This is a genomic window from Leptospira limi (assembly GCF_026151395.1).
In the GTDB taxonomy this organism is placed as follows: domain Bacteria; phylum Spirochaetota; class Leptospiria; order Leptospirales; family Leptospiraceae; genus Leptospira_A; species Leptospira_A limi.
Map to the genome: position 1 here is coordinate 1 of NZ_JAMQPV010000002.1, position 57671 is coordinate 57671.

Below are 57671 nucleotides of genomic sequence, written 5' to 3' on the forward strand. Positions count from 1 at the left end.
ACTAACTAACTGCAATTAACATACGCTAACCACTGCGCTTCGGGACTTTTGCCCTCGCTTGGCCTTCGGCACATTATCCTCCGGCACACTTCTTGCCTTTTGACGCAAGAAGATGCGCCGACGCTAACGCCCCTATGGGGCTCAGCTACGGACAACGTTGGTTAGCTTGTTCGTTATACGCAAGCTCGTGAAATAATTATTATGAAAACATTTGGAAAGAAAATAACACTATTCTTAATTGATGGAGATGCTAGTGGACGGATAGCCGCTGAAATCTCAAATTGGACTGGAAAAATTTATAAAATTCCCAGAATATTAATAAAGGAATCAACCGACCGAGAAGATTTAAATTCTACTGGTATTTATTTTCTATTTGGAAAAAATCCTGATGATGAAGATAAAGATTTAGTCTACATCGGAGAGGCTGAATCATTAATTGATAGATTAAAGCAACATTTAGGAAGCAAGGAATTTTGGATAGAAGCTATTTGCGTGTTGAGTAAGGATGAAAATCTCAATAAAGCCCATGTAAAATATCTCGAAAAGAGATTATATGATTTAGCATTATCTGCAAATCGTTATAAGATCGAAAATAGTACAATTCCAGCTAAGACAACAATCTCTGAACCAGACAAAGCAGAAATGGAAGAGTTTTTAGAAAATTTAAAACTAACAATTCATACTCTTGGATACAAAGTATTCGAAGATATTGATAAAAGAAAATCAAAAGAAACAGTTTCTCAAACTAAAGATTATTTTATTGAAGCAGCAAGAGGAGCAAAAGCTACTGGTTTTATTTCGGATGAAGGATTTGTAGTCAAAGAAGGCTCAATTGCAACCATAGATACTGTTCCATCAATGGAAGTCAGAATGAAAAATTATTATAATTTAAGAGAAAAACTTATTTCTGAAAAAATTCTTTCTAAAACTGAATCTGGATATATATTCTCAAAAGATTATTTATTTTCTTCACCTTCTGCGGCAGCTGCAATAGTTATGGGTCGAAGTGCGAATGGTAGAATCGAATGGAAAGATTCAAAAGGAAAAACAATTGAAACAAATGAGACTGCATAAAAACGAGCCAGCGCATAACAGCGCCTTAACGCTTCGCTTCGGCACAAGGCCTCGCTCGGTCTGCGACACATAGGCTTCTGGCACTCCTCTTGCTTACGCAAGCGTCGTTCCAGTCCCTAACGTCCCTTTGGGACTCAGGGTCAGCCTACGTCGTTAAGGCTAGTTCGTTATGCGTAATTTTTGAAAAATTCAGATACTAAATAATAAAAAATAAATAGGGTTAACTATGAAGAAATTAATACTAATTCTAATTCTGGCTTACTCTACAAAAAATTACTCAACAGTCATTCCTAGTTGCCCAAAAGAATATAAAATAGTTACCAAGGAAGTTAATGGTGAATCTATTCCAAATCTAATCTATGAAACAGAAATAATTGAGCTAAAATTTGAAAAAATTGGTTATTATAGTGGAGGTCTTGCTAATGTTAAAATTTATGATAAATGGGGATACATAGACGAAAAAGGAAATATAACCATTCCTCCTATATTTGAAGACGCGGAAATGTTCGCGAAAAATTCAACTTTTGTAAAAAAGGATAATGAATTAAATCTTATCAATAGGAAAGGAGAATTAACTCCATTACCTAATCTAACTATTACGAATATAAAACATGCCTATGAGGATTTTTTTTTAATTCAAATTGAAAACCGTAAATGGGGTTACATAAACCATTTAGGTGAATTCTTAATTGAACCTATATTTGAAGAAGCAAAACCTTTTTTTGATAATATAGCAGCAGTAAAGTACCAAGGTAAATGGGGATTTATCAATAAAAATGGAATTTATCAAATAGAACCTAAATTCGAAAAAGTAACAGAATTTCTTTATAGCGATCTAGCTCCTGTACAAATAAATAATTTATGGGGTTACATAAATAAAAATGGAGAAATTAAAATTAAACCTCAATTCACTTATGCTGACAAATTCGAAAATGATCTGGCAGTCGTTGCATTTGAAAACAGCTACGGATATATAAATAAAGAAGGCCAGTTTGTTATTAAACCTCAATTTACTTATGCCGACAGATTCTATAGTGATTTAGCGTCAGTAGAATCTGAAAAACTATGGGGATATATTGATAAAAAAGGAAACTTTGTAATTAAACCAATTTATCGAAGAGCCATGCCTTTTGAAGATGGATTTGCTAGAGTTGTAAATGACAATGGAATAGCCATAATTGATACTTCTGGAAATATTGTAGCAGAACCAAAATTGAATTTTAAATTACTAACTTCGGATGGTTTATCTCCATTTCGAATAAATCGAAAATATGGATATGTTGATTCAAAAGGAAAAATCGTAATTGAACCCATATTTGATAGCGCAGGCAGTTTTTCATTTGGAATAGCAAAGGTAAAAATTAATGAAAAATATGGTTTGATTAACAAATTAGGATTATTTGTTATCAAACCTCAATTTGACTATATAGAAAGCAATTTCCAAAATTACGCAAGAGTTAAATTAAATAACAAATGGGGATTTATTCAATTTCCGAAATGTGAATAGTAAAAATATGATAATTTATTTAATTATCAAAAACTACGCATAACAGCGACTTACCGCTTCGCTTCGGGACAAGCCCTCGCTCGGCCTGCGGCAAATTCCCTTCCTGGCATTCGCCTTGCGTTCGCAAGCTACATGCCAGTCCCTAGCGTCCCGTTCCGGGACTCAGGGTCAGGGAACTTCGGCAAGTCTAGTTCGTTATGCGCAATACCATAAAATGAAAACAAAAACTAAATTACTTTTCTTAACAACAATTCTCTATTCTAAGCTCTTTTCTCAGGACTTTGAAAAGCCAAAAAATGTATATATTTCACCAGATAAAAAATACATTGCAGAAACTTATTATTCAGACTTAGATCCAGAATGTAAGAAACAACCAGGAGCAATTTTTGACCTTCCAGAAAGTGAAAGATATTGCAAATTTCTTATAAAAAATAATATAGAAAATAGAATTGAATACGAATTGAAAGCAGGAGATTTCAGCAAAGAAATTAAAAAGTGCTATCCTCTAAATTTTGAATTAGGGATTGCTTATGGCTTTGGATTTTGGACAGAAGATAACAAAATCGTATATACAAAACACTCCGGTTGGTTTTCTGCAAATGACCTATACCTTGAAACTTTCAAATTTGATTGGAAAAAATGTACAAATGAATTCCTTGGTTCTTTTCAATCTTATCCTTTAGATTACGATGAATATATTGGAACTATCTATTTTGCTTCTTCTACTAAATATCACTACATTTTTTTCCAAGACTCCCAAAGAAAAAAAGGTTTTATCGGAAAAATAAATAATAATAAAGATATTGATATCAATGAAATATTTAATTTCAACAAACGATATAAAAAGCGATTAAAAGATAATGTTACTATCTTATATGAAATAAACTCACAACATTTAAGTTACTCATACTCCTACCCAATCGCAATAGCAAAATTTTCAAATAGTAGAATAAAAATAAACCTTTCAAGCAATGAGATAAATGTAGATTAATGGTACTGCGCATAACAGCGACTTACCGCTTCGCTTCGGCACAAGGCCTCGCTCGGGCTATGCCAAATCCTCCTCCTGGCATTCGCCTTGCGTTCGCAAGCTACATGCCAGTCCCTAACGTCCCGTTCCGGGACTCAGGGTCGGAGGACTTCGGTAAGTCTAGTTCGTTATACGACAGTCAGCAAATGAATGCCTCAGGACAACGATAAAGCTGAAGAAAAAATTTAGAAATTTCAGACTTGACAAAACCAAAACATATATACTAAAATGTATATATGAATCGTGCAAAATTATTTAAAAACGGTGATAGTCAAGCGGTTAGACTTCCAAAAGAATTTCGTTTCAAAGGTAAAGAAGTCTACATCAGAAAAGACGGAAATTGCGTCATAATATCTCCGATCGACGATGCCGTTGATAGATTATGGAAATCTCTCAATGATTTTTCTGATGATTTTAACATTGAAAGAAATCAACCGAAAACTTTTGATAAGCGAAATTCTATATGAATCAGTATTTGTTAGATACAAATATTTGCATTTATATCATTAACCAAAAGCCTGAAATCGTTTATCAAAAATTCAAAAAAATTAGCCTAGATAACATTTTTATTTCTGCTATCTCTGAGTTTGAACTTAGATATGGAGTTGAAAAAAGTCAAAAATCAGAACAAAATCTAAAAACTCTTAATGAATTTCTGGGATTCCTAAATATCATTCCTTTCGACTCTGAATCTGCTTCTATAGCTGGATCAATAAGAACAAAACTAGAAAAAAAAGGAGAAATTATTGGACCTTATGACTTACTAATCGCTGCACAAGCTATCACTAATGATATAATTCTAGTTACTAACAATGAAAAAGAATTTAAGAGAATCAAAGACCTTAAAATCGAAAACTGGATTAAATAGCACGCTGACCGTCGTATAACAGCGTCTTACCGCTTCGCTTCGGCACAAGGCCTCGCTCGGCCTGCGGCAAATTCCCCTTCTGGCATTCGCCTTGCTTACGCAAGCTACATGCCAGTCCCTAACGTCCCGTCGGGACTCAGGGTCGGGGAACTTCGGTAACACTAGTTCGTTATACGCAATAAGCCTAAAATAATTTATGAATATTGAGGAAGAATTTTACGTAGAAATAATTATATTATGGGATGAATTAACAAATATTTTAGCAGAACCAATATCACTTGATTCTAAAAATAATTATTTAATTAGAAAAAGTACCGATTTAGCAATTTCGCTAAATCATTTTACAGAGAAGAAAAATATCAGAAATTTACTAAAACAATCATATAACCAAGTAACCGATATGATAAATGATGTCTGTGATATGAAAAAACATGGTGAACTTAGAAATAAAAAACGAGAAAATAAACTTGAATCAATTTCAATTTTTGAAGTGAACGAAAATGAACAATTTTCATTTCACAGAAACAGCATACTAGTAAATCATACTTCATTTGGTCAGCATGACTTAATCGAAGTAATGCAAAAATATATTTTCAATATTATCACTGAACTTAAACTAAATATATTATGGGAACCAGTAATAAACACCGCAGAAGCCGATTTCAAAACAACTGCTACTTTATATAAAGAAAATTCATTCAATGCTAATCAAAATAGTGTTCGATTACTATTTATAAAGTTAAATGAAAGAAAAGAATTCATACCTTTTGAACCCAAAAATATAAACTTCCATATATTGGAGAGAAAATAATTGAAACCAGGCTTACCGCGTATAACAGCGACTTACCGCTTCGCTTCGGGACTAGCCCTCGCTCGGCCTGCGGCAAATTCCCTTTCTGGCATTCGCCTTGCTTTCGCAAGCTACATGCCAGTCCCTAACGTCCCGTTCCGGGACTCAGGGTCAGGGAACTTCGGTAAGTCTAGTTCGTTAATTGCAATTAGTTGATCCTTAGAAGACAACGCGCAAATTTTTTTCATGAGGGTGTTGTCGATTCAAGCTTTGAAAGAGAACAATTTCAGCTGATTTCTCCACGAAAGTTCCGTTTGTAATTTACGCTTTTAAGATTTAAGAGAAAAATTTGCGCTCGCTTTTGTTGACCTTTCGACCAATATCTTTTATTATACTAACTAACTGCAATTAACATACGCTAACCACTGCGCTTCGGCACTTTCGGCCTCGCTTGGCCTACGGCACATTATCCTCCGGCACACTTCTTGCCTCTTCACGCAAGAAGATGCGCCGACGCTAACGCCCCTAAGGGGCTCAGCTACGGACAACGTCGGTTAGCTTGTTCGTTAATTGCAATTAGTTGATCCTTAGAAAATAACGCGCAAATTTTTTTCATGAGGGTGTTGTCGATTCAAGCTTTGAAAGAGAACAATTTCAGCTGATTTCTCCACGAAAGTTCTGTTTCTAATTTACGCTTTTAAGATTTAAGAGAAAAATTTGCGCTCGCTTTTGTTGACCTTTCGATAAAAATCTTTTATCATACTAACTAACTGCAATTAACATACGCTAACCACTGCGCTTCGGCACTTTCGGCCTCGCTTGGCCTACGGCACATTATCCTCCGGCACACTTCTTGCTTCTTGACGCAAGAAGACGTGCCGACGCTAACGCCCCTAAGGGGCTCAGCTACGGACAACGTTGGTTAGCTTGTTCGTTATGCGAAAGATTTTCAAAATTATTATTTAACAAACAGGAATTTATGAAGAAATTAATAATACTTTTCTTACTTATTTCATTTTGTAACAAAGAGCAAACTGAAAATATAGGCAAAAAAACGAGTTCTCCTTACTCAAAAGATACACTTTTGAGTAATACAGCTTCAGTACTAAACATAAGAGAAAAACCCGCTCTTGATTCACCAATTATAGCTAGAATAAATAAATGTGACCAAGTTGAGTTCTTGGAAGAGACGATTGAAAAAGCATTAGTGAATGGAGAATTATTCTCTTTTTATAAAGTTGAATATAATTTCACAAAAATTGGTTTTGCTTCTAGTAAATATCTTAAAAAGATAAATAATATTTCTTTTACTTACAATAAAAAACCTTTCAATATTGTCGGAACATGGCCACTTTACTATGATTCTCCAAATGCTATTTTCACTTTTAATGATGATAATACTTTTATCCGCGATATTTACGATGAATCTGGAAATCACAAAGATTCAGATTTATCTAATGGAATTTATGAATACGATGGATGTTGTAAAATAAAAGCAACTTTTTCAAATGGTAAAGTTATCACTTTTGATGTGATTTCAATAAGCGATTCAAACAAAAATGAAAAAACTACACTTATGTTAGAATGCTTTATATTAGAAATTGGAAAATCTCAATAATCCATGAAAATCCTTCGCATAACAGCAACTAACCGCTTCGCTTCGGGACTTACGCCCTCGCTCGGTCTGCGACACATAGGCTTCTGGCACTCCCCTTGCCTACGCAAGTGTCGTGACCAGCCCCTAACGTCCCGTCCGGGACTCAGGGCCAGCCTACGTCGGTTAGTCTAGTTCGTTATGCGAAATGTTTAAAACAATTTTATAAAAAAGAAATCAACTCGCAGGCCATTAAATTGAATATTTCAAAAAATATAATTCTAATTAGCGTACTATTTATTTCAAATGAATGTATTATTATACGAAATAAAATACTCCATGAACCAACTTTGAAAAATCATTTAAATTCTCAAAAAATAAATATTACATTAAATATAAATGGCTGCTATCCAGATGATTCAATTAAATGCAACTATTCAAAAGAAAATTACGCCCTCTTAATCAAATATTTAATTAAATCTAACCTGATTTCAGATATTAATGGAAGTGCAAAGGATTCATTTAAATCAGATTATATTATTGATTTTTACTGGAAAGAAAATATTCGAAGCCCACATGACTTGCTAACGGAAATGGTATCGGTTTTTTCAATTGGTTTGATTCCTACATATAGAAATTACAAAATAACATTAGTTGCAATTCTGAAAAGTAACAATGGAATAATATTAAAAACCTTCGAATATTCTGAATCTTTTTTAGAAATTCGGCATCTATTTCTGACTTACAAATTTATATTTAATAATAAATATAATACAGAAACAATAAAATCAAATATGATTGAATTATTATTACAAAATATTTCTGAAGTAAAAGAACAAATATAATTAAGTTGGTAAAAAAAATTGAAAAGATATAAAATTTTGATCATTTTCCTATGTATAGCAAACCTTTTGAATTGTCTAGTCTTCCGAAAAAATGATAACATAAACATATCTCAGAAATCAAATTTAAAAAAGCTCAAACTTACTATTTTGATGCAAGGGTGTTATCCTGATGATCTTGTTAACTGCAAGTATACAAGAGAAAATTACGAGCTCCTCAATATTTTATTCGCAAAATCAGGTATGATCTCACAAATTAATGGGGACTCAAATAATTTAACGAGTTCCGATTATTTGATTGATTTATATTGGAAAGATAATGAAAGTCCCCAGAATTTCGCTAATGTCTCCATCTCATTACTCACACTTTGCTTTATACCAACTTACAACAAAGACTCTATTCAATTAATAGCCATAGTTAAAAAAAATAACGGTGAAATTTTGAAAACTTTAGAATACAATGAGTCTTATCTAACTATCAGGCAAACAATCTTAATTCTAGCACTGCCTTTTCAAGATTTAAATGACAAAGAAAAAATAAAAGAAAAGATACTAAAATCTCTTTTAAACGATTTAGCACAAATTTAAAAAATCTTCAACACCTAAACACTTCGCATAACAGCACCTTACCGCTACGCTTCGGGACAAGCCCTCGCTCGGCCTACGGCAAATTCCCTTTCTGGCATTCGCCTTGCTTACGCAAGCTACATGCCAGTCCCTAACGTCCCGCTGGGACTCAGGGTCAGGGAACTTCGGTAAGGCTAGTTCGTTAATTGCAATTAGTTGATACATAGAAAATAACGCGCAAATTTTTTTCATGAGGGTGTTGTCGATTCAAGCTTTGAAAGAGAACAATTTTAGCTGATAGCTCCACGAACGTCTTGTTTGGAATTTACGTTTTTAAGATTTAAGAGAAAAATTTGCGCTCGCTTCTGTTGACCTTTCGACCAAAATCTTTTATTATACTAACTAACTGCAATTAACATACGCTAACCACTGCGCTTCGGGACTTTTGCCCTCGCTTGGCCTTCGGCACATTATCCTCCGGCACACTTCTTGCCTCTTCACGCAAGAAGATGCGCCGACGCTAACGCCCCTAAGGGGCTCAGCTACGGACAACGTCGGTTAGCTTGTTCGTTAATTGCAATTAGTTGATCAAAAGAAGAATACGCGCAAATTTTTTTAAGAGGGTGTTGTCGATTTACGCTTTGGAAGAGAACAATTAATGCTTTTCTCTCCATTAATGTGCAGTTAATGATTTTTGCTTTTTAAGATTTAAGAGAAATTTGCGCTGGATTGTAGTGCCCTTACGACTTATATCTTATTCTATACTAACTAACTGCAATTAGTTGATACTTAGAAAATAACGCGCAAATTTTTTTCATGAGGGTGTTGTCGATTCAAGCTTTGAAAGAGAACAATTTCAGCTGATAGCTCCACGAACGTCCTGTTTCTAATTTACGCTTTTAAGATTTAAGAGAAATTTGCGCTGGATTGTAGAACCCTTTCGACTTATATCTTTTTCTATACTAACTAACTGCAATTAACAGCGCCTTAACGCTCACTCGGGCACTTCTCCACTGCGCCTTTGATTCCTGATGAAATCAAGGCTTTGTGGGGCCCTCGCTCGGCCTAAAGGCACATTCCGTGTTACGCTAACGCCTCAATGAGGCTCAGCTACACGGAACGTCGTTAAGGCTGATTCGTTATACGCAATAATTTCAAAAATAATATTATGATTAAAAAAATAAGATATCTGATTACACTAATTGCACTTTCATTTGTCTCGCCAGTCTTTCCAGATGATATTGAGAGAAAAAAACTTCATTTCCTCATCTCCCCCTGGATTATTAATACTAATTTTAATAAACCATCAAGAGAGATAGAAAGTTCTCTTAACTTACAACTTTTATATGGATTTACTAATAATCTCTACCTTGGAGTAACTTATGGAATTGGTAAAAACGGTGATAAAAGTCTAGAATCTTTCCCTTCTAGTTCCTATTCTACAAGCAGAATCTATCAATTTTCTACTTCTAAAAATTCTGAAACTTTTACTTTGAATCTACATTATTTTCTTTGGAAATTTGTTTATACTAGTTTAAATATTGGAATTGAAAAAGGTTTTTCGGTCGAAAGAAATAATTTAGCAATTATTCGAGCGAACAATATCACTCCTCAACCATTTTCGATGAAAACTATTTTTGACGATAGAGTCTTCGGCTCAATCGGAATTGGTTTTAGGCATGAATTAACTAGTTCTATTCTAATTGCATTTGAATATCAACGTGGGTATATTGAAGCTGGAAAAGTTAATCAACATTTTACTTACAATCCAGATTACTATGGTAATAACTTACCTTATATGCTTGAAAATTATCTTTTTGATAACATTTTTAACGATAGATCTTTAAGAAATTCTATATATCAACAATTTTATCTTTCAGCGGGTTTGGCACTTTGAGTCTATTAAAGAAATTACTGCGTATAACAGCGACTTACCGCTTCGCTTCGGCACAAGGCCTCGCTCGGGCTACGCCAAATCCTCCTCCTGGCATTCGCCTTGCGTCCGCAAGCTACATGCCAGTCCCTAACGTCCCGTTGGGACTCAGGGTCGGAGGACTTCGGTAAGTCTAGTTCGTTATGCGCCATAAAAAAAAATTATGAATAAAGACAGAAAACCAACAAGAATACTAATAACAACCAAAGATAAAATAATCAGAAGTGCTGAAGTCACAAATTATCTATCTAGACTAGCATCATATCATTATAAATCTGAAGTTCTAAATGAAATAAACAAACTAGTTGCAAAGGGAATTGAACTGGAAAATATATTTATCCTTTCAGAATCATTTAAGTATGACTTTGCATATAGTTTTTTAAAAGATATCCAAATAAAAGATAAATCAATCTACTCATTATTAAATATTGGACTACCAATTACTTTGCAACCAAATGAAAAAATACTTAAACTAAAATATGGTTATCAAATTTTGAATTATTTGTATGACAACTCTACAATGGCTTGAGAATTCGGATTTAGAAGAGAATGGTTTTGGAAAAATTATTTAGAATTTGTTAACAATTCTTTCGAGAAAACGACTAACAAGTTCTTGGAACATTCAATAATTACAAAATCTAAGAAAAAACGCGAAAGCATGATTAAATATATCAAAGAAAAAAAATTAGCTTTCAATACAGATTCATACTTCTTCAAAAAAAATATCAAAAAAGAAAACAAAAATCAAACTGAAATAGCAAAATTATTTCTTAAAAAGATAAACATAATACAACGACCTGTATTTGGTAACTTTATTCCATCTACTCAAACATTTAAAATTCTGAATGTTGACCTTATTAAAAAAGTAAAACAAGGAAATATTCAATTTGATTTAAAATCCTTATCACACAACAGTCCTTGGGAACTCATAATTGAAGGTGCAGGCGAATTATTCAAATATTTCCTTGATGGTGAGAAAAGAAAACTTGAAACCGAATTAATGAAAAGCCAAATTTCAAATGCTAAAAAAGATGAAATGTTAAAAAATTTGGAAATAATAAAAGAATCTCAAAAAACTCTAGAAGCAATTAATTCAAGCAGTAACGGACTGCCGAACCAATACAAAAACACCATGCGTGAGTTAGTTTACATACAACTTGATCAGCTATCTCAAGATATCAAACAAAGAGCTTACTTGATCAACCATAACACCCCAATTATCATACAATCGGCAGGAAGAGTTGACTTACTTGCTTAATTTTACGGCGCATAACAGCGACTTAACGCTTCGCTTCGGCACAAGGCCTCGCTCGGTCTCCGACACATAGGCTTCTGGCACTCCCCTTGCCTACGCAAGTGTCGTGGCCAGTCCCTAACGTCCCGTTCCGGGACTCAGGGTCAGCCTACGTCGTTAAGTCTAGTTCGTTATGCGACATGGTATAAAATTTTAGAAGAAATGAATAAAAAATATATATCGATAATAATTTTATTTCTAATCTTAAACTGTAAAAAACATGAACGATTTGAATCAGAAAAAGAAGAATTTGCAATTGTTACTGTTTCAATTCTAAATTCTAGAAAAAATCCTGATCTCAAATCGGATATAGTTGGAAAATACCCTTTTGGATCTCCAATCTTAATTAATCCTAAGGATTCTTTTGAAGATACTGTTGATGGCGAAAAAGGAAAATGGATTAAAGAGAAAGTAACTAATGGATATATATTCAGTAAATATTTCGAAATAACTTCTGGAGGTCTCCACAAACTTAAAGGAGTTGTCGATATTTGTAATTTTCCTTGTGGCGGTAGCTGCTTTATTCCACCTGGAGATATGTATTTAGTCGGTAATTTTTATATCGAAATAGATGATCACATGGATTATCTTCCTGAAGATAGAAATCCATGCTCAACGATTAGAATTGGTAACTGGAAGCGAGACTTGAATGAATTTCAATTCTCCTCGCCAATCAAATATGCTGGCTACAATGGAAAAAATAACCGTTGTAGGTATAAATTCTTAAGTAATTTAGAAAAAATTGGTGATAAAATCATTTTGGATCATCTGAAAAAACCTTTCACCTTAACAAGAATGTCTGATTCTAAAGGAACTTATTACATTATAAATAACAAAAGGATATATGATCGTTCCAAATATAATGAATATTGTTCCGAACAATCTTTACATGACAAAGTATTTGAAGTTTTCGATTCATATTATGTTGATGAAAAAATCGACAGAGATAATCTTTTTTCCAATTATTCGAATAAATTTAATGAAAAGATAAGTGAATAATTTGAATCATACCACGTCGCATAACAGCGACTTACCGCTTCGCTTCGGGACAAGCCCTCGCTCGGCCTGCGGCAAATCCTCCTCCTGGCATTCGCCTTGCTTACGCAAGCTACATGCCAGTCCCTAACGTCCCGTTGGGACTCAGGGTCGGAGGACTTCGGTAAGTCTAGTTCGTTATGCGTAATTACCAAAAATGAATAAAAGGATCTGAAATTGGAAAAGAGAATTATAAGAAGTTTACAACTAATAACTATTGCATGTTTAATTTTCAAATGTGGGGATCAAATGATTGAACCAAATTTGAATACTCGAATTTCTAAACCAAATGTTGTTAGAAATTTTCCAATCTATGTAGGTGAATCTATTGATCATCCGGATGCTTTTCCTGATGGAATATTCATTGATGGTTTGATTAAAAATCAATTTGGTATGGAAATGGGTTATATTTATTTAAAACCTAAAGGTCCTGAATTAATTAAAACAATTGTTTCGAATGAATTAAAAAATACAGGTTTCAATATTTTAACTTATAAAAACAAAAATGTGCCTGAATTAAGTATAATTGTGAATCAAATTTTTGTAGAAACTGAACCAGGATATTTCGCATATGGAAATGTTTCAGTTATCGACGTTAATTTTACAATTTCAAATCAAAACAAATCCTTTTCGAAACGCTTTAAAACTATTGAAGTTTTAAACATTCCTCTTTTTAACAATCATCACTTTTTGCATTTATCTTTAATCAATAATCTAGAAAAATTCATTATTGCTTCAATACCGGACATTACAGAAATCTATATTAAGGAATTTAAATGAAATTTCATACCCTTACTTTGCTATTTGCATTAATCTTATTGTCAAATTGTTTATATCATCTTAAATATATCGACAAAAATGATCTTTCAGATAAAGAGTGGAAAAAAAACGAGAATAAAAAAATCGAATAGCTTGGTAACTACGCATAACAGCGACTTACCGCTACGCTTCGGCACAAGGCCTCGCTTGGCCTACGGCAAATTCCCTTTCTGGCATTCGCCTTGCTTGCGCAAGCTACATGCCAGTCCCTAACGTCCCGCTGGGACTCAGGGTCAGGGAACTTCGGTAAGGCTAGTTCGTTATACGAAATTTGCGCAAATTTACTTTGTTAAATTAAAAATAAGGAAAAGTTTCTCTTGACAGTTCAAAGAAAATGTAATACAAGTGTATTACGGGATCAATATGATAAGTCTAAGATTACCAGAAGAGCTAGAAAAAAAACTTTCAGAAGTTGCAAAAATTGAAAACAAAAGTAAATCAGAAGTAATTAAAGAATCTTTAGTTTACTATATTGATAATTTTGCAAAACAACCTTCTGCCTATGAATTAGGTGAAAAGTATTTCGGTTTATATAAAAGTGGGATTTCTGACAAATCAACTAACCATCAAAAATATATTAAAGAAGCTTTAATCAAGAAACAAAAATGATTAAAGCCATTATTGATACTGGACCTATAGTTGCCTTCTTCGACGAATCAGATAATTATTGCCTACAATGCAGATCATTTCTTAAAAATTTTAAAGGCAAGTTATATACTACTCTTGCCGTAGTTACCGAAGTATCCTACTTATTATCAGATAATAAAAGAATACAAAAGGCATTTATCGAATGGATTGATAACAATGCGATATCAATTTTAAATCAAGATAATGAACAATTTAGTTCAATTCTGTTTTATATGGAAAAATATTCCGATCGACCAATGGATTTTGCAGATGCTTCGCTTATGACAATTTCAGAGGTTTATGAAATTCCCAATATATTCACTTTAGATAGTGATTTCAGGTTTTATAAATCAAAAAAGGGAAAATCTTTAAAAATCATCAATGAAAGCATGATTAAAGGTTAATAAAGCGCAAACTTCGTATAACAGCGACTAACCGCTTCACTTCGGGACTTACGCCCTCGTTCGGTCTGCGACACATAGGCTTTTGGCACTCCTCTTGCCTTCGCAAGCGTCGTGCCAATCCCTAACGTCCCATGCGGGACTCAGGGCCAGCCTACGTCGGTTAGTCTAGTTCGTTATACGCTATAGCGTTAAACTAAACCATTAAGAGAAGAAAATGATAAATAAATATATAATATTCCTACTTTTCCTCATGAATTGTCGATCAATCCAATCACAGTTTATTAACGATAATTTACAAGATGACAAAAAAAAGGATATATTCATTGGAAAGCTACAGTATTCGGTCAGACCGGAATATTTGCCAAATTTTTTAATTAACGATCCTAACTCTATAAATAGCATTAAATACAAAGTTAATATTCTTTATGAACCGACAGATCCGTCCGATTTGTTTGTACTCTTCAACCCTTTGATAATTCTAGGATTTCCAATTCAAAAACATTTCGTAAAAGCACATGGAGATCTTATTGTAAATTATAATCAAACTTACAATTGCTCTACAGTCACAATTACCGAGTTTAGGACATTATATCATAATCCAAATTATTCAGAAATGCGAAGCATAGCCTTAACAAAATTGAAATTAAATTTTGAAAAATGTTTTGATTTTAATAAACTTGAGGTAAATATCAAATGAATAAAAAATATATCTTTTTAATTATCTTAAACTTGTTTCTAATGGATTGTAACTCGTCTGAATCTGCTCAAAGAATGTTTACGCCGGAAAAAGAAATAAAAAAGAAAAAAGCTGTACTCTATATTTATAGGCCTTCTCTTTTTATGGGTTCCGCCATTAGTTATACTATTGAAGATTCAAATGATAAAATATATTTAAACTTGAGAAATGGAACATATAAAGCTTTCTTTTTAGATCCTGGAGAAATCTCACTAAGTGCAGAAACAATAGGATCTGCCTCAATTACTATTGATATTGAAGAGGAGCAAATTTATTTTTTAAAAGGAAATGTATTAGCTGGCCCTGTAATAGCGAAACCTTTCTTAACTTTAGTCCCTACTGAAGTAGGACAAAAAGAAATAATGAACTGTCGTCCGATTGAATAGTAGAATCCGCTACAGCGTATAACAGCGACTTACCGCTACGCTTCGGGACAAGCCCTCGCTCGGCCTTCGGCAAATTCCCTTTCTGGCATTCGCCTTGCGTTCGCAAGCTACATGCAAGTCCCTAACGTCCCGTTAAAGGGACTCAGGGTCAGGGAACTTCGGTAAGTCTAGTTCGTTATGCGACATTAATTAAATGTATGCCTCAGGACATGGGTAACACTTTTGTAGCAAGACATAGGTAACACTTTCAGGTTATTCGTCTCTTTAGATCACCTTTTTAGGAGGGTTTTAGGGATGCCTTGGAAGGAGTTTAATACCGTGGATTTAAGATTTCAATTTGTTCTGGATTCGTTCCAGACTGGCGTCAATTTTACTCAGCTCTGTGCTCAGTATAGCATCTCTACTAAGTGTGGGTATAAGTGGAAAGAAAGGTTTCTAAGGGAAGGAAAAGAAGGGCTTCTAGATAAGAAGAAAACTCCTAAGAACTCTCCAGCTAAGATCGCTGAAGAAACAATTCTAGAGATCATCAAGATTAAGAACAATAGAAAGTTCTGGGGTGCTAAGAAAATCTTAGAACTCTACAAGACTCAATTCCCTAATCGCAAGGCTCCTAACAGATCTACTATTGAACGTATACTTAAGAAAGCGGGACTAAAAGAAACAAAAAGAAAAAGAAGACCTACTAATTCAGGGCAAAGAATCTCTATGCCAGAGAAAGCTACCAAACCTAATCATGTTTGGACTGTTGACTTCAAAGGTTGGTGGTACACTCCAGAAAGAGAGAAAGTGAATCCTCTCACTGTTCGTGATGATTTCTCCAAATACATTCTCTCCATCAAGACTCTTAAGAAAGGCGACATTGCTTCCGTTAAGGCGGAATTTACTAGGTTATTCTCTATCTACGGATTACCTGATGTCATTCGCTCAGACAATGGTCCGCCCTTCGCTTCTATGCAATCTCTATGGGGTCTCACCAAATTATCTGTTTGGTGGCTTTCGCTCGGGATCAAGCTTGATCGTATACAACCTGGCAAACCTTACCAGAATGGCTCTCATGAACGCATGCATAGGGACATGGCTCGAGAATTACAACATGAGATCGTCGGAAACATCACCCTCTTCCAAAAACTCTTCGACAAATGGAGAATCGATTTTAACAGAAACAGACCTCATGAAGCTCTTGCTATGAAGACTCCTGAACAAGTCTATGTGAAGTCAGATAAACCATTTGATCCGAATGCTGGTTTACTAATCGCATATCCTTATGGATTCAAACAGAGGCATGTCAACAACAGAGGTTACATCAATTACAATGGACACCTCATCATGGTTGGGAATCCATTTAACGGATTTAATGTGGGGATCAAAAAAGAAAACGAATCCGTTTCCATTTGGTTCGGTTCTAATAAACTAGGTCTCATCGATCAAAATTTTTTCTTGATCATTTCCGATCCTAACTCATACAAAGTTCATAAACCAAGAAAGTTAACTAAAAAGTGTTACCCCTCTCATGACGCTTAACCGTTACCCATGTCTTGAAGTCATACCTAAAATTAATTCAAAATGAATCTAAATAAATCAAGTTACTTCCTCATTATATTCTTCCTGTTTTCTTGTAATTTAGATATAAGACAACTTCCTACTCCGATTCAAAATTCAGAAATTGAGAATAAAGAAACTAAAATCAATTTATATATCAGAATTTTTCGAATAGAAAATAATTTATTAAATGAAATTCAACCAGCATGGAAATATACATTTACTTCCTATCTGAAAAATGATTACTTCATTTCTAATAATATAAAATTTTCTGATTTAAATAACGAAAACAAGGATTTTTATGAAATCGACATCTTGATGAAACCTATTGCAAACGAAGTAAGAAATTATTGGTTAAGTTTACCTGTAATTTTCCCCTTCACCGGATATTGGCCAATACATTACAGAGAACTTGAATATTTCATTGACATACATTATTCAGTTTATAAAAACAATAATTTAATATATTCTAATAATATATTCGAAAAAGATAATCTTACACTATATTTTTATGGACTAATTAGAACTCAAAAATTTGAAAATTTAATTGAAGATACAAACTTAAGGGCAATCAATTCATGCGTAAAATCTATATCGTCATTCTTATCTCAACTTTAATTCTATCTAATTGTGTTACTATTCCCGAAATCCCAAATAACAAATCTACAGAATGTATCGCCTATTTTTTTCCGATAAGAAAGAAATTAATATTACATCGAGAGAATCAATGGGGAGCAACAATAGGAATCACCTATTTATCCCTTATTATTGGATTTGCCATTGGTAATGATGGAATTTTACCTTTGTTTAGTATCCCTTTTCTTGTTTACAATGAATATCATACGGCAAATAAAATCTATAAAGAATATCTTGAATTACATTGTAGTCAATAAAACTGCTTATAACAGCGACTTACCGCTTCGCTTCGGCACTAGGCCTTGCTCAGCCTACGTCAGTAAGTCTAGTTTGTTAAGCACAATTACTTAAAATGCTTCTTGAAAATCACAAAAAAATAACTGAGGAAGACTTAAAATTAGCAAATTCAATTTGGAATTTTCTTTCAATTCGAGAAACTATACAGAAGTCTGATTTAATTTTTGTTTTGTGTAGTCATGATTTGAGGGTTGCGAAATATGCGGTTGAACTCTACAAAAAAGGTTTTGCTAATTATATTCTTTTTTCCGGAGGTTTAAATTTCTTCACTAAACATATTTTTCCTAAATCAGAAGCTGAATCCTTTGCAGAACTAGCATTCACTCAAAATATACCTAACGATGCTATAATTATTGAAAATGAATCTACCAACACCGGTGAAAACATTCATTTCTCTAAACAACTTCTTAAATCTTTGAATCTTAAATTTAGTAATATCATAGCTATTCAAAAACCTTCTATGACTTTAAGAATAAAATTAGCATTAGCTAAACAGTGGAATGATGGAAACTTTTTTATTTCTTCACCAAATTATAGTATTTTTGATGCTCCGCATTCTCATATAAATCTATTTATGATTATTAATGAAATTGTCGGTGACCTACAAAGGATTATTGAATATCCAAAATTTGGATTTCAAGCGGAATTCGTTATTCCTGATCAAATTATTAAAGCTTCCTATTCTCTCATTGAAAATGGATATAATCTACACCTTATTCGGTAAATTTTTTAAATTAATTATTTTCTATTATTTTTAAAGAAAAAGTATTTCAAAATTAGAAATCTAGAATTTCATAAAAGCATTATTGCTTTTAATTTACTCTGTATAAGCATCAATTGAATAGTATGTAACTGCGCTTAACAGCGACTTACCGCTTCGCTTCGGCAAATTTCCTTTCTGGCATTCGCCTTGGGTTCACAAGCGATATGCCAGTCCCTAACGTCCCGACGGGACTCAGGGTCAGGGGAACTTCGGTAAGTCTACTTCGTTATGCGTAGGAATTTAAAATACAATTAAAAGGTTAAAAATATGAACAAACTAATCTACACTATTGTCAGTTTACTAACGATAAATTGTGCGATACCAGCAAGAGTTGAAAAAATGGTGATTTCTGATGTGAAATCAAAAAATAAAATTAATAGCGAGATTTTTATTAAAGAATCTAAGGGCGGAGAAATGACACTACCCTTCTGGCTTCCCAAAATTTCAAATGAAAACTTTACCTTAGCGATTAAAAATTCAATACTTAATAATGAAAAATTTAAAAGTATTTCAAATATTCAAAACAATAATTGGACTCTTGATATTGAAATTATTGATTGGGATCATCCTTGGATTGGAACCGATTTTACTCATACTCTTACCGTTAGATATATAATTTTAAATGAAAAAAATATTGAAGTTTATAAAAGAGATATTAGATCAAAAGGTACGGCTACTATTTCTGAATCATTAATTGGAGTTTATAGAGCAAATAGAGCAAACGAGTATGCTGCTAAAGAAAACATAAAATTGTTTCTTTTGGATTTGGATAACCTTAAATAATTTATTCAACTTGAAATTCCAGCGCATAACAGCTCCTTAACGCTTTGCCTCGGGATTTAAAGCTTCGCTCGGTCTGTGACAAATAAGCTTCTGGCACTCGTTTGCATTCGCAAACTACGTGCCAGTCCCTAATGTCCCATTGGGACTTAGGGTCGGGCAACTTCGGTAACACTAATTCGTTATACACCATTTTAAAAAAAATTTACGGAATATATGAAAAATAAAAAAATATTAATTATAATTACGTTTCTCATTTTAAATCTCAGTATCTATGCTGAAGAAGAAATAGACAATAAGCAAAAAGAAAGAAAATCAAACCAAATTTATTTAAGAAGAAATAATGGATACGTTGCTCCAAATGAATTGAACATTTACAACAGTGTTTTTCCGTTTTCTTTGGCTTATGAATTACCTTCCATTCAGTATAATACATTTGGATTCAACAAATTTTTAGGTGATTCAAAATATAGTATTGAAGGTAATTTCTACGAATATAAAAAAACTAATTCAACTTTCGAAAGAATTAACCCGAATTCTAGTTTCTATAGTAAAGGCAATCTTGGTACTTTTTATAGATCTGAACAAAATCTATTTCTAAATTATCATTTTATAGAAAATAGAATAATTCTTAATGTTGGATTCCAGAGATTGCAAAGCGATCTTAGTGATGGAACTTTCGGTTTCTATAATTATAATTTTTCTCAAAACTTCAAAGGAATTGGCGCTGGTTTCTTACTTGAATCCCCGAGATTTTATGGATTCTATATTTCATCTGGCTATAGATATTCTGTATTGAATGGTATTTCTAATATAAATTATTCAATCGTTACTTCAGGAAGAAGAGCAGAAACTTTAGATATACATGATAATCCCGCTACCAAATATTTCCTTCGTGAAATAAAAGTAGTTCTTGGTTACGAATTAAATGATTCTATTCTTTTATCACTTGGATTTATTGACCAATTTGCTAATGTAAAACTCAATAGAAGCAATATCATTGCCAGTGACTTAGATTATAACTTACTTGTAAGATCCACTATTGAAGCCAATGCAAAAAGTGAATATTCAGGAACTACTTTTGCCTCTATTACTTATAAATTTTAAAACGGCGTATAACAAAAATTACCGCTTCGCTTCGGGACTGGCCCTCGCTCGGCCTGCGGCAAATTACCTTTCCGGCATTCGCCTTGCTTACGCAAGCTACATGCCATTCCCTAACGTCCCGTTACCGGGACTCAGGGTTGGGAAACTTCGGTAAGTCTAATCCGTTTTTCAAAATAGAAAATGCTTTTTTATCTTATCGACAAGCAATTATTAAGCAAAAATATCGGTTAGGTTACATTTTTATAGTTATTATGAAGAAAAGTCTCATACTAAAGGTCTCAGATTATGTCGAAAAGAATATTGGAAGCTTTCATCAAAAAAGAATTCAAAGCTTAGATAATCTTGAATTAAACAAGGTTTTGAAACGAAAGAATCCATATTTATTCAAAGCAAAGTTTATGATGACGGCTGAACAAATCATAAAAAGTTTGGTCGATGCACATCTTTCATCGAATGAAGAAACTATTTTTGGAGATTGGTTAGAAGAGTTGGCGATTTTCGTGAATTCAGAGGTTTACTCTGGTAAAAAATCGGGTATAACTGGTATAGATTTAGAATTTGATAAAGAAAATGTTAGATATATTGTTTCGATCAAATCTGGACCAAATTGGGGTAATAGTTCGCAGATCAATAAAATGGCATCTGATTTTAAAACTGCCGCAAAAACTTTAAGAACAAGTAACTCTAAACTAATTATCACTGCGATAAACGGATGTTGTTATGGAAAAGATAATAATCCAGATAAAGGTGATTATTATAAGTATTGTGGACAAAGATTTTGGGAATTCATATCTGGAAATGAAAATTTATATGCAGAATTGATTGAACCGCTCGGTCATTCTGCAAAAACAAATAATGATATTTACTTACAATCCTATGCAAAAATGATAAATAAATTTACGATTCAATTTGGTAAAGACTTCTGTAGTGAGAATGGAGAAATTAATTGGCAAAAATTAATACAATTTAATTCTTCCAAGTGATAAAATTAAAACGGTAGTAGTTCCTCCTCTCTTATTTTTGATTCATTTCTCTTAGCAAATTCTTTTCTGAATGAAACATTATCCGTATTTAAATATCTTGAATACTTAAAATCCTTAAAAGAATTTTTAATTTTTTTCTTTTGTATAAGTGCCAAAATATGTTTTCCGATGCTATAGCCTAAGCTAATTGGTACAGCGTTTCCAATCTGTCGATATTGACTTGTAATAGTACCGAAGAATTCATAATTATCAGGAAATTCTTGAATTCGTTTATATTCTTGAATACTTAGTGGTCGATCCTTCTCTGGATGAGCAAGATCAGTTGCTGGCATAGCTGGATTCGTAACCAAAGTAGGTGCGGGCTTATCCCAAGCTATTCTTCTTAGAAAACCAGTGCGGCCACCACTTGAATAATAACTTTTTCCCAGTGCTTCCTTTTGTAATTCTATTGGTAAATCTTTCCAATACTGATCTTCTTTTAATATTTTATAATATTTCAGTCTTTTTTCTGGAAACTGAATATACACTTGATCATCTTCAACTAAATCATTTGTTGCATCTCTAAAGGTTTTCCACTTAGGTAAATTGAATTCACCCGATTCTGAGTGAGATGGGATTAAATAAGGAATTTCAATATCTTCTCTAGAACAAATAATCACTACTCTCTCTCTTTTCTGTGGGGAGCCAAAATTAGCTGAATTGTATAGATTAAATGAGACTTTGTAATTTGCTTTCTCTAATAGAAATATAATAAAATTTAAGGCTCCACCTGAAAGTTCATTTTGAGATAAAGGAGGAAAGTTCTTTCCTCTATATTCATGAGGTCTATGGTTTAACGGTGCAGACAATAAACCTCGAACGTTCTCAATCACAATGAATTTCGGTTTTAATTTTATTGCTTTTTCAATAAATTCGAGAAATACATTCCCTCGTTTATCTTCAAATCCTTTTCTTTTTCCAGCCGTACTGAAAGCCTGACAAGGCGGACCACCTATAATTAAATCAATATCATTTTTATCATCGATGTTAGCATACTGAAGAATATCACTAATCGAATATTTATTAATATCCCCAATTAAGCCAATATTCGGATGATTAAGTATTATTGTTTTTCGTGTATCTGGGTCTATTTCACTTGCTAACAGTACATTAATTCCTGCTTTTCTTAAACCAATATCTAAACCCATAGCTCCGGAAAAAAAACTTAAAGCGATTGGAGAATCAGATTTTTTTTCCTTTCGTATCTGATCGCTTACATCTACTTTAATATTCATCATAACGTTTGGGTCAGATGTAATATCCTTTGAGATTAGCCATATAGAACCCACCATTTCAGCTGGTAACTTCTTTTGCCTAATTAGAGATCTAACATACTGAGGGGAAACCGATAGAAATTCTGCAAATTCATCGACCGAATAGGTATTAGATTTGCTTTCCATAAGGAAAGCAAAATATAGTCCCTTTTTTTCGTCAAACGCAAATCCCTAATTACATTAACAACTTCCTAATGATTCAACTCCCCTCTTCTTAACAGTATTCGGTCATGCTCTTATTTGCATAAGAATCAAAATTGATTTCAATTTTTAAAGATTACTATTTTTTGTTATCGGTATACCAAATACTATTTACTTTACGATTATGAAACTAAATAGATTATTTCCATAATATATTCTCTAAACTAATCTCTTCCGTTCTTATCTTTCTCTTCTACCTCTCTCTGGCCAACATCCCAACCCCCCACCTGTAACTCATCGGGCGAAGCTATACCCTAAAGAGTTTACACTTCACCCCTTCACTCCCCTTCCCACCTTAAAGCCCCTCTACGACTCGCGATTGTCTCCGCTGATTCTCGAAACATAGCAAACAAAGTTTTATCCCAGTTGTTTACTTCATAATACTTCCCTAAAAAGTTTTTGAGCTCAAAGGTGAATTGATTTGGTCGTAATTGGAAAACATATTTCCAATGATCCCGAATGGAAAGTTCTCGTTTCAGAATCAATTCAGCACTTGGTATCTTATCAATTTTCCTTCGATTGGATTTAGCATCAGCAGGGAATAAGTTCCATAGAAAGTTATTTTTCCAATACGCATACGGGATGCCATGATCAATGTCTAGGTTCGATGTGTTTAATGGTTTACCTGTCCATATACAGGCTAAGTCAGTTTTTTCTAAGAACAAACTGCGGACTTGGTTTTGTTTCCGTTCCCAATTTTGACCCATCAATAAATAATCAATAGCTTGTCCTGTTCGAACGGACTTGCGAGAAAGCCTTTCGATTTCTTCGGCCCATCGTAAGATCACCGCATCACGGATCCAAGACTCAAGTAGAACAAACTCTCGCCATATTGCAATCGGCATCGATATCATTTGTCGTTTCGGATCATATCGAAAGATATCACCATTGGATGAGTATTGGATTGGCCCTTTAATGATCGTTTGTTCCCACTGTCCTAGAAACAAATTCAAATCTTTTTGCAAATCCAAATCGATGAGTTTGCCTGAATGGAATAAAGCTTGTTTCTCTAAAAAATCATCTAAGGTATTGAGCTTTGTTTGTAAGGAAGCAAACGTTTTTCGTAAACTGGATGGTTTCTCCAGTTTGTCAGACGATACCTGTGGTAAATAGATAGGTGCAGAGAATAGATTCCAAAAGTATACTACCCACTTTTCTGCAACCAATCGGATGGGAATGAATACATGATCTGATTCATATTCGACTACATTATGATTTTCCAAAGCAATATCGCAGAGTGCTCTGAGTAAAGCAGGTTTGTAAGTAGCAGTTTTTCTTTCCCGATTGAGAATCGAGTCAATGGTATCCAAAGGAAGTGATTGTTTGTGTTCTAACTTGACAATACAGAAAGACCATGACCAACCACGACCTTCACTGTCTGGGAAGTGTGATTCCTTAATGACTTGGAAACCAAGTTGTTCTAAAATCAGAGTGATCTCTTTTAAGTGATAAAGACAATGGAGTCTTCCCTCTTTATCTCGTGAATCATTATCTAGATCCGTTCGATTTTCAGGTAAACTAAATACAAAATACCCACCTAGTTTTAAGTTTTGTTTGATGTTGAGTAAGGATAAAAATAATTCCGACTTTGGAATGTGTTGTAGAACTGCGAAGGCTGATATCAAATGAAATGATTCAGAAAAATTGGGTAAATGAGGTAAGCTACCTTTTTGAATTTTTGGCGAGCGATGCGGATGGCTTGCGCTGATGCGATCTAAAATCTGACTACTGGGTTCGATTCCAATTGCATTCCACCCTTTTGAGTTTAACTGGTCTACAAATTTGCCAGAACCAGTTCCAATATCCAGAACACTTGCTTGAGTGATACCACTCTCTTTTACGTAATATTCAATTTCCGAAATATAACTATGATGGAACCGTTCTTGTCTCTCGAAATAAGTATCGGTCAGACGATCATATGCATCTATCGTTTGTTTGTCCATGTGCTCGAGCTTACTTTAGAATCATGATTCGTAAGAAAAGTTTTTTAACCTACTGATTATTTCTGTAAAAAGTGAATTTCGTTTAGAAAAATTTTTTAAAGAATTTTCTATAGGTTCCATCAGCACCTTAACGTTAAAAATCTTAAAATTTTTGAAAACAATACCCAATCGATTCCGATTTTGGTAAAAATTACGATATTTTCACTTGAAAGCGTAGAAATGAAAAATCTGAAATTTTTTCCCTTTTTTGAAATTTTTTTTATGAAATATCGATAAATCGCAAAATGGGGTTCTCCGATATCCGAAAACTTTGTAAAATCAGGGTAAATCAATTAAGGAGAATCGAATTGCAAAATCAATTAGCTACCAAACAAGAAAGTTACCTGGCCACGGATCAAATTCAAAGAACTATGCTGTATATCGTAAAAGCAATACATAGTAGCGTAAATAATGTCCGGAAGAAATACCCCGAACTATCATCCGAAAAACAGACTGCCTTGGAATTCATCAAAAAAGGATACAGTTACCGTGAGACAGCTCTAAGAATTAGAATGAATCATACGATCATAACGCAATGGTCAAAGAATGATCCAAAATTCAAACAGGCTCTTGAAAAAGTTAAAACGGATATTCAAGAATCCATTCGAATGAAAACGATTCTACCTCAGTTAAGTTATGAAGAGAATACCTCCACTTCCCAAATGAATGAGGAATTAGAGGACCCAAGTCTTTAGATTGACTCTCTCTTTTTAGATTTCCTGATACTCTTTCAGGTAATCGTATATGGTTGCAGCAATTGCAGCACATAATTCGCGTTTGTGTAAGTGGGGGTTTCTCCGAGTATATAGTCGGAAGAACCCAGGAAATAAAAAAATCCAACCATACAATTCCATCACTTAATGCATCAAATGCAGCAGAGTGTGGCTAAATCACATAAGTATATTATAATAATTACGTTTATCAAAATTTTAAGACCTCGTTTTTTGAACTTCACAATTTGAATTTCATGAATTTTTTTTCGTACAGCGAAAATGAAAAAATTTACAAAAATCTGCGATATCGGTTCTCCGATATCCGATTATTCGCTAGGATAAAGTCAAGGTTATCACTTGGCGTCCAAACGACCTCCTTTTGAAAACCCCAGAAAGTGCGATGACACAAAGTCCTTGTGATCTGTTGTCGGGCTTTCGAAGTTTTGAAGAAGGAGAAAAAAGTATATGGCCAAGCCATGCTCAGACGATACAACTAAACAAAGGTTAAAGAATAATAACCTGAATAGAATCTGTGAAGCGATAGGGAAAAAGCTTCAACTAGAATACAGCAAAGTATCGATGAACATTAAAGATGTGAAAAGAGTCACGAATAGAACAATCTGGAATTGCCTAAGAGAATACAATAAGAAGAACCAAGAGGTTTATAGTAAACGTGGATACACTGGTTATTTATTCATTCCGAAAGGACATATCAGAAACTTTAAACGGAAATTAAAGGAAAATCTAGCAAATACATTGTTCAATCTGCCAAAGCTAAACGGTCATAAAAGAAAGGCAAATAAACTATGGTTCGATAAGTTAAAAGAGGATGGAGTAAAATACTTTGAATATTGCGGAAGAGAAGAATCACCAGAGCATGGTAAAGAACTAGATAAACTGGATTGGGATTTATCCTCCTTTGGATTTGTATCAGAACCAAATCACGATTTGAGTAAACGCATCATCAAAAGGATTTATCGAAGATTCCCAGAAACAGAGACCAATTCTGAGTTATTCCACCGAGTCATTTGTATGTTGCACTGGATCCACAAACGAGGGTATTTGCAAGAATACTTAAGATTATTCATTCCACCCTTGGAAACAAATTCTTATCCAAGGAATCTCAACTCAAAGAAGAAAAGATCCCATCATTACCAAACAAAAGGACCCAACCTAAATGAGATTCCAATTGCAAAAAAAAATTCTCATGATAAAGTCGCTTAAAACCAATGCAGCACCCAAAGAAATTCAATCCCAATGAAGTGATCCTCTGCGATGTATTTGGAATAAAAATTCGACAGGAAACGAGGGTGTATTGTCGAAATTTGTAATTATAAATGTATCGTTTTTTATAGCTAGATGGTGTAAACGCTGTACGAATCATTTAAGACGAATCAAAGCAAATATGATAAGCAATCTAGCTTTTAATATGTATGGTAGAAATCAAAATGGATAAATTCTATTTTATACCTTATATGAAGAAGAAAGTATGGCAATATGCAATTCAACGTTGAATTTAAATATCCTGATAAAAAAGCTGTCCCACTTAATGAAATGACTTTAGAAAAGAATTAATGGAAGGCTATTTTGGGATAAATACGGTTTTCTATCCTCATCCTTAATAGTTGGTAATATAAATAAATCCCTGACCCTACTACTTCATACCAAACCCAGTTCTTTACAGAATTTTGTAAAAGGGATAACTCTTCCGTTTGCATTAGAACCAAAATCGTTCTTTCCTAAGTGGACTTGGTAAAACTCAGGAATCTTTGTTCTAGCTTTAAAATACTCAATGTGGCGACTCAAAGCCTTGTCACCTGTTTTGCATTCAACTGCCAAGATGGGAGCTTTATTTTTAAGAACGACAAAATCAATTTCTCTTCCATCAGTATCACGTAGGTATCTCACTTCCATTGGATAGCCTTGCGTGTCTGTAATGAAATGACAATACTTTAGCAAATGACTTGCGACAAGATTCTCAAATCGAAATCCTCTTTCTTCTACTTGCGACCAATCCCACATATATAATTTTTTTAGTTTTTTGACGGCCCTGATCTTAGGAGTTCCATAGGGAAGGATCGTGAAACAATAGTATAATGAATTGAGAGCTTCCACCCATCTTTCTACTGTAGGTTGAGAAACAGACAAATCTTCTCCCACACTTTTCAAGGAAAGTGGCGATCCAACTCTCGCTGGCAAAATTTCCGCAAGTAACAAAAGGGAAGAGATATCCTTTATAGTTTCTAAATCGCGAATGTCCTCAGAGGCAACTTTCACCATCCGGTCATTCTGCCAGATCCGATGTTCGTTTTCATTCTGCGCAAATAATGGCTCAGGAAATCCGCCAAACTTTAAAAGAAGCTCCAAGTCAGATTGATTTGGATTTTTACTCATCTCCGAAACGGAAAAAGGATGCAATCGAAAATAGCGATACCTTCCAAGAAGAGAATCTCCACCTTTTCGAAATGTATCCAGTCGTGCCGAACCTGTAACAATAAACCGATTGTCCTCAAAGTGTTTATCATATAAACCTTTGATGAGATTTCGCCATTTACTATATTTGTGGATCTCATCCAAAACGATCGTTTTGCTTTGACTTAGCGGAAGTTGATCTTTTAAAATCAGAGCTTTGTCACTGTTTCTGTCCCAATTCAAATAACCTGGATTTTTAACGGATGGTGGTTTCAGGTATTGCAAGGCAAGAGTTGTTTTACCAACTTGCCTGGGACCGCCAATAAACAACATTTTTCGGTTTAAAACGTCTTCTAAATACGGGTGCAGATACCTGAGTTTTTTCATCCTGACTTTAAACTACTCATGAGTGTTTTAAAGTCAATATTAAACTACTCATTTTTACTGTTTCCTACCCCTTTACACCTTCCATCGAATAGGGATTCAAAAACTGTCGTTTCCAAAGTAGATTCCTGTCCACCTGACTTAACTTGGCGATGTAGTTCCTTATAGGGCAACACCGTAAGGTTCGTCTGATGCAAATCACTTCCCATTTGATGAAAAACTTTCAATCTCAGAAAGGATTACTTCTCATATATGGAAAGTTCCCCCAGGAGAGCAAACTCGAGGGGGAATCCCGTCTATTTGGATTTTCACTTAAGACACTAAAAGTGCAACATGTATAGGAAAAGGAATCTTACTCAATATTTAGATTCCTCAATCTCAATTTATTGAATTACGACATTCACACCTTGTGCATTCACACCAAGCAGAAATAGAACGTAGGATCCACCAGTGCTGAAAGAAATTTCATAACTTAAAGAGCCTCCAGATGAATTGTTTGTCTTAGTATAGTTTCCACTTGGGGCATTATCTGAAGTACTAACAGGACAATCACTTTTCAAAAATACACTGCTCTGTGCTGAACCTGAGTAATTTATACCAGAAAAGACTACCTTTTGACCAGCACTTACTGTAGCTTTTACTGCAACTGTAGTGGTAGTAACTAGGCTTCCTATCGAAGTTGCGGAAGTGGAGGCTGTATATAGATTATATTGGACTGTTGCTCCGCTTACAGTATAGGGACATTTTGGAGTAGAATTTGCATTTGCAAGTAAAGCTAACACAGCTACAGATGACGAATCATCACTTTTCTTTTCGGAACAACCCAAAAAGAGGATTAAACAACTAACAACTAAAATATTTGAAATTTTATTCATTCAAAGCTTCCCATTTTTCACCACATACTTTCCGTTAGCTCATTTTCGTCAATTCTTTTGTTAGTCGATAAATCAAGAATTCTCATGATAAAGTCGCTTAAAACCAATGCAGCACCCAAAGAAATTCAATCTCTCTGAAGTGATCCTCTATGCTGTATTTGGAATCAAAATTCGACAATTTCGACAAATTCGACAGGAAACGAGGGTGTATTGTCGAATTTTAGAGATAGATTTTCCTCCCTAATTGATATTAGGTGCTGGAAATGCTGTACGCAAAACAGTATCAGTTTCGATTCATTTGTTTTAACTTGTTTAGATCAATTTGATTCGGTTTCGAATTCAGATTTGTCTTCTTCGTATTCTTTACAATTGTTCCTAACTCTTTGTCGGATTCAAACTTCTTGATGAATTGAGTTTGTCTGTTTGGATCAATTTTTGAAAACCTTGAATAGGTGTGGATGGCAAGTTTTCGAAGATGTGAGTTTTCGCGACTGTCTTCAATTGTTTTTTCAAGAGCACCTTGGCTTGTAGGGTTTTGGTACAATTCCATTAAACGAATCGCTCTTGCACGGATGAAAACATAGTTATCTTTGGATTGGGCAATTTGAATCAAATATGGCAAAGGAAGGTCTGTTACTTTTCTGATTCTTTCTTTGTAAACCTCACCTTCTTCTTGGTGGTGGGAGTTCGAAAGAATCTCTTTGATCTTTTGGTATGTTTGGAGATCTAAATCCTCAGCACTGATTGGAAACATAACAAAGATGCAGAGACTTAAAATGATGAAAGGGAATCGAACTTGTTTCATTTAATATACCAAAGGATTCAATCTAAGAATCCATCCTTGTTCCGCTGTAATCTCTCCTTGCGTGAAACCAACTGCTCCAGACCAAAACATCATATTTCGCCCGCCTGAATTAGTTCCACTTCCCCCCAAACATTCATTTAAATCGATAATACCATTGAAATTGATATCGTTTGAAATACTGCATGTAGGTGTGTCTCGGAGTGGATCTCTATCAGCGATGGAGCCACTATCTCCATAGGCTTCTGTTACATGCCAAAGCCCTAAGAAGTGTCCTGCTTCATGAGATAAGGTTTCACCTAGCAATACTTGTTCATCGTAAGTCAAGAGTTCTCCAGGATTGGAATACAATCGATGTGCATCGACAAAAACAACAATCCCTGATTGTTTGGTTCCTAGAAGTGTCGCAGGCCCAGGAATTCCACCTGACACACCAAGTACGCCACCATACTGGATTTCCTCTCTGACGATAAAAACATTGAGAGCATTCTGTTTGCCCACATAACTTGTTGTTTGAAACAATCCACCTAGACTCCCTGGAAATCCAGTCTCGGTTCCAAGATCAACAATCAAATCATAACCAGGTAACTGTGCTGACATCACGGACACATTGAGTTTGATTCTGACGGAAGACTTTGCATAATTTTCTTTCCATCGATTCAAGGCAACTTCAATAGCTTGTTCTGTTTGGATTGGGTATGCTGCTCCATTCACAAAGATTAGATTTACATTCAATTTTTTTTCTGAGTTCCAGAATTGATTTAAACCACTCATAGAACTGAGAGCGGTTGAAGTTTGAAAATTGGATTCATCACTTTCCAATTTACGACAGGAATTCACGAAGGTGACCTTCGCATCTGCAGGATTTTCGAAATTAAAATCAACTCCCAATGGTTGAGAAATGTCTACTGTATTGGAAATGGAAACGGCAGGACTTGTCGCATACGAAGTATCCTTTGCATAAGGTAACATCGAAGTATGGGTATTATAACCGATATAAGTTGCTACGTCTTTATTGAGAAAGCCATTACTAGGATTATTTCGATCCAAATACCATAAAGGGAATACTCCCCCTGGAATTGAATCAGCATTCTCTAATATGACTTGGACCATGGGACGTACTTTGTTCAAAGTAACTGGATAAATTGAGGTATATTGGAATAGATCTCCATTGGGAGACCAAGCACCAATGGGAATGGGTTGTATCGAGTCTGTAGTCGTACACGGGCCATTACTGGAATTGAGTAAGGAGTTTATGAGAAGGACCGACAATACACTATCTGGGATGCCTGAGTCGGCTTTCTTTTTGACACAATCAGAGAGAAAAAGAAGGATAGGTAAAAGAATTAAGATTTTGTACTTTCGCATTTATCATTCAACAATTCAAATCGTTGGATTTTTCTTAAATATTCAATTCTTTTAATCTGAAAAGAATTTTTTGCCATATATCGGCTGTTCCACGCATTAGATTCAATATGAAAATTTCAGTGAAAGTGAAAGCAAACCAAAAGACTCAAAGCCTGGAATTTCAATCCGAGAAGGAATGCATTGCAAAATTAAAATCCTTGCCGATCAAAGGCAAAGCCAATCAGGAATTAGTTGGTCTTCTAGCGAAACATTTTGGAGTCACAAAAAAGAATATCGAAATCATTTCCGGCCATGTTTCCAACATAAAAATCGTGGAAATCTCTAATTTGGATTGATAAGTATCAATCACCTACTCCTATCACGTTTCGTTTTTTCTGTTCACAGGATTGTGATAAAGGTGTAATCTGTACAAATTGACAATCCACTCGATTTCTGGAAATATAAGATGAAACACCCTTCAGCACTTCTCCAAACCAAGAACCTCGGAAAAACATACCAAGTTGGTGAAGTCCCTCTCGTTGCCCTTCATTCCGTCAATGTTGATTTTTTTGAAGGGGAACTTGTTGTCATGTTAGGGGCATCGGGGTCTGGCAAATCTACCCTTCTCAATATTTTAGGTGGTTTGGATACAGCCACTACAGGCGAAGTTTTATTCCATGGAAACACATTAGCACTCGAGTCAGATGAAGGACTCACTCTCTACAGAAGGAACCATGTTGGGTTTGTGTTTCAGTTCTATAATTTAATCCCAAGTTTGACAGCAGAAGAAAACGTAAGACTCGTTACGGACCTTTCAGAGAATTCCATGACACCACTCGAAGCTCTGACTCTCGTAAAATTAGCAGAGAGAAAAGACCACTTCCCGGCCCAACTTTCAGGTGGCGAACAACAACGTGTGGCCATCGCACGAGCCATTGCCAAAAGACCTGAACTTTTGTTATGTGATGAACCAACAGGAGCATTGGATTTTAAAACAGGTAGAATTGTACTAGAAGCAATCACTGGGATCAACAAAGACCTAGGTACCACAACGGTTGTGATCACCCATAATGAATCAATCGCTCAAATTGCAGACCGCATCATTCTTGTGAAAGACGGAACAATCGTCTCTGATGCAAAGAATCATCACAAAAAATCAGTGTCAGAGGTGAGTTGGTGATCGGCTCCACTCTCAATTTAAAACTGTTACGAGATCTCAAAACGATCTCCTTACAAGGTTTAACCGTTGGACTCGTCATCGCTGCAGGTCTCAGTTATTTCTCCGCTTCCTGGTCCTCCTACTTTTCATTATTACAAGCAAAGGAACAATTTTACAGCAAACAAAGTTTATGTGATGGGTTTGTGTATTTGAACCGAGCTCCTAATTTTTTGGAACGGAAAATTGCAGACCTTCCTGGGATTACCAGTTTCGAAACAAGGATATCAAAAGAGATAGTTTTAGACTTCCCAACTGAAGTGTATCCATCAGCCGCACAACTCTTGTCAGTCACAGACCACATCAATACTATCTATCTAACCAAAGGATCATTACCAAAACAAAACCAAGAAGTGGTGATCAGCGAAAGTTTTGCCAAAGCAAATGATTTAGAACCGGGAGCAGAATTATCTACGATCATTGGAGGAAAACGTGTACTTCTTACGGTCACAGGGATTGGACTCTCTCCAGAATTTGTCTATGTCTTTCGACCAGGGAACCCTCTCCCCGATGACAAACACTATGGAATCTTCTGGATGAAACGCGAGGCAATTGAAGCCAATTTTAATTTTGAATCCTCCTTCAATCAGGTGGTATTCCAACTCACAAAAGATCCTTTGGATCGAAAAAAAACATTACACGACTTAGATTTAATCCTCGAGGAATACGGTGGCCTTGGTGCCAAAGAACGAAAGTTTATCCCTTCGGAATCCTTTCTAAACGATGAATTTAGACAACTGAGGACAACGGCAGTATTCCTACCTGGGATCTTCCTTGCAATCGCGGCCTTTTTATTACACATCATCTCGAACCGTCTCATCACAAAAGAAAGAGAACAAATCGCAACCTTACGCGCATTAGGATACACTGCCTTACAAATTGTTTTCCATTATTTAAAACTCATTTCGTTCATCACAGCGATTAGTAGTTTACTTGGAATTTTCATTGGCTATCTGCTTGGGACTGCGATGACAAACCTATATGGAGAATTTTATAAATTCCCACATCTCGTTCCTGTATTCCCTCCTCTTCTCATGTTATTTAGTTTTTTCTTTGGGATTTTGATTGGAGGGATCGGTACTCTTTTTTCCTTATATAGCATCATCAAACTAGACCCTGCACAAGCCATGCGCCCTGCTGCACCCGGGAAATATTCCATCGCATTTTGGGAATCATGGATCACCAATATGCAAACCATCCAAAGGATGGTACTCCGAAACTTATTCAAACGACCTATGCGGACACTCTTAACCATCCTTGGATTATCAACCTCCATTATGATCATGATCATTGGAAACTTCATCCAAGATACAGTTGGCTCTCTTTTGGATTTGCAATTTAACACCATCCAGCGGGAAACATTGACCTTAACATTTCGGAATCCCATCTCAGAATCAGTTTTATTCGAACTCAAAGAGATGGATGGAGTATTCCTCGCAGAAGGACAAAGATCCATTCCAATCAAGATGACAAAGGATAGGAAGAGTAAAGACATTGTGCTCACAGGTCTACCCGACAATTCCGAATTAAGAAAAATCCTCGGACAGGATTTAAAACCCTTACAAATTCCAATTTCTGGAATCATGGTAAACCAAGATTTAGCAAAACGTATGGACATCCATATGGGTGAAACAATTCAAATCGAAACTCTCGATGGTGAAAAAAAGAAATTTGCTGTCCAAGTCACTTCCTTTGCCAATGAAATTTTGGGACAAGGTGTATTCATAAGCAAAGAGAATCTAAATCGAATCTTAGAGGAAGGGAATCTCATCAACACAGCTTTGTTAAAAACAGATCCAAACAAAGACATTGCGTTAATCAAAGAATTTAAAGACGATCCATTAGTGATTGGTCTATTTTCCAAAACAGCCATCCTCAAAGGTTTCCAGGAAGTGATGCAGAGATCGTTACAATCTACTTCCGTCATCATCCTCATTTTTACTGTCATCATATCCATTGGAGTGATCTACAATACAGCCATGATCACTCTTTCCGAAAGGATCTATGAATTAGGGAGTTTGCGGATTTTAGGATTCACCTTAAAAGAGGTATTTGCCATCATTGCTTGGGAATTATCATGGCAAATTCTATGTGCCATTCCCATTGGATGTATCTTTGGATACCAATTGGCAAATGTGATTTTAAATAGCAATGAAACAGAAGGGTTCCATATTCCTGCAACGATATACCCTTCTACGTACTATTATTCAATCCTACTTGCAGTATTCACAGCGGGCATTAGCTATTTGATTGTATTTAGAAAATTAAAAACCATGGATTTATTAAGTGTTTTAAAGGTAAGGGAATAAAATGATGCAAATGGATTTCGTAGAAATTTTAAAATCTAAGAACGCAAAAATTGGAATTGGAGTTTTATTATTCTTAGGTTTCTCTTTTTTACTCTTACGTAAAAATCCCAAACCAGTTGAAATATCCGAAGTCACCAAAGGAACCTACCAACAAATCCTTTCCGTCCAAGGGAAATCAAAGATCAAAGAATTGTACACTGTGTATTCTCCAGTCAATGGGGTGATGCGAAGGGTCGAACTCCATGCGGGTGACCAAGTGAAGAAAGGTATGACCTTACTCACTGTTGATTGGGACATTGTCAAAACAGTGAAGGCAAGTGCCAATGGCCAAATTCTTAAAGTATACCGAGAAAGTGCAGGCCCCATTGCGATGGAAGAAAAAATCTTAGACTATGGTGATCTTTCCAAACTGGAAATCATCGCCTATGTTTTAACCGAAGATATGCCAGAGCTGACACTTGGTGACCCTGTGAAACTTTCTGGATTTGGGGATCAAATCTTAAAAGGGAAAATCGCAAACATAGAACCCGCAGCCATTACCAAGATCTCTTCGCTTGGAGTGGAAGAACAAAGAGTTCCTATCTCGATCGCCTTTGATCCACCAAATGGAATGGGAGATGGTTATGAATTAGAATGTAAGATCATTCTCTTTGAAAAACCAAACTCGATTCTCATACCAAGTTCTGCACTCTTTCGCCAAGATGACAAATGGGCAGTGTATACGGTTGAGAAGAAAAAAGCAACATTACGCTTTGTGACTGTCGAACACCAAAGTGAAGGGATTAGTCTCATCAAGGAAGGATTGAAAGAAGGAGAATCTATTATTTTGTATCCAGGTGATGGGATCGCAAATGGAACCAAAGTGATCGCTGAATAAAGCTTATTTGCCTTTGGGCAGAGTGAAGTAAAATTTAGATCCCTTCCCCACTTCACTCTCCACAAAGATTTTCCCGTGATTTTTTTCGATAAATTCCTTACATAAGATCAAACCAAGAGTTGTGCCTCGTTCCCCTAAGGTTCCTGGCATACTCTTTTGTTTTGCATCGATTTGAAAGAACGTACTTCGAATTTCATCTGAAATTCCTGTTCCAAAATCTTCTACTTGGATGGATACATTGCCATCAATTGGTTTCGCTGAAACGATCACCTGTCCACCGACATGAGAATACTTAATCGCATTGGAAACTAAGTTTCTTAAAATCGTTTCCAACATATTCTCATCTGCAAAAACAACAGTGTCATTCTCAACTAAGTTCTGAATGCGAATCCCTTTATTTTCTGTCATAAACGTAAAGTATGAGATAACAGTATCCACTGAAGTTTTCACAGATACATTCTCAGGTAAAAATGAAATCTCATTGGTTTGAGACCTAGCCCAAGTTAATAAATTTTCAAGTAACGCATACACTTCGCCCGAAGATTGGTATAAAATATTCAGATCATTTCGCATCCGTTTCGGAGACCTAGTCTCCATATCTTCCATTAACATACCAATAAACGTGTTCATGCCACCAATAGGTCCCTTTAGGTCATGAGATATGATGGAGAAAAATTTATCTTTTGTTTGGTTTAGTAATTGGAGTTCCTTAAAATAACGATTCATCTCCGCTTGTGATTTTTTCCTTCCATCAATATCACGAGAGACACCGAGTAATTCTATTTCCGAGTTTTGGTTCTTTTGAAACACAGTATTGGCTTCAATCCAGATCGTAGATCCATCTTTTCGCACTTGTTCCAATTCATATGCATACGGGATTTTCATACCGGAATACCGAAAATCTTCCATACGGGGGAGGAGCAGTTCCTTCAATTGCAGATAAGAATCATGTGTGAATGTATTCGATAAGTGGTGATCCGATGCTTCCTGAATGGTATACCCAGTCACTTGAGTAATGGAAGGACTCACATAGGTAAACTTTTCTAAATCAAAATTCCAAACCCAAATGATGTCGGTAGAGTTTTCGGCGAGTGATTTATATTTCTCTTCATCTTGGATTTGGCCTTTGATAAAAATATCAATGCATAACAATAAAAAGCCGAATGTCATTAGCACAGAAATAATATAAAAAAATAAATAAGTAACGTCTTGGATCGGACCTTTCCCAAAAGCAATTTGAGTGACAGAGACTTCTGTAAATGCATAAACGAGCGATCGACCTAACAGAAATAAACCACTGAAGAGAAAAAAATAAAACAGAAAGTTTCCTGTTAGCTGTTGTTTTCTATTTTCTACAAAGATCGTTTTTGCTGTGAGAAGGAAATAGACACTCGGAAATATGGAAAGAATCGAGATTCGGTATTGTTGTGGGAAGGTTGAAAACTGGTAGAGGGCTATCGTGACAAAGAACACCACTGCAAAAAAAACACTTACTTTCCAATTTGATTTTTTCCCAAATAAATTCACAATGATCGCATGGTAAGATACAATTGATAAGAAGATGAAAGTATTTCCAAAACTAATGGAGATCCAATCAGGGATTTGACCGCGAAGAGCCCCCATCACAATCCATCCAAGACCTTGCAACAAAGTCGCAAGGGACCATGCCTTCACCATCCTGAGTTTTTTAAAATAATAACCTGATGCAAACCAGAGTCCAAGAGACATCATAAGACATCCGACAATATTGATGAATACAACTGTTCTTGGATCTAAGTTCATGGAGGTTGGAAAGATAACGAGTATTTGTATAGAAAAATGACAAGATGCGAAACGCAACTCATTTTAAATCCCTATCAGAGATTGTGATTCAATTGAGAATGATTCCAATCTAGTAGTTCCACTAGAAAAGGTTGGAACAAATTCAGTTTAGGTCAAACGAGTGTTATAAAACAAACGATTTAAGAGGATTGTGAGTGATTCTCTAAATGGATCTGTTTGGTTTGGTTTCATTCTAACCTTCGATCCTTTACGCGGCTTGTTGGAAACGGAGAGTGCGTTCCCATGAATGAAATCAATTAAAATGTCACGAGTGAGTTCTGGATTCTCGTATGGACTTGAGGCTTGGATCAAATTCAATATCAAATCATTTAACAATTTCACTGCAGGATATTCCTCGTTTGGACTTTGGATCAGATACAAAGACAAATCTATGTATTGGATAAAAAACGATCTATATTCGATAAGAACTGTTTCCAGTTTTTCCTTCTCTTTCGCTCTTCCTTCCTCCAATTGTAATCCCTCATAAAAATTGCGAAAGACCACATCCACAAGTTCCGCCAGAAGTTGGTCTTTATTTTTGAAGTAATAGTAAATTGTCATCGGATCGATTGATAATTTTTCTGCGAGTTTTCGCATACTGAAGGATTTTAACCCTTCTTTTTTTAGCAAACGTAAGGCCTGATTTGTGATTTTTTCTTTCATTTTCTCGTAATTTCTACAGTGTAGAAATATGATATCATTGAAAGCATATATTGCAAGTAGCCTAGACGGATTTATTGCAAAAAAAGATGGCTCTGTCGACTGGCTTCACGCGGAAAAATACCAACTAGAAAACGAAGACTTCGGATATGAGAAGTTTATGGAATCCATCGATTGTATCGTGATGGGTCGAATTACGTTTGAAACTGTTTTACAGTTCGAACCTTATCCATTCGAAAACGTACCTGTCATCGTGGTATCAAACAATCCGAACTACCAAATCGAATCGAAACATCAGATTACGATCTTCACACGCCCGTTACGAGAACTGATTCCATTCCTCGAATCGAACCAGTACCAAAATGTCTATGTAGACGGTGGGAAACTCATTCAGTCGTTTCTGAAAGAATCCCTATTAGATGAAATTACAATCACTCAAATTCCCATACTACTTGGAAGTGGGATCCCGCTCTTTGGTGGAACTGACAAAGAGATTGATCTTAAACATAGAAAAACACAAACCTTTCCCAATGGATTTGTCCAAACTGAATTTGAGATTGTAAAATAAGGAATGTTATGCGCAAGGACGGTCAAGTGAACGTTAAATATTAAAATTCCTAATTTAAGACGACAAAGAAAGACAATTTCTACAGGAAAATCAATTGACAAAAGTGGTCACATTGGTCACAATTTTATATTATGATATCGGTCGGAATTCGCGAATTAAAATCTCACCTTAGCCAGTATATCGAATTAGTTAAAAATGGCGAAAATGTGCTCATTACAGAGCACAACAGAGTGGTTGCAGAACTCAAATATCCCGAAAAAGAAAACTCCGACAATAATGTACAAAAAATTCTGAATCAACTTGCAAGCGAAGGAAAATTAATTCCTGCTAAACGAAAATCTACACAAATCAGTAAAATTCAAAAACAAAACCTAACTCATAAAAAACAAGGAGATTGGTGGGCCTTATACCAAGACTCAAAAGAAGATCAGTTTTAATTTAGATGATCTACTATATTGAAACTAGCATTATACTCTCTATCATTCTAGGGGATCATTTTAACGATAAGGCAGTAAAAATTTGGAATGCTCCTAGCGAAAAAGTGAGTTCTATCCTTACCCTAATAGAAGCGACTATTGTTTTAAGAAGATTCTTTAAAAATAACAAAAAGAACCTTTCTGCGCAATGGCTTTCGAAGCATGAAAAAATACTAAAAGAATTACTTTCTGAATGTTCCTTAATGAAAATTGACGAGAGTATTCAATCAATCATTGAATTAAAGAAGGAAATTGCAGATTGTAGGTCTTTAGATGGTATCCATGTTGCAACTGCAATTTTTTTAAAAGATGTTATGCATTCATCAAACTTTGCATTTCATAGTTTTGATACTAGAGTCAATGAAGTAGCGGCAAAATTCGGATTAAGACCAGACGTCGCATAACATCGCGTGGAAGCTGTATTTCGGAAAGTACATAAAAGATCAAAACTCTACTCATGCAAAAAATCCTAACCCCACTTGACGAAAGACTTGGCGATTATTCGCTTCTGAAATCGAAGGAATCCCCTTCTGATACATTCGTTGCGGATCATGAAAAAACGGCGGTTAGATTACTTTTATCAGAGTTTGAAATCCAATCGGTTTTTTGTACAGAGAAATATTGGCAGAAACACAAAGACCTCATCACATCCAAATTACAAGATGATGAGAAGTGTTTTGTTGCCGATAAATCCATCTTTGAAGAAACCATTGGTTTCCATGTGCACCAAGGGTTTATGGCGGTTGGAAAACAAAGATGGGCAAAGGAAGAAGACCTAACGTTTCCCATCCTCATCCTCAATGCAATCGTTGATAGTGAAAATATAGGCTCAATTCTACGCAGTGCAGCAGCCTTTGGCATCCAATCGGTTCTATTCGATACCAAGTCAGCCTCACCGTATCTCAGGCGTTCTGTCAGAGTCTCGATGGGTGCGATCTTCCAATTGCATGTAGCCAAATCGACAAGCCTACCCAAGTCGATTCAGCGTTTGAAGGAAAGAACCGCAAATGTAATCGCGCTCGCTCTTCCGAAAGAAAATTCTGATCATCTATTAAAAACAAAAACCATCCAAGAGATTGGAAAACAAGAGAACTTAGTTCTCATCATTGGGAATGAAGCGAACGGGATTGAAGAAAGTGTACTAGATGCATCGGATGTGATTGGTTACATCCCAATGAAAAACAAAATCGATTCATTGAACGTATCCCATGCCTTGGCTGTGGCTCTTTCACACCTTCTTTAATTCTTAGTTATCCCAATCCCAAAAAAAATCTTTATTCGTCATCTCTGGTTCAGTGTTTTCTTTCGGTGATGTGGGAGAAGGATTGGCATCATCTAAATCACGATTTGCATTTTCTAAATCTAATGTTTCTTTTAACCAATATTCTTCTGTTCCGAAATGAGGGAAAAGAGATGGAAACGATGGGTCTTCCCAACGTTTTCCAATCCATGCTGCATAGTGGATGAATCGAATGATTCGTAATGGCTCAATTAATTTGAGCCAATTTTCATCATAGTCTGCAAACATACAATAGCCTGCAAAAAAATCAAAGAACTCATGTTTACGATCTGCTTCCCCAAACGGAAGTAACATCCAAAAATCTTGAACAATGGGTCCATGTAAAAAATCATCAAAATCTAAAATGCTAAATCCATCGGGAGAGATTAATAAATTTCCTTTGTGACAATCACCATGGATCCTTTGGGAAGGGATTTGGTATTCGTTTGTCAGCGATTCAAAGATGGCAAAGGCACTGCGTGCATTCTTTTCATACCGTTCGGCCAATGCAGAATTCGTTATGAATTTTTTATCTAATATATATTGCAGAGCAGTAAGACCATAACTTGGAATATCAAGAGAAGGTCTACTTTTGATCTGACTTCGTTTCCCAACGGAATGGATCCTTCCAAGTAAGGCCCCTACTCGTTCCAAATCATTCGATTGGATTTCTTCTACGATCCTTCCATTGCGTAAAGGCCAAATGGCAAAGTAAATTCCTTCCCATTCAAAGAGTGTTTTTCCTTCGATAGCGATTGGTGCAAGAACTGGGATTTCTTCTCCCGCTAACTCTTGTAAAAAAGCATGTTCTTCTAAGATTTGTTTTTGGCTCCATTTCCCAGGTCGATAGAATTTAACAACAATCCTTCCAGCTTTCAGAGTTTCGATATCATACACACGATTCTCAACACTGTTTAAAACAAAATACCTTCCGGTTGTTTCATAACCAAGGGATTCGATCGCGTTTAAGATTGTATCGGGAGTTAATTGGTAAAAAGAATGATGGAGGTTCAAGTGGATAATCTGATAGTATTAGCTAACGATTTGATTACGTCCAGAAGACTTTGCTTCGTATAAATTTTTATCAGCGATTTTAAGCAATTCCTGATTCGAATTAAAATCGGATAAGTTTCCACCAGCAACACCACCACTAAACGTAAAATGGAAAATTTGATCTGAATCAGACTTCATCTCAATTTTGGAAACATTCTCTCTCACACGGTCTAAAATTCTTGCCGCATCGGCAATGCTTGTCTCTGGGAAAAGGATGACAAACTCTTCCCCTCCAAACCGAGAAATGATATCTGATTTTCTAAAACTTGTTTTTAATGCATGAGCTAATTGTTTGATCACTTGGTCTCCAATCTCATGCCCATACGTGTCATTGATCGACTTAAATTTATCGAGATCAATCATTGCCAAAGATAATAAGCTATTATGCCTTTTACATCGTTGGAATTCTTGTTCGATTCGTTCTTCCATATAACGTCGATTATATAGATTGGTCATGACGTCTCGAATCGCAGTTTCACGCAATTGGTCATGTAATGACTTGATTCGCAAAGCACTAAAAATTCTTGCTAGTAGTTCAATTTCTTTGGCAGGTTTACTGATGTAATCAGTTGCCCCTGCCTCTATCGCTAATTTAAAATATTCGGGTTCTGTATGGCCTGTTACCATAATGATAGGAAGCCAACCGACGGGAGATGTCGAGAGGATATCCGAAATTAATTCAATGCCATTCCCATCTGGTAGTTCCCAATCGAGTAAGACTACATCGATTGGTTCATTGAGGATCTTTTCCCGTGCAACGGAAATGGAATCAGCTTCAATCGCGGTGTAACCATTTTTGGTAATCCACCGACTGATAACCTTCCGTTGCAGTTCAGAATCTTCAATGATTAGAATTTTTCTGAGTTCTTTCGGCATTCACCTATCGTTTACTTTTTCTTTTTTTTACCTAGTATTTTTTCTACTTCACCAGGTTCCATTGGTACTTTTACAATCGTCCCACCTTCTTTTCTCACTTGGTCTAAATCAACAACTGCACCTGATAACAATCTTGCTGCTTTTTTAGAATTATCCTTAACACCATACACAACCCATTTACCACCTTCAAGGGATAACACTAAATACGTACAATCGGCTGCTGCTAAAATCGAATGCGCAGAGATTTGTGCCATGAACTCATAACTGAGTACGATACCTGTTCCCACAGCGACACCTGAAGGCACACCAATCGCTTTGCCTACTTGGTAGACTCCATAAAACGTACCCACTCCAAATGAAGCAGCAGAGCCCACTACACCCACTGTGGCGGACGTAGCTTTGGTGGAAGCATAGGTGACGACCTCAGTGGTGCCAGAAGCCCCGGCAACAGCTCCTCCTGCGACTGTTCCCGTCACAGCAAGCCCTCCTCCTAAGACAGTTTGGCCTGCCGTCACACCCACATAACTCATGGGAGCAAGGATGTACTTTCCAGACGACTCAGTGACAAAGGCAGCAGACTTCACGGAGTAGGCAGATGACTTTCTAGACATAGCGGATGTGACTTTAGCGCCCTTATCTAACGACTGGACAGACTCATGTACCACAACTTCTGTACTATTGATGATGGAACCAAGAACGAGTTCAATGCTAGGTGCTGTCAAATACACAACACCTTTCCCTGTTAATGTAATTGTCTCTACTAACCCATACATGGTTGTTCCAGCTGCATTCGTACCCAAGGCAACAGGATAGATGAGTCCATTCCAAGTCACATACCCAACTGATAATAAAGCAAACTTACTAATGGGTTTAATGATACTGTCATACAAAATTGCTTTTGTCGCTCTGGAAAAAGATTTTAATAAAGCAGTAGGTATCCCTTCATCTTTGTCTGCAATGGCTTCAATTTCTCCCTTGGCTTTCCCTAACTCTTCTTTTGTATCTTTTCCATATTGAAAAATGGTTTCTTTCCAACTTCCAAATATACTTTCAGAAACGGCAGACCGAATCTCATTGATTTCAGAAGTTCGACTCAAGAATCCACCTTTACGAAAGTCTTCATAGGATTCATTCCAAGAATTTTTTAATGCTTCATCTAAATCGATGTAACCATACACAGTGGATTCAAAATCTTTTTGGAAATTCTCTTGGTACTTTTGGAATCTTTTTTTGGCAGATGGAGATGTATCCTTTGGCATCTCTCGGTTGAGTTGCATCTCCGCCCATTCATCCCACTCTTTGCGAATCTCCGCTGATTTTGCAATCACTGCTTCGTGGCTTTGTTTCCCTCGATCAAACGATGATCCAATGATGCCATAAGATTCTGCAACAGACGCATACATGATAAAGAGTCCAGGTTTCGTTGCGTTTTCACTTAAGTACTTCTGAACTTGTTCTCCCTTGTCATTAATATTGCCTGCTGTTTTCCAACTCATCTTTGTTCCGTTTTTGACAACCACAACCGATTCGGATGCTTTAATCATGGATTTGGAAAATTGTTCGGCAGCAAAATCATAACGTCTTCCAAGAACCGTAATCGATGCTTCTTCCATAGGAGGGATAAACTTAATGCTTGTACCTTTCACAGGCAATGCGCCTTGGTAATACAAAGAGCTATGGCCTTCGATCACAAGTTTTTTGGTATTCTTTAATGGATCTTCTGCTTTCTTATCAGAGCTTGCACAATACGAAATGGAAAGACCTAATATGAGTCCAAGGATTGGTTTCTTAATTTGATTGAATTTCATTTCGCTTGCGCCTCTAATTTTTTGGAACGTTTCAATTGTTCTGACATCTCAGCATCTAATACTTTTTTGATGAGCTTAGGATCATCTGTTAGGATTTTCACTTTCCCTTTCTTTTTGGCTTCTTCTAAGTTGATCACAGTACCAGTCGGGATATCCTCTTCGTCCAAATAATTTCCTTTTACAACAGCAATCACAACCCTTGGCCCATCATACATGATGAGAATTGGTCCATCCACTGCTGTGAGTAAAATTTGAGGAGGTAAGACGGTGAGTGCTGTGTAACCTAACACGATGCCGGAACTCATTGTATACATCCCTGCTTCTGCTACACCGGTTGTGAGATCGTATGTGAGCCCAGTGGCATATGCTGTTGATTCATAACCCACTCCACCTGTCGCACCAATGGCACCACCAGCCGAAGTTGCCGCAACAGAAGTCACTTGGTTAAAGAGTGCAATCGATGTTCCTGAAGTGTAAGTGGGGACAGTTGCTGAAGCAGAAAGAATCCCGATCGAACTAAACATCCCTGCTTCGAGAGTTGGAGAAAAAACGCGGTAACCAGCTTTTGTTCCATAATAAAAAACAAGCCCAGTCGAAACGAGAGCATTCGAAGAAAAATTCATCCCTTGTGAAAGGGGAACATAGACTCCATTGACGAGTAAAAGTTCACCTGTATTCACAGTTGTTTTGGTGATCGGTGATACAACTACTTCCTTCAAGGCAACGGTATAACCTTGGAAGATATCAATGAGTGCAAGGAGTGCATTGTCTCTCTCACCTGATTCTTCATAATTGCGAGTGAATTCGTCTGAAGCTTTTTTAAAGGAATCACCCCATGAGTTCATTACATTCTTCGAATTGTTTTTCAGAGTGGATGTAAACAATTGATTGAGTTGGCCTGATTTTTGATTGCGAGCATCCGCATACCGACTCAGTTCTTTATCTAAAAGATCAATGTCCGATTTGACTCTTGGAACTAAATACACATAACCTAATACAAAGCGACTGCCTGCTTCACTAAAACTGGATTTGGAGAGTTTCCACTCTTCTTTCGAAAGTTGGACGCCAGCATCATAAATATCTTCTGTCCTTCTTGTTCCTTCCGAATAACCGTCTTTTGTCCAATTTTTCACGGCATTCATCGTGTTCCCAAGTTTGCCCGGGAAATCTTCACTTCGTTTTTTTAATTTCACAAGCACCATCGCCTTAGCAACGTTTGCACTCATAAGATTTTCTTTGGAAAGATCGATTGCCTTTTTCCCAGAAGGGATCACAGCCCATCCTTGCTCATACAGATTTTTTCTGGATCCGATGGAATTGGAGGTTAAGGGAGCAATTTTTTTAAACGTTTGGGGTTTGTTGGAAGTGAGGACAGATGTACCAAATACTTTCTCTGATTTTTCTTCACTCAAACAACTCACAAAATTTACGACAAAAAGCAAAAGAACGAAACAATACAATTTCAAATGGGACTTCATAAGTTGGGAGAACGTTATACAAGGAATTGAATCATGCAACTGAAAAATATATTCCTTTTGCTTAATCCATGTTTAGTGAAAGTATTTTACTACATACAAGAATTTGAATGACCTTTCGTGATCATTTCAAAGACTTCCTTATATGAAGAAATTAAACATATACTTTGCCATCATTGCCATTTTGTTATGTGTTGTCGTTATCTTCAAAAAAAATGATCTTACCTTTCATGCACTCATCTCTCTTTTCGCAATCACCCCCAATTCGGAAGTTTTTGACTTCAACGCAGCTGACCAAATTGCAAAGGAGAAATTGAAATCAAAATATGTTCCAACCCCTGTGTACAAAATTCCAGGACTCGATGGAATCAGTTTCGAAGATTATAGGCAAATCGAATACAAACCTGATGTTGCAATCTGGAAAAATTTAGCACTCCCCTACCAATTGCATTTTTTCCACCCAGGCCATATTTATAGCAATGGAATCAAAATTTATGAAGTGATCGAAGGAAAACCAGTGGAGATTCCTTATGATTCGTCTCGCTTTAACTTTGGAAACCTTCCCCTCACCGACGATTTTTTTGAGTTAAGTAAAAAACTCCAGTACACTGGCTTTCGAGTTCACTATCCCATCAACCAAAAGGAAACATTAGAAGAATTTTTAGTCTTCCAAGGTTCTTCCTATTTCCGTGCCTTATCCAAAAACCAAGTGTATGGTTTATCGGGAAGAGGACTTGCGATTAACACTGGTCCCGAAGGGAAAGAAGAGTTCCCTATCTTTGAAAGTTTTTATATCAAACGCCCTGAGAAAAAAGATTCCTCCATTTTGATTTATGCCATTATGAATAGTGAATCCGTTGTGGGTGCCTATGAATTTTTTGTCACACCTGGTGAGATCACTACCATCGATGTCCGCGCTAAAATTTACTTACGTAAAAAAATCAAACGGCTGGGACTTGCTCCCATCACATCCATGTTTCTTTATGGAGAATCCAATATCCCCATCCTTGGAAACATCCATCCAGAGATCCATGACTCGGATGGACTTCTCACTTACCTGGGAGAAGACAACTGGGAATGGAGACCTCTCATCAATCCCAAAAAAACCAAACTAACAAATATCGAACTCAACCACCCCAAAGGGTTTGGTCTCATCCAACGAGATCGAAAATTCAAAAGTTACCAAGATGAAAAATTACAATACCACCGTAGGCCAAGCCTTTGGGTAGAACCGAAAGGTGATTGGGGTGAAGGGGATCTCTATCTTTTAGAATTCACAACCAATCTTGATTCTGATGACAACGTGACTATTTTTTGGGAACCAAACCTGCCTCCCAATTTGAATGAAGGGTACGAATACCAATACAAACTCAGTTATATCGAAAAATCACCGGACTCACACAACCTCGGAAAAACCACTTCCTATTACAAAGGAATTGATCCCCTCTTTCCAAAAGAGAAGATGCTAACTCTCTACTTCACTGGTGATTTTCTAAAAGCCTTAGATCCAAAAACAGAACTAAAGGCCATCATCAAAAATGACATGATCCCAAAAGATCAAATTCGTTATAAAATTGAAAAGATCCGTGAACTTGACCAATGGAGATTACAAATTTGGCATACATCGCCAATTGAAGTTTCCACTTGGAATGTTTATTTGGAGAAAGAAAATCAAAAAATCACAGAAACATGGATCTACAGAGATGGCATCTCCAAATAAAACTTTGTACGAAGCTGAGTTGAGTGAACGTTTGCGAACGTTTCTTTTGTTATCGGGCGTTCAAAATGAATATAAGATTTCGAATACTCTTTCCCAATTTTTCCAAAACACAAACCTAACTTATGAGTGGGATAGAGACTGGTCTCTTTGGATGGGTTATATAAACACAAACAAACTCAGTAGTGAATCTCCACTTCCATTCCCTGACAGAGCTTGGCAATTTGGTTCGATGGTTCCGAAAGATTCCGAATGGAAAACAGGTCCCATCAAATCAAAAGAATCCATTATCAGTTCCTTCAAACCCATCTTCGTTTTAGTTTCCATTTTCCTTTGGAGTGCCCTCTATTACCTCATCATCTTTAGGTTATTATGATCCAATTACATCGAATTTTATTTTTTACTGTCTTCATGATTCCCATCATCATTGGGCTCACTACCTTTGCCCAAATCATCTCCTTTGGTGGCGTTGAGTTAACCGAGTATTACCAATTCATCACCTTACTTTTCCTTTTGCCCATGTTATCTTATGGGGCAACCACTTCTCTTTTTGGATTTTTGATCTCTCTTTTGAAAGAGGGTGATCCCTTACTGAAAGCAAAAAAAATCCCAGAGAAGGAATTGGATTTTGCAAGTATCGATCGTGTCCCAGTTGCTCTTGTCATGCCCGTATATGAAGAAAATGAAGTTTCGATTTTTGCAAGGATCAAAGTGATTTATGAATCACTCGAGAAATACCACTCCCTTCCCAAATTAGATTTTTTTATCTTAAGTGATACAAGAACTCCTGAAAAATGGATCAAGGAAGAAGCTGCGTACCTTGAATTATGTGAATCCACTGGGAATTATCAAAAATTCCATTACAGAAGGAGAAAGAGTAACCTAAACGGAAAGAGTGGGAACATCGCTGATTTTTGCCGTCGTTGGGGCAATCGGTATGAGCACATGATCATATTAGATGCAGATAGTTTGATGAGTGGGGAAATCATTGTCCAACTCATTGCGATGATGGAACAAAATCCGAAAGCAGGCATCATCCAAACCAATTCCAAATTATTCCGTGCCACCACTCTCTTCCAAAAATTAACTGAATTTTCTTCTTATCTCTTTAGTTCTTATTTCTTAAAAGGTGCTAGTTTTTGGCAGATCAATGCCAACAGTTATTGGGGCCACAATGCCATCTTACGCATCAAACCCTTTATGGAATACTGTGCTCTCCCCCACCTACCCGAATATGGTGGGCTTGGTGGAAAAATTTTAAGCCATGATACTGTCGAAGCAAGCCTCATGCGAAAGGCTGGATACGAAGTCTTATGTGCATACGAACTCGAAGGAAGTTACGAAGAGAACCCGCCAAATATCATCGATGTTTTGAAACGTGACCAAAGATGGTGCCAAGGGAATTTACAACATTTTTGGTTTTTATTTGGAAAGAAGATTCCCTTTATCAACCGTATTCATATCTTAAATGGAATTTTGTCTTATCTCAATTCACCCATTTGGCTCTGTTATATCCTACTTAGTTTGTGGAATTATATCGAAGAAAGTAAGTTTCTCAATTACTCCATGCTTCCTGAGGAGTTTGAATACTTCAAAGCACAGATTTATGATCCGTTGTATTTAAAACTTCTGTATCTTTCATTACTCCTACTCTTTTTACCAAGGGTACTCAGTTACTTGAGTTTACCGTTCAAACAAATTTTCCTAAAGTTTCCCGCCTTCTTTTTAGAGACTTTATTTTCCATCCTCATCGCACCCATCTACATGATCTATCATAGCATTTTTGTGGTGTCCATCTTCCTAAACAAAAAGATCTCTTGGGGACCCCAGAATCGCGATGCGGAATCAAGTTACCCTTTCTCCTATGTGGTTTCTTCCTTTTTTGGAATCACCATCCTTGGGCTCGTTTCTGCTTACATCAGTTACTCTTATTCTTTGATGTTATTTTTCTTAACGATGCCCATTTGGATTGGTTGGACACTTTCCATCCCTCTTGTGATGTTCACAAGTCGTGAACAAAAATCCTTACATTCGTTTTTTGATCTCTCGTACTGGAAACCCAATCGTGGCCTCACAAACAATTTGAGAGAAGAGCTCACTAGGAGTGACGAAAAACGAATGGAAGGAAAAGAAATTTTCTATGCACTTGTGCATCCAGTTTTCCACAAGAGGCACAAACAATTACAAGGGAACAAATCCTATCGGTCGAAAGTTTCGAACTCCATTGCAAATGATTTCGAAATATTACTCGGACAAGGGCCTGAACAATTGGATCGAAAGAAATTACTCAACATCCTTTCCAATCGTGAATTATTAGATTTATTTTTTCAAAAATTTTGGACCTCAGAAAAATCCAAATGGGGACAGTATTGGAAAAACATTTGGGAAGAGATCAACCCATCTTCTTTTCCATAATCCGCCAATAATAAGAAGATCGTTTCCAGTCTTCAATAAAACCGCAGTGACCACCTTTTGCTTCAATGACCACATCAATGTAGGCTGATGATGGAATTTCAGTGAACTCTTTCCAAGGGATGACTGGATCATCCATGGATGTCAAAATGGTGGTTGGAACTTTGATGGTTTTGAAAAAAAGATCATTCAAAGTATACGATGAAAAATATTCATCTACAGAACGAAACTTAGAAAACTCCTTCACCATTTTTTCTGTTAAGTCCATGACCGATTGGTATTTGTCCAAATCATCAAAGGAATATAGATGAGGGAAGAGTTGGCCTTTTTTCACAAGGGATGATTTCCATGAATTTAAAAAATATTTCCGTAGGAACGGATGGTCATCCATTTTGATGGTGGCACGTTTTGGATCAAGTGCTGGGCTAAAGGCAAAACAATGTTTGAGCCCAGGAATTTTCTCATCTGCTTTTGCCGTGCTATGCCTACCCGCCATTCGTAGTACAAAATTTCCACCCAATGAAAACCCGGCCAAATAGACAGGAAGTTTGGACTTCACTGACTTTGCAAGTGTGAGTACTGCATCGTATGTTTCTTCGAGTAAACTTCCATTAAAGATCCCTTCGTTTAAATGGTGGGTGTCTCCGTGGTCTCTCAGATTCAACCGATAAACAGAATAATCTTTTGCTAAAAAATGTTTGGTGGTCCGTATGATGTAACTGGAATGGATACTCCCTTCCCAACCATGCACCAAAATCACAATGCCTTTGGGACTTGGAACTTCATGAATCCTTGCAAGGAGTGTGACTCCCTTTTTTGTTCTGACCGATCTCCACTCGCCTTCGAGATTTTTCCCATACGATTTGTCTGCCTTTGACTTAAAGGAAGCCATAAAGGACTGTACCATGGGACCTGAAAAAAGTGGGATTGGTTTGAATAAACTCATCTTGTATGCTTCCTAATCTGAAACGAAACTGTTATTTTTCAATAAATTAACAAAACCCCATCCTTATGGATGACTCTTTCCATTGACAAAGACTCCTCAATGGTTACAATTCCACCATGAGATACTTACCCATTCCCCTTCTCGTTTTTCTCTTCACTTGCCATACCTATACCCCTTGGAAATCCGGATGGAAACAAAAAGACGGATCCGAAGTATTCTATGCTGCAGTCTCTGCAAAAGCAAGTGAACAAGCGATCGAATCTGGTAGTTTAGCAATGCGAAGAACCACTTGCGTAAACGCAACGAACCTACTTTCCACTTCGCCTAAACTAACAAGCATTTTGTTAGAGAATGAATCTGTAGAACTCTCAGAAACAGAAATCAAAGACCTGGGGCGCCTGATTGCCTCACACAAAATCAAACCCAAACAAGATTCTTGCCAATCGGAAGAAGGAGGTTTTTTCCTCCCAAGCCCTGCATGGGAAAATTGCCAATGTTTGTACCTCATTGAATACCCAGGTGGCAGATCCCAATTCCGCCAAGACATCACCCAAGTCAAATAACCACTACGATTTCGGGGTGGCAAGCCAACGTTCCCAATAACGTTGTTGTAACCCCGTTAGTTCTTCCGGCCCTTTCAGTTTGGCAAGGGACAACCTCGTTGACTCAGACATCGTCTCACCCATCCACCTAAGGAACTGTTTCCATTTTTCTTCACACGAAGGTTCTGATCTCTTATGTATTTGAATTTGTTTTTTTACTGTATAATAAGAGGTAACACGCCTAGCCAAATCTGCCTTGGATGCGTTTCCTACACTCTCCCCTACTCGTTTCACATTCTGATTTGATGGATCATACTTTGGAACATCCTCCGAACCTTTCTTTTCTTGTAGCACAGGTTTCAAGAATCGTTTTCTACCATCAAAGCGAGTTTGCACAAGGAGACCTTTCGCTTTTAACTGCGAGACCAAACGTGAAATTGTATCTTGTTTCAGATGTAAAATCTTTGCAAAATACTCATTGGATGCATAACACCCATCCTTTGCATCCAAAGATACAATCTCTGCATACAAACGAATCTGATTCGGATTCAAATCCAAATCATACATCCATTGTGCAACCCAAACTCCTGTCCTTTCTTTCCCTTTCATCCTTCCTCTCTTTTCCAACAGAGACCTTCGGTGCCCAAAAAACAAAATGTTCTTTTGTCTTTTTCGTTACGAAGAAGACAAAGCTATCGCAACGGTTTTTTCATTTGGAAGTTTTTACAAACGTCCATGTTTGGAATTCATAGGAATCCCAGGTGATGTATGTTGCGGTTTATTGTGGAAGACCGCACAAGAGTATGAGGACACCTCCCCTACTCTCTTACTTCTAATCACCAGAATGGATTTTTTTGTCAAGCCTAATGTGACATAATATCTATTTGCCAAATCTCTCAAATTAGCGATTGGTTTGTGTGCGAGATTGATTTTGGATGGGGGAGGGAAGAGAGTCTTTCTGGACTGCTTCCACACAATCCAGAAAGTTTACATCACCCAGTGAAAGGGTTGAGATAATCTTAAAACTGATCCAAAATAGTACAAGAATTTTTCTATCCCTAACTTAGTTTTTTCTCTTCCTTTGGGCGCATCGAATCCTCCCATTCCAAAACTTCAATTTAATATTCGAGCAGGCTCTTCGCTCCAATCTTTCGCATTCGCAAAAGGATTTCCGCTACGATCCTTTGCGCGAGGCCTTCCAACTATATCCTACATTCTAAATTGATAATCAAATCCCAAGGTACGCCGGCGTACTTTTCAAAAATTAGATCTAAAAATTTAATTTTATTGCATCAGTAAGTAGAAACCAAAAAATAAATCTGCAATGAAAATCATTACGGTTGCCAATATCAAAGGTGGAACTTCCAAATCCACCACTGCAATTCACCTCGCACTCGCTCTTTCCAAAAAAGGTTCTACCCTTGCCATTGACATGGACCCCCAAGCGGACCTATCAGACTTCTTTTTCCCGGAAGAACCAGTGGAGTTTTTTGACTCAGGGAACACATTATCCGTTTTAAATGCGGAAACCACTCTCGCCGAATCGATCAAAAAATCTAATAACGTAGATGTACTTCCTTCCATCATCGAGCTCTCAGATTTGAGTTACCTTGCCTCCAAAGATTTTTCCATCATCCCAAGACTAAAAAATGTTCTTTCGAAAACGAAATACGACTACGTTGTCATAGACACACCTGGATCTGGTTCCTCCGAAAACATCACATCCTACTTGCCAGCTTCTGTAATTCTTGTACCGGTCACTCCCTCCAAATGGGCTGTTCGGACAGTTGCCCAAGTTTTAAAAAAAGTAAGCGAAGCAGAAAGATTCGATGAACAAAGCAAAAAAAAGTCAGTGATGATCCTACCCTCTCAGTGGGGAACATCCCAAAAACAAATGGACCTTTTGGATAAATTAAGAAATATCAAATCTCTAAAAATTCTAGAACCGATCCCAAAAAACGAAGGTATTCGGGACCGAACAGAGACTGGCAAACCTCTTCAAGAAGGAAGTGCTCCTTGGAAAGCTTTCGAAAATTTAGCGGAGATTCTGAAATAAGGTACGCCGGCGTACCTGAAACAAATATTATGAAAACTAAAACAAACTTTAACCCTGCAGATATTTTATCAAAAGCCTCAAACAGAACATCCTCACTCAATCCGTTCTTAAGTTCTGAAAACTCAAACCAACACCAGACCATTGATATCCCAATGGATCAAATCATCACAGAAAACAATCCGAGAAAAACGTTTAATGATGCCAGTATCCGAGAACTTGCCGATTCCATTTCTCAATATGGCTTATTACAGCCAATCGTTGTCAGAAAAAAAGCAGGCAAATATGAACTGATCAACGGAGAAAGAAGATACCGCGCTCACAAACTTCTAAAATCCAAAACAATTCCTGCTGTAGTCAAAAACGTAGAACAAATCGACATCACAAAATTACCAGAAATCAAACTGGTTGAAAATCTCCAAAGGGAAGACCTATCAGAATCTGACCTTGCCCTATCCCTCCAAGAACTAAAAAACAGACATAAAGAAACAAACGAACAATTAGCAAAAAGAATTCATAAATCAGCACAGTGGGTAAAAACTAAAATTACACATGCTGAGATTTTAAAAGAAACGAGCCTTAACGCAAATGTAGATAAATCCCATCCGATTTACCAAATTCCAACAAGCCTCTTCACTGAAATTGCCCCTCTCGATGTTTCGAATCGCAAAAAAGCCATTGATTACCTCATCAAAGGTCTTGAGAAAAAAGGTGACTTCCCTTCTCGGAATGACCTTCGGGAATACGTACGACCCTTAAAACCAACGAAACCATCCAAAGCTAAACCGAAACTCAAACAACTAGAGTTAAAAGACCTAAAATCCAAATTAGCAAAAATCAAAGAAAAGATTTCTGTTTTGCAAAATGAAAAGGCAATCTTAGAAGAAACAATTCGAAAGTATAAGAAGTAGAGATTGTCCTAAAAATGGATTCAGTAGGTAACTTTTTTATGTTTACCATAGAAAAAAACTTGTACTGTTTTCCAACTTACGCTATCTTGTACTCAATCCTTAACTGGGTTGAACAAAAACCCTGGGAAGTGTGGTAGCAACCCAGGGACTTTTCCAACACAACAAATCCTCCCATCCAAACCTTTGTAAAGCTCACAAGCTTACCCAGTTCCATCTCACACTCCCCCCAAGTCCCTAATGAGACTCTGGTCGAATTATGTCTCATTTTTTCCATTGACAAATTGGAGAGATCTGTACATGTAGGGAACGTTCGGGGCACACAACCGGACACGGCTCTACCACTTATGCCGTTTTAGTTCAACCCGGAATTTTACCAAAAGTTCCGATGGACGTTCGTAAGAACTTCCAAAACGTTTCTTCTTTCTATGACCGAAGGTTTGTTCGCTTTCATGCAAAACTTCTGATCAAGAGAGTAGGGGACAATACATCCGAGCGATGTATCGGCTAAATATAACCAAACACTCGTAGCCGGAGTTGTGTGGGTTTGGAAAAGGAACCTAAAATGAAAACAAACCGAAAAGGAATATGGATCCCCGTTTGGATTGAAAACCTAAACTTATCCCATAGCCAAACAAAACTGTTTGCTGAAATCGTTTCTTTGCATGACAACGGTGGTTGTTTCGCATCGAATCGTTACTTCAGTGAAATCCTTGGGCTCAAAGCTGATACCATTTCAAGACTCATCACATCACTAAAAAAACTAGGGATCTTAGAACAAACTGGTTTTGATGGAAGGAGACGATTTTTAAAACCAATCCTTCAATTCCAATCGCAAGCTCCGGAAAAAAATCCAAGTCTCCAACAAGAAACAAAGGGTATTAAAATCCAAACCAACACTGCAAAGGATTCCAAACCAGCATTGGATTCTTGTTACGTCCCTAGTAGTACAGTACAAATAAAGAAGAAAGTACATACAAAAACTTCGTTTGAAGAATTTAAAATTTGGAGCGAAAGAAGTTTGTCCCATTCTACGTTTTCCAAAATTTCACATTTAACTTCGCCAGATGGTTTGGAGGAAAGTTTACAAAGAATTTGGAACCAGTGGATGGATAAAACAAAACCTAAATCAAATCAGTTTCAGGTAGGAATTGTATGAAAGTGTATCGGCATAAAAAAACGGGGAATTTGTACTTACAACTCGACGAAGTGAAAAATTGTACCAATGCAAATGATGGACAGAAAATGTTCTTTTACACGGAATATGGGAAAGAAAATCCAATGAAGTTTGTGAGAGAAATCTCTGAATTTTTGGAGAAATTTGAGGAAGTGAAACTCTCTTGAATTGGATCGTTCTTAAGTGAAAGTTTTAAGTTGCATATCGAAGCATCGTTTCTGCTAACTCGATTTGGCTTTGGTTCAATCGTTTGCCTTCGGAAAGTGGGAAATTGGTTTCTAAACTTAAATTGCTAAATCCGTGAACAAGTGACCAAGACATGAGTGCAAAACTCCTGTGGTTTTCTTTTCTCTTTTTGGTCTTCAGGTAAAAACGACAACCATGTACGAGAACTGCATACGATTTCAATTTTGATTGTTTCAATTGTTTGGATTCTTTTTCACGTTTGGTTTGGAACATTAGTTTATAATAATTGGGATTTTTCAGAGCAAATTGGATGTAGACAAGTCCTAGTTTCACAAAGTATTCGTCGGGATTCTTTTTGTCTTGTGCGACTTTTTTCTGTAAGGATGCCAATCGATCAAATCCAATCGCAGACAAAATCTCTAACACTTCGTCTTTATGCTGGAAATGCCTGTAAACAGCTGCATGAGAAACTCCAGATAAATTGGCAACCTCCCTCAATGTAAAATCGGCCATCCCTTTTTTTTGAAGGAGTTTATGGCAAGATTTGATAATAGAATTTTTTAAATCTCCATGATGGTAGGTATTTTTTCTCACAAAGATATTCTGGAAAATAAGTTACCATTGGCAACATTTTTTCTTGCTTTTGGATCAGGGAATGTTACTGCTGGTAACATAAGTAGGGAATTTATGCAAACACTAAGCACAGCGGAAACCCAGGCCATTTTACAAGAAATGACAGAAAATTTTAATCACGGTGGTAGAAAAATCACAGTTCCACCTCCTATTTTTGTAGCGATGAATGCTGAAATCATTTCCTACACAAAAGGGAAAAGTATTACTGTTTCATTTCCCGTTACAGAAGACCAAACAAATCCTATGGGAATGATGCAGGGCGGTGTGATCGCTGCTGCATTTGATAATGCGTTTGGGCCTCTCAGTTATTTGGTAGCAAAACGCCCAACAACGACAATCGATATGAATATTCAATACATCCGAGGCGTTGCTGTAGGCCAAAAGGTGATCGTAAAAGCAACAATCGAAGCAAAAGGATTTTCAACGATTCATATGGTGGGAGAGATGCGAACAGAAAAAGATAAATTGTTAGCCACTGCGACTACCAATTTGTTGATCTTAAAAATTCCAGGTGGAGTAGGGGAGTAAACTTTCTCTTATTTAGAATCGTAACGTTCGAGAAGCATTTCGATGATTGTGGGAGTACAAGTGGTTGTATCGTTGAAATGTTGGCTCATGATCACACCATGTAAAAATGTTTTGATGAAAATCATTTCTTTATCAGGGTCTTTGATCCCATAAGTCCTAAAACGTTCCCGCATTGCTTCTTTGAACGGAGCAAACCGTCTCTCCACATTTTCGATCATTTTTTTGGAAAGGGAAACCGCACTTGGTTGGAATAAACAAACAGATATTAAAACCATCGTTTTTCGTTCTTCCTTTGCAAATTGGATGGAACGAATGAAAAACTCTCTCACATACTCTTTCGCAGATAAGTTAGGCGGGATATTATTATAAAATCTCTCTTGTTTTGCTAAATGAGAATCGATGATTTGTTCAAAGATTTGATTTTTACTCTTAAAATAATTATAAGCTAAGCCTTTCGAAATTTTTGCATGGTTAGCAATCATTTCCATTGTTGTTTGGGCAAATCCGTGTT

The 57671-nt window shown here is 36.4% G+C and carries 59 protein-coding genes and 1 pseudogene (1 of these 60 running past the window's edge); 44 read left to right on the plus strand and 16 right to left on the minus strand.

Annotated elements, in window-relative coordinates; genetic code table 11:
• Positions 1-201: 201 nt before the first annotated feature.
• The 25 genes and pseudogenes from ND812_RS13560 (at position 202) to ND812_RS13675 (ending at position 21611) form a co-directional block, all read left to right on the plus strand.
• On the plus strand, positions 202-1074 hold the full coding sequence (locus tag ND812_RS13560) for a GIY-YIG nuclease family protein (RefSeq protein WP_265375961.1): 873 nt from the start codon (positions 202-204) through the stop codon (positions 1072-1074).
• Positions 1075-1300: 226 nt separating this feature from the next.
• Positions 1301-2581, plus strand: a complete 1281-nt coding sequence (locus ND812_RS13565) for a WG repeat-containing protein (protein WP_265375962.1) — start codon at positions 1301-1303, stop codon at positions 2579-2581.
• Positions 2582-2795: 214 nt separating this feature from the next.
• Positions 2796-3572, plus strand: coding sequence for a hypothetical protein (locus ND812_RS13570; RefSeq protein ID WP_265375963.1), 777 nt, complete (start codon positions 2796-2798; stop codon positions 3570-3572).
• A gap of 275 nt (positions 3573-3847) precedes the next feature.
• Positions 3848-4078 carry a type II toxin-antitoxin system antitoxin VapB gene (vapB, locus tag ND812_RS13575; protein WP_100729144.1) on the plus strand — a complete coding sequence of 77 codons (231 nt, stop codon included), beginning with the start codon at positions 3848-3850 and terminating at the stop codon, positions 4076-4078.
• Positions 4075-4479 carry a type II toxin-antitoxin system tRNA(fMet)-specific endonuclease VapC gene (vapC, locus tag ND812_RS13580; RefSeq protein ID WP_265375964.1) on the plus strand — a complete coding sequence of 135 codons (405 nt, stop codon included), beginning with the start codon at positions 4075-4077 and terminating at the stop codon, positions 4477-4479. The genes vapB and vapC overlap by 4 nt, the downstream gene beginning before the upstream one ends.
• Positions 4480-4675: 196 nt before the next feature.
• Positions 4676-5290 carry a hypothetical protein gene (locus ND812_RS13585; RefSeq protein ID WP_265375965.1) on the plus strand — a complete coding sequence of 205 codons (615 nt, stop codon included), beginning with the start codon at positions 4676-4678 and terminating at the stop codon, positions 5288-5290.
• 958 nt (positions 5291-6248) lie between these two features.
• Entirely contained in the window at positions 6249-6887 is a 639-nt protein-coding gene (locus tag ND812_RS13590) for an SH3 domain-containing protein (RefSeq protein WP_265375966.1), read from the plus strand.
• A 326-nt stretch (positions 6888-7213) separates the two neighbouring features.
• Positions 7214-7708, plus strand: coding sequence for a hypothetical protein (locus ND812_RS13595; protein ID WP_265375967.1), 495 nt, complete (start codon positions 7214-7216; stop codon positions 7706-7708).
• A gap of 240 nt (positions 7709-7948) precedes the next feature.
• The gene (locus ND812_RS13600; protein WP_265375968.1) at positions 7949-8293 is read left to right on the plus strand and encodes a hypothetical protein; all 345 of its coding nucleotides are present in this window, start codon (positions 7949-7951) and stop codon (positions 8291-8293) included.
• A gap of 1147 nt (positions 8294-9440) precedes the next feature.
• Complete coding sequence (locus tag ND812_RS13605) at positions 9441-10169, plus strand: hypothetical protein (protein WP_265375969.1); 729 nt, start codon at positions 9441-9443, stop codon at positions 10167-10169.
• 199 nt (positions 10170-10368) lie between these two features.
• Positions 10369-10734 (plus strand): hypothetical protein, encoded by a 366-nt coding sequence (locus ND812_RS13610; protein ID WP_265375970.1) that lies wholly within the window; start codon positions 10369-10371, stop codon positions 10732-10734.
• Positions 10735-10818: 84 nt separating this feature from the next.
• Entirely contained in the window at positions 10819-11463 is a 645-nt protein-coding gene (locus tag ND812_RS13615; protein ID WP_265375971.1) for a hypothetical protein, read from the plus strand.
• Between the two features lie 198 nt (positions 11464-11661).
• Entirely contained in the window at positions 11662-12498 is an 837-nt protein-coding gene (locus ND812_RS13620; protein WP_265375972.1) for an SH3 domain-containing protein, read from the plus strand.
• A 285-nt stretch (positions 12499-12783) separates the two neighbouring features.
• Complete coding sequence (locus ND812_RS13625; protein WP_265375973.1) at positions 12784-13314, plus strand: YajG family lipoprotein; 531 nt, start codon at positions 12784-12786, stop codon at positions 13312-13314.
• A 402-nt stretch (positions 13315-13716) separates the two neighbouring features.
• The gene (locus ND812_RS13630) at positions 13717-13962 is read left to right on the plus strand and encodes a ribbon-helix-helix domain-containing protein (protein ID WP_135571112.1); all 246 of its coding nucleotides are present in this window, start codon (positions 13717-13719) and stop codon (positions 13960-13962) included.
• The gene (locus tag ND812_RS13635; RefSeq protein ID WP_265375974.1) at positions 13959-14384 is read left to right on the plus strand and encodes a type II toxin-antitoxin system VapC family toxin; all 426 of its coding nucleotides are present in this window, start codon (positions 13959-13961) and stop codon (positions 14382-14384) included. The genes ND812_RS13630 and ND812_RS13635 overlap by 4 nt, the downstream gene beginning before the upstream one ends.
• A gap of 693 nt (positions 14385-15077) precedes the next feature.
• Complete coding sequence (locus ND812_RS13640; protein ID WP_265375975.1) at positions 15078-15506, plus strand: DUF2846 domain-containing protein; 429 nt, start codon at positions 15078-15080, stop codon at positions 15504-15506.
• Between the two features lie 294 nt (positions 15507-15800).
• Positions 15801-16085 (plus strand): annotated as a pseudogene (locus ND812_RS13645) (helix-turn-helix domain containing protein); the annotation flags it as partial.
• 126 nt (positions 16086-16211) lie between these two features.
• Complete coding sequence (locus ND812_RS13650; RefSeq protein ID WP_265376212.1) at positions 16212-17027, plus strand: integrase core domain-containing protein; 816 nt, start codon at positions 16212-16214, stop codon at positions 17025-17027.
• A gap of 42 nt (positions 17028-17069) precedes the next feature.
• Positions 17070-17663: an LBF_2127 family putative lipoprotein gene (locus tag ND812_RS18455; RefSeq protein WP_407658554.1), complete on the plus strand. Its 594-nt coding sequence runs from the start codon at positions 17070-17072 to the stop codon at positions 17661-17663.
• Positions 17624-17938, plus strand: a complete 315-nt coding sequence (locus ND812_RS13655) for a hypothetical protein (RefSeq protein ID WP_265375976.1) — start codon at positions 17624-17626, stop codon at positions 17936-17938. Before ND812_RS18455 ends, ND812_RS13655 begins: the two co-directional genes overlap by 40 nt.
• 95 nt (positions 17939-18033) lie before the next feature.
• Entirely contained in the window at positions 18034-18702 is a 669-nt protein-coding gene (locus tag ND812_RS13660; RefSeq protein WP_265375977.1) for a YdcF family protein, read from the plus strand.
• A gap of 306 nt (positions 18703-19008) precedes the next feature.
• On the plus strand, positions 19009-19524 hold the full coding sequence (locus ND812_RS13665; protein ID WP_265375978.1) for a hypothetical protein: 516 nt from the start codon (positions 19009-19011) through the stop codon (positions 19522-19524).
• Between the two features lie 213 nt (positions 19525-19737).
• Entirely contained in the window at positions 19738-20628 is an 891-nt protein-coding gene (locus ND812_RS13670; protein ID WP_265375979.1) for an LA_2444/LA_4059 family outer membrane protein, read from the plus strand.
• Positions 20629-20765: 137 nt separating this feature from the next.
• Positions 20766-21611, plus strand: a complete 846-nt coding sequence (locus ND812_RS13675; RefSeq protein ID WP_265375980.1) for a PmeII family type II restriction endonuclease — start codon at positions 20766-20768, stop codon at positions 21609-21611.
• Between the two features lie 5 nt (positions 21612-21616).
• Here ND812_RS13675 and ND812_RS13680 read toward each other — a convergent pair whose 3' ends face one another.
• Together ND812_RS13680 and ND812_RS13685 are read right to left on the minus strand one after the other, a co-directional pair.
• Positions 21617-23050 (minus strand): DNA cytosine methyltransferase, encoded by a 1434-nt coding sequence (locus ND812_RS13680; protein ID WP_265375981.1) that lies wholly within the window; start codon positions 23048-23050, stop codon positions 21617-21619.
• Positions 23051-23403: 353 nt separating this feature from the next.
• Positions 23404-25068, minus strand: a complete 1665-nt coding sequence (locus ND812_RS13685; RefSeq protein WP_265375982.1) for a class I SAM-dependent methyltransferase — start codon at positions 25066-25068, stop codon at positions 23404-23406.
• 551 nt (positions 25069-25619) lie between these two features.
• Here ND812_RS13685 and ND812_RS13690 point away from each other — a divergent pair.
• Both ND812_RS13690 and ND812_RS13695 read left to right on the plus strand, forming a co-directional pair.
• Entirely contained in the window at positions 25620-25802 is a 183-nt protein-coding gene (locus ND812_RS13690; protein ID WP_265375983.1) for a hypothetical protein, read from the plus strand.
• A 597-nt stretch (positions 25803-26399) separates the two neighbouring features.
• Positions 26400-27044 (plus strand): hypothetical protein, encoded by a 645-nt coding sequence (locus ND812_RS13695; RefSeq protein WP_265375984.1) that lies wholly within the window; start codon positions 26400-26402, stop codon positions 27042-27044.
• Between the two features lie 435 nt (positions 27045-27479).
• Here ND812_RS13695 and ND812_RS13700 read toward each other — a convergent pair whose 3' ends face one another.
• The 4 genes from ND812_RS13700 to ND812_RS13715 all read right to left on the minus strand — a co-directional run bounded on the left by ND812_RS13700 (position 27480) and on the right by ND812_RS13715 (position 31661).
• Complete coding sequence (locus ND812_RS13700) at positions 27480-28619, minus strand: ATP-binding protein (protein ID WP_265375985.1); 1140 nt, start codon at positions 28617-28619, stop codon at positions 27480-27482.
• Between the two features lie 380 nt (positions 28620-28999).
• Entirely contained in the window at positions 29000-29491 is a 492-nt protein-coding gene (locus ND812_RS13705) for a hypothetical protein (protein ID WP_265375986.1), read from the minus strand.
• 283 nt (positions 29492-29774) lie between these two features.
• On the minus strand, positions 29775-30296 hold the full coding sequence (locus tag ND812_RS13710) for a HEAT repeat domain-containing protein (protein WP_265375987.1): 522 nt from the start codon (positions 30294-30296) through the stop codon (positions 29775-29777).
• A complete protein-coding gene (locus tag ND812_RS13715) occupies positions 30297-31661 on the minus strand; it encodes a M43 family zinc metalloprotease (protein ID WP_265375988.1) in 1365 nt (454 codons plus the stop codon). It lies immediately after the preceding gene.
• Positions 31662-31768: 107 nt separating this feature from the next.
• Here ND812_RS13715 and ND812_RS13720 point away from each other — a divergent pair, with 107 nt between their 5' ends.
• The 4 genes from ND812_RS13720 (at position 31769) to ND812_RS13735 (ending at position 36042) form a co-directional block, all read left to right on the plus strand.
• Positions 31769-31996 carry a DUF167 domain-containing protein gene (locus ND812_RS13720; protein ID WP_265375989.1) on the plus strand — a complete coding sequence of 76 codons (228 nt, stop codon included), beginning with the start codon at positions 31769-31771 and terminating at the stop codon, positions 31994-31996.
• A 110-nt stretch (positions 31997-32106) separates the two neighbouring features.
• Positions 32107-32820, plus strand: a complete 714-nt coding sequence (locus ND812_RS13725; RefSeq protein WP_265359724.1) for an ABC transporter ATP-binding protein — start codon at positions 32107-32109, stop codon at positions 32818-32820.
• Positions 32817-35165 carry an ABC transporter permease gene (locus ND812_RS13730; protein WP_265375990.1) on the plus strand — a complete coding sequence of 783 codons (2349 nt, stop codon included), beginning with the start codon at positions 32817-32819 and terminating at the stop codon, positions 35163-35165. The genes ND812_RS13725 and ND812_RS13730 overlap by 4 nt, the downstream gene beginning before the upstream one ends.
• 10 nt (positions 35166-35175) lie before the next feature.
• Entirely contained in the window at positions 35176-36042 is an 867-nt protein-coding gene (locus ND812_RS13735; protein WP_265375991.1) for an efflux RND transporter periplasmic adaptor subunit, read from the plus strand.
• Positions 36043-36045: 3 nt separating this feature from the next.
• Here the strand turns inward: ND812_RS13735 and ND812_RS13740 are convergent, their stop codons facing one another.
• Together ND812_RS13740 and ND812_RS13745 are read right to left on the minus strand one after the other, a co-directional pair.
• On the minus strand, positions 36046-37824 hold the full coding sequence (locus tag ND812_RS13740) for a PAS domain-containing sensor histidine kinase (protein WP_265375992.1): 1779 nt from the start codon (positions 37822-37824) through the stop codon (positions 36046-36048).
• Positions 37825-37971: 147 nt separating this feature from the next.
• Positions 37972-38526 carry a TetR/AcrR family transcriptional regulator gene (locus tag ND812_RS13745; protein WP_265375993.1) on the minus strand — a complete coding sequence of 185 codons (555 nt, stop codon included), beginning with the start codon at positions 38524-38526 and terminating at the stop codon, positions 37972-37974.
• A 28-nt stretch (positions 38527-38554) separates the two neighbouring features.
• Here ND812_RS13745 and ND812_RS13750 point away from each other — a divergent pair, with 28 nt between their 5' ends.
• The 4 genes from ND812_RS13750 (at position 38555) to ND812_RS13765 (ending at position 40810) form a co-directional block, all read left to right on the plus strand.
• On the plus strand, positions 38555-39091 hold the full coding sequence (locus tag ND812_RS13750) for a dihydrofolate reductase family protein (RefSeq protein ID WP_265375994.1): 537 nt from the start codon (positions 38555-38557) through the stop codon (positions 39089-39091).
• Between the two features lie 131 nt (positions 39092-39222).
• Positions 39223-39528, plus strand: coding sequence for a type II toxin-antitoxin system Phd/YefM family antitoxin (locus ND812_RS13755; RefSeq protein ID WP_265375995.1), 306 nt, complete (start codon positions 39223-39225; stop codon positions 39526-39528).
• A 5-nt stretch (positions 39529-39533) separates the two neighbouring features.
• Positions 39534-39971, plus strand: a complete 438-nt coding sequence (locus ND812_RS13760) for a PIN domain-containing protein (protein WP_265375996.1) — start codon at positions 39534-39536, stop codon at positions 39969-39971.
• Positions 39972-40024: 53 nt separating this feature from the next.
• Positions 40025-40810: a TrmH family RNA methyltransferase gene (locus ND812_RS13765; protein ID WP_265375997.1), complete on the plus strand. Its 786-nt coding sequence runs from the start codon at positions 40025-40027 to the stop codon at positions 40808-40810.
• A 3-nt stretch (positions 40811-40813) separates the two neighbouring features.
• Here ND812_RS13765 and ND812_RS13770 read toward each other — a convergent pair whose 3' ends face one another.
• The 4 genes from ND812_RS13770 to ND812_RS13785 are packed head-to-tail and all read right to left on the minus strand — an operon-like array spanning position 40814 to position 46061.
• A complete protein-coding gene (locus tag ND812_RS13770; RefSeq protein ID WP_265375998.1) occupies positions 40814-41860 on the minus strand; it encodes a serine/threonine protein kinase in 1047 nt (348 codons plus the stop codon).
• Positions 41861-41878: 18 nt separating this feature from the next.
• Complete coding sequence (gene dgcR / locus ND812_RS13775; protein ID WP_265375999.1) at positions 41879-42775, minus strand: diguanylate cyclase DgcR; 897 nt, start codon at positions 42773-42775, stop codon at positions 41879-41881.
• Between the two features lie 11 nt (positions 42776-42786).
• Positions 42787-44583 carry a hypothetical protein gene (locus ND812_RS13780; protein WP_265376000.1) on the minus strand — a complete coding sequence of 599 codons (1797 nt, stop codon included), beginning with the start codon at positions 44581-44583 and terminating at the stop codon, positions 42787-42789.
• Positions 44580-46061 (minus strand): hypothetical protein, encoded by a 1482-nt coding sequence (locus tag ND812_RS13785; RefSeq protein ID WP_407658556.1) that lies wholly within the window; start codon positions 46059-46061, stop codon positions 44580-44582. The genes ND812_RS13780 and ND812_RS13785 overlap by 4 nt, the downstream gene beginning before the upstream one ends.
• A 142-nt stretch (positions 46062-46203) precedes the next feature.
• On the opposite strand from ND812_RS13785, the gene ND812_RS13790 reads away from it, so the two are divergent.
• From ND812_RS13790 to mdoH, 3 genes are read left to right on the plus strand one after another with little or no spacing between them, the layout of a single operon-like run.
• Positions 46204-47778, plus strand: coding sequence for an OpgD/OpgG family glucan biosynthesis protein (locus ND812_RS13790; RefSeq protein WP_265376002.1), 1575 nt, complete (start codon positions 46204-46206; stop codon positions 47776-47778).
• Positions 47762-48151 carry a hypothetical protein gene (locus tag ND812_RS13795; RefSeq protein ID WP_265376003.1) on the plus strand — a complete coding sequence of 130 codons (390 nt, stop codon included), beginning with the start codon at positions 47762-47764 and terminating at the stop codon, positions 48149-48151. The genes ND812_RS13790 and ND812_RS13795 overlap by 17 nt, the downstream gene beginning before the upstream one ends.
• Entirely contained in the window at positions 48148-50190 is a 2043-nt protein-coding gene (gene mdoH / locus ND812_RS13800) for a glucans biosynthesis glucosyltransferase MdoH (protein WP_265376004.1), read from the plus strand. Before ND812_RS13795 ends, mdoH begins: the two co-directional genes overlap by 4 nt.
• Here mdoH and ND812_RS13805 read toward each other — a convergent pair.
• A complete protein-coding gene (locus tag ND812_RS13805; protein WP_265376005.1) occupies positions 50168-51133 on the minus strand; it encodes a YheT family hydrolase in 966 nt (321 codons plus the stop codon). The genes mdoH and ND812_RS13805 overlap by 23 nt on opposite strands.
• A gap of 116 nt (positions 51134-51249) precedes the next feature.
• On the opposite strand from ND812_RS13805, the gene ND812_RS13810 reads away from it, so the two are divergent.
• Positions 51250-51696 carry a hypothetical protein gene (locus tag ND812_RS13810; RefSeq protein ID WP_265376006.1) on the plus strand — a complete coding sequence of 149 codons (447 nt, stop codon included), beginning with the start codon at positions 51250-51252 and terminating at the stop codon, positions 51694-51696.
• A 3-nt stretch (positions 51697-51699) separates the two neighbouring features.
• Here ND812_RS13810 and ND812_RS13815 read toward each other — a convergent pair whose 3' ends face one another.
• Complete coding sequence (locus ND812_RS13815) at positions 51700-52284, minus strand: helix-turn-helix domain-containing protein (RefSeq protein WP_265376007.1); 585 nt, start codon at positions 52282-52284, stop codon at positions 51700-51702.
• A gap of 715 nt (positions 52285-52999) precedes the next feature.
• Here ND812_RS13815 and ND812_RS13820 point away from each other — a divergent pair.
• The 4 genes from ND812_RS13820 (at position 53000) to ND812_RS13835 (ending at position 55980) form a co-directional block, all read left to right on the plus strand.
• A complete protein-coding gene (locus ND812_RS13820) occupies positions 53000-53731 on the plus strand; it encodes a ParA family protein (RefSeq protein ID WP_100726768.1) in 732 nt (243 codons plus the stop codon).
• A 29-nt stretch (positions 53732-53760) separates the two neighbouring features.
• Entirely contained in the window at positions 53761-54639 is an 879-nt protein-coding gene (locus ND812_RS13825; protein ID WP_265376008.1) for a ParB/RepB/Spo0J family partition protein, read from the plus strand.
• A gap of 562 nt (positions 54640-55201) precedes the next feature.
• Positions 55202-55795 carry a helix-turn-helix domain-containing protein gene (locus ND812_RS13830; RefSeq protein ID WP_265376009.1) on the plus strand — a complete coding sequence of 198 codons (594 nt, stop codon included), beginning with the start codon at positions 55202-55204 and terminating at the stop codon, positions 55793-55795.
• Positions 55792-55980, plus strand: a complete 189-nt coding sequence (locus ND812_RS13835) for a hypothetical protein (RefSeq protein WP_135682559.1) — start codon at positions 55792-55794, stop codon at positions 55978-55980. Before ND812_RS13830 ends, ND812_RS13835 begins: the two co-directional genes overlap by 4 nt.
• A 25-nt stretch (positions 55981-56005) precedes the next feature.
• Here ND812_RS13835 and ND812_RS13840 read toward each other — a convergent pair whose 3' ends face one another.
• Positions 56006-56593 (minus strand): TetR/AcrR family transcriptional regulator, encoded by a 588-nt coding sequence (locus tag ND812_RS13840; protein WP_265376010.1) that lies wholly within the window; start codon positions 56591-56593, stop codon positions 56006-56008.
• Positions 56594-56686: 93 nt separating this feature from the next.
• Here ND812_RS13840 and ND812_RS13845 point away from each other — a divergent pair, with 93 nt between their 5' ends.
• Positions 56687-57160 carry a PaaI family thioesterase gene (locus tag ND812_RS13845; RefSeq protein ID WP_135592422.1) on the plus strand — a complete coding sequence of 158 codons (474 nt, stop codon included), beginning with the start codon at positions 56687-56689 and terminating at the stop codon, positions 57158-57160.
• Between the two features lie 8 nt (positions 57161-57168).
• Here ND812_RS13845 and ND812_RS13850 read toward each other — a convergent pair whose 3' ends face one another.
• Positions 57169-57671, minus strand: the 3' portion of a protein-coding gene (locus tag ND812_RS13850) for a TetR/AcrR family transcriptional regulator (RefSeq protein WP_265359712.1). The gene runs 106 nt beyond the window's last position; 503 of the gene's 609 nt are visible here — the last part of the coding sequence; its start codon lies off the right edge, out of view; its stop codon occupies positions 57169-57171.

Bases quoted from the DNA above. Each gene is read 5' to 3' on its own strand.
- ND812_RS13560 (WP_265375961.1), top strand. From the start codon at position 202: ATGAAAACATTTGGAAAGAAAATAACACTATTCTTAATTGATGGAGAT.
- ND812_RS13565 (WP_265375962.1), top strand. From the start codon at position 1,301: ATGAAGAAATTAATACTAATTCTAATTCTGGCTTACTCTACAAAAAAT.
- ND812_RS13570 (WP_265375963.1), top strand. From the start codon at position 2,796: ATGAAAACAAAAACTAAATTACTTTTCTTAACAACAATTCTCTATTCT.
- vapB (WP_100729144.1), top strand. From the start codon at position 3,848: ATGAATCGTGCAAAATTATTTAAAAACGGTGATAGTCAAGCGGTTAGA.
- vapC (WP_265375964.1), top strand. From the start codon at position 4,075: ATGAATCAGTATTTGTTAGATACAAATATTTGCATTTATATCATTAAC.
- ND812_RS13585 (WP_265375965.1), top strand. From the start codon at position 4,676: ATGAATATTGAGGAAGAATTTTACGTAGAAATAATTATATTATGGGAT.
- ND812_RS13590 (WP_265375966.1), top strand. From the start codon at position 6,249: ATGAAGAAATTAATAATACTTTTCTTACTTATTTCATTTTGTAACAAA.
- ND812_RS13600 (WP_265375968.1), top strand. From the start codon at position 7,949: ATGATCTCACAAATTAATGGGGACTCAAATAATTTAACGAGTTCCGAT.
- ND812_RS13605 (WP_265375969.1), top strand. From the start codon at position 9,441: ATGATTAAAAAAATAAGATATCTGATTACACTAATTGCACTTTCATTT.
- ND812_RS13610 (WP_265375970.1), top strand. From the start codon at position 10,369: ATGAATAAAGACAGAAAACCAACAAGAATACTAATAACAACCAAAGAT.
- ND812_RS13620 (WP_265375972.1), top strand. From the start codon at position 11,662: ATGAATAAAAAATATATATCGATAATAATTTTATTTCTAATCTTAAAC.
- ND812_RS13625 (WP_265375973.1), top strand. From the start codon at position 12,784: ATGATTGAACCAAATTTGAATACTCGAATTTCTAAACCAAATGTTGTT.
- ND812_RS13630 (WP_135571112.1), top strand. From the start codon at position 13,717: ATGATAAGTCTAAGATTACCAGAAGAGCTAGAAAAAAAACTTTCAGAA.
- ND812_RS13635 (WP_265375974.1), top strand. From the start codon at position 13,959: ATGATTAAAGCCATTATTGATACTGGACCTATAGTTGCCTTCTTCGAC.
- ND812_RS13640 (WP_265375975.1), top strand. From the start codon at position 15,078: ATGAATAAAAAATATATCTTTTTAATTATCTTAAACTTGTTTCTAATG.
- ND812_RS13650 (WP_265376212.1), top strand. From the start codon at position 16,212: ATGCCAGAGAAAGCTACCAAACCTAATCATGTTTGGACTGTTGACTTC.
- ND812_RS18455 (WP_407658554.1), top strand. From the start codon at position 17,070: ATGAATCTAAATAAATCAAGTTACTTCCTCATTATATTCTTCCTGTTT.
- ND812_RS13655 (WP_265375976.1), top strand. From the start codon at position 17,624: ATGCGTAAAATCTATATCGTCATTCTTATCTCAACTTTAATTCTATCT.
- ND812_RS13660 (WP_265375977.1), top strand. From the start codon at position 18,034: ATGCTTCTTGAAAATCACAAAAAAATAACTGAGGAAGACTTAAAATTA.
- ND812_RS13665 (WP_265375978.1), top strand. From the start codon at position 19,009: ATGAACAAACTAATCTACACTATTGTCAGTTTACTAACGATAAATTGT.
- ND812_RS13670 (WP_265375979.1), top strand. From the start codon at position 19,738: ATGAAAAATAAAAAAATATTAATTATAATTACGTTTCTCATTTTAAAT.
- ND812_RS13680 (WP_265375981.1), bottom strand. From the start codon at position 23,050: ATGGAAAGCAAATCTAATACCTATTCGGTCGATGAATTTGCAGAATTT.
- ND812_RS13685 (WP_265375982.1), bottom strand. From the start codon at position 25,068: ATGGACAAACAAACGATAGATGCATATGATCGTCTGACCGATACTTAT.
- ND812_RS13690 (WP_265375983.1), top strand. From the start codon at position 25,620: ATGAATCATACGATCATAACGCAATGGTCAAAGAATGATCCAAAATTC.
- ND812_RS13695 (WP_265375984.1), top strand. From the start codon at position 26,400: ATGAACATTAAAGATGTGAAAAGAGTCACGAATAGAACAATCTGGAAT.
- ND812_RS13700 (WP_265375985.1), bottom strand. From the start codon at position 28,619: ATGAAAAAACTCAGGTATCTGCACCCGTATTTAGAAGACGTTTTAAAC.
- ND812_RS13705 (WP_265375986.1), bottom strand. From the start codon at position 29,491: ATGAATAAAATTTCAAATATTTTAGTTGTTAGTTGTTTAATCCTCTTT.
- ND812_RS13710 (WP_265375987.1), bottom strand. From the start codon at position 30,296: ATGAAACAAGTTCGATTCCCTTTCATCATTTTAAGTCTCTGCATCTTT.
- ND812_RS13715 (WP_265375988.1), bottom strand. From the start codon at position 31,661: ATGCGAAAGTACAAAATCTTAATTCTTTTACCTATCCTTCTTTTTCTC.
- ND812_RS13720 (WP_265375989.1), top strand. From the start codon at position 31,769: ATGAAAATTTCAGTGAAAGTGAAAGCAAACCAAAAGACTCAAAGCCTG.
- ND812_RS13725 (WP_265359724.1), top strand. From the start codon at position 32,107: ATGAAACACCCTTCAGCACTTCTCCAAACCAAGAACCTCGGAAAAACA.
- ND812_RS13735 (WP_265375991.1), top strand. From the start codon at position 35,176: ATGGATTTCGTAGAAATTTTAAAATCTAAGAACGCAAAAATTGGAATT.
- ND812_RS13740 (WP_265375992.1), bottom strand. From the start codon at position 37,824: ATGAACTTAGATCCAAGAACAGTTGTATTCATCAATATTGTCGGATGT.
- ND812_RS13745 (WP_265375993.1), bottom strand. From the start codon at position 38,526: ATGAAAGAAAAAATCACAAATCAGGCCTTACGTTTGCTAAAAAAAGAA.
- ND812_RS13750 (WP_265375994.1), top strand. From the start codon at position 38,555: ATGATATCATTGAAAGCATATATTGCAAGTAGCCTAGACGGATTTATT.
- ND812_RS13755 (WP_265375995.1), top strand. From the start codon at position 39,223: ATGATATCGGTCGGAATTCGCGAATTAAAATCTCACCTTAGCCAGTAT.
- ND812_RS13760 (WP_265375996.1), top strand. From the start codon at position 39,534: ATGATCTACTATATTGAAACTAGCATTATACTCTCTATCATTCTAGGG.
- ND812_RS13765 (WP_265375997.1), top strand. From the start codon at position 40,025: ATGCAAAAAATCCTAACCCCACTTGACGAAAGACTTGGCGATTATTCG.
- dgcR (WP_265375999.1), bottom strand. From the start codon at position 42,775: ATGCCGAAAGAACTCAGAAAAATTCTAATCATTGAAGATTCTGAACTG.
- ND812_RS13780 (WP_265376000.1), bottom strand. From the start codon at position 44,583: ATGAAATTCAATCAAATTAAGAAACCAATCCTTGGACTCATATTAGGT.
- ND812_RS13785 (WP_407658556.1), bottom strand. From the start codon at position 46,061: ATGAAGTCCCATTTGAAATTGTATTGTTTCGTTCTTTTGCTTTTTGTC.
- ND812_RS13790 (WP_265376002.1), top strand. From the start codon at position 46,204: ATGAAGAAATTAAACATATACTTTGCCATCATTGCCATTTTGTTATGT.
- ND812_RS13795 (WP_265376003.1), top strand. From the start codon at position 47,762: ATGGCATCTCCAAATAAAACTTTGTACGAAGCTGAGTTGAGTGAACGT.
- mdoH (WP_265376004.1), top strand. From the start codon at position 48,148: ATGATCCAATTACATCGAATTTTATTTTTTACTGTCTTCATGATTCCC.
- ND812_RS13805 (WP_265376005.1), bottom strand. From the start codon at position 51,133: ATGAGTTTATTCAAACCAATCCCACTTTTTTCAGGTCCCATGGTACAG.
- ND812_RS13810 (WP_265376006.1), top strand. From the start codon at position 51,250: ATGAGATACTTACCCATTCCCCTTCTCGTTTTTCTCTTCACTTGCCAT.
- ND812_RS13815 (WP_265376007.1), bottom strand. From the start codon at position 52,284: ATGAAAGGGAAAGAAAGGACAGGAGTTTGGGTTGCACAATGGATGTAT.
- ND812_RS13820 (WP_100726768.1), top strand. From the start codon at position 53,000: ATGAAAATCATTACGGTTGCCAATATCAAAGGTGGAACTTCCAAATCC.
- ND812_RS13825 (WP_265376008.1), top strand. From the start codon at position 53,761: ATGAAAACTAAAACAAACTTTAACCCTGCAGATATTTTATCAAAAGCC.
- ND812_RS13830 (WP_265376009.1), top strand. From the start codon at position 55,202: ATGAAAACAAACCGAAAAGGAATATGGATCCCCGTTTGGATTGAAAAC.
- ND812_RS13835 (WP_135682559.1), top strand. From the start codon at position 55,792: ATGAAAGTGTATCGGCATAAAAAAACGGGGAATTTGTACTTACAACTC.
- ND812_RS13845 (WP_135592422.1), top strand. From the start codon at position 56,687: ATGCAAACACTAAGCACAGCGGAAACCCAGGCCATTTTACAAGAAATG.